Source organism: Pseudomonas sp. PDM30, assembly GCF_019218985.1.
Lineage (GTDB): Bacteria > Pseudomonadota > Gammaproteobacteria > Pseudomonadales > Pseudomonadaceae > Aquipseudomonas > Aquipseudomonas jessenii.
In genome coordinates this window covers 343621-401291 of sequence record NZ_JAHUWM010000003.1, presented here as the reverse complement: position 1 = coordinate 401291, position 57671 = coordinate 343621, and the positions used below count along the sequence as shown (strand labels likewise).

Annotated in this window: 43 protein-coding genes and 1 pseudogene (2 of these 44 only partly in view); 20 read left to right on the top strand and 24 right to left on the bottom strand. The window is 60.4% G+C overall.

Annotation, left to right across the window (positions count from 1 at the left end; genetic code table 11):
* Positions 1-3999: pseudogene (locus tag KW840_RS09190) on the top strand (dermonecrotic toxin domain-containing protein); it begins 676 nt to the left of the window's first position.
* A gap of 145 nt (positions 4000-4144) precedes the next feature.
* On the opposite strand, the gene KW840_RS09185 reads toward KW840_RS09190, so the two are convergent.
* From KW840_RS09185 to KW840_RS09160, 6 genes are all read right to left on the bottom strand, one after another.
* Complete coding sequence (locus KW840_RS09185) at positions 4145-5344, bottom strand: DUF2771 domain-containing protein (RefSeq protein WP_224795449.1); 1200 nt, start codon at positions 5342-5344, stop codon at positions 4145-4147.
* Between the two features lie 169 nt (positions 5345-5513).
* Positions 5514-6002 (bottom strand): CS1 type fimbrial major subunit, encoded by a 489-nt coding sequence (locus KW840_RS09180; protein WP_057716247.1) that lies wholly within the window; start codon positions 6000-6002, stop codon positions 5514-5516.
* Between the two features lie 63 nt (positions 6003-6065).
* Positions 6066-6809, bottom strand: coding sequence for a molecular chaperone (locus tag KW840_RS09175; RefSeq protein ID WP_218495007.1), 744 nt, complete (start codon positions 6807-6809; stop codon positions 6066-6068).
* A gap of 59 nt (positions 6810-6868) precedes the next feature.
* Positions 6869-8113: a hypothetical protein gene (locus KW840_RS09170; RefSeq protein ID WP_218495006.1), complete on the bottom strand. Its 1245-nt coding sequence runs from the start codon at positions 8111-8113 to the stop codon at positions 6869-6871.
* A gap of 38 nt (positions 8114-8151) precedes the next feature.
* Entirely contained in the window at positions 8152-10674 is a 2523-nt protein-coding gene (locus KW840_RS09165) for a TcfC E-set like domain-containing protein (protein WP_218495005.1), read from the bottom strand.
* 108 nt (positions 10675-10782) lie between these two features.
* The gene (locus KW840_RS09160; RefSeq protein ID WP_057716250.1) at positions 10783-11271 is read right to left on the bottom strand and encodes a CS1 type fimbrial major subunit; all 489 of its coding nucleotides are present in this window, start codon (positions 11269-11271) and stop codon (positions 10783-10785) included.
* 501 nt (positions 11272-11772) lie between these two features.
* Between KW840_RS09160 and KW840_RS09155 the strand changes: the two genes are divergently transcribed.
* Positions 11773-12348 (top strand): PadR family transcriptional regulator, encoded by a 576-nt coding sequence (locus KW840_RS09155; protein WP_057716251.1) that lies wholly within the window; start codon positions 11773-11775, stop codon positions 12346-12348.
* Positions 12345-13130, top strand: a complete 786-nt coding sequence (locus KW840_RS09150; protein ID WP_090453282.1) for a siderophore-interacting protein — start codon at positions 12345-12347, stop codon at positions 13128-13130. The genes KW840_RS09155 and KW840_RS09150 overlap by 4 nt, the downstream gene beginning before the upstream one ends.
* Before the next feature lie 171 nt (positions 13131-13301).
* On the opposite strand, the gene KW840_RS09145 is transcribed toward KW840_RS09150, so the two are convergent.
* Both KW840_RS09145 and KW840_RS09140 read right to left on the bottom strand, forming a co-directional pair.
* Positions 13302-13946 (bottom strand): Pr6Pr family membrane protein, encoded by a 645-nt coding sequence (locus KW840_RS09145; RefSeq protein ID WP_218495004.1) that lies wholly within the window; start codon positions 13944-13946, stop codon positions 13302-13304.
* A gap of 2 nt (positions 13947-13948) precedes the next feature.
* Positions 13949-14179, bottom strand: coding sequence for a VF530 family DNA-binding protein (locus KW840_RS09140; RefSeq protein WP_090453280.1), 231 nt, complete (start codon positions 14177-14179; stop codon positions 13949-13951).
* Positions 14180-14545: 366 nt separating this feature from the next.
* On the opposite strand from KW840_RS09140, the gene KW840_RS09135 reads away from it, so the two are divergent.
* The 8 genes from KW840_RS09135 to cmoB all read left to right on the top strand — a co-directional run bounded on the left by KW840_RS09135 (position 14546) and on the right by cmoB (position 24963).
* Positions 14546-15928: a carbohydrate porin gene (locus tag KW840_RS09135; RefSeq protein ID WP_218495003.1), complete on the top strand. Its 1383-nt coding sequence runs from the start codon at positions 14546-14548 to the stop codon at positions 15926-15928.
* A gap of 224 nt (positions 15929-16152) precedes the next feature.
* Entirely contained in the window at positions 16153-18564 is a 2412-nt protein-coding gene (locus KW840_RS09130; RefSeq protein ID WP_218495002.1) for a glucose/quinate/shikimate family membrane-bound PQQ-dependent dehydrogenase, read from the top strand.
* A 229-nt stretch (positions 18565-18793) separates the two neighbouring features.
* The gene (gene lon, locus KW840_RS09125; RefSeq protein ID WP_256353229.1) at positions 18794-21211 is read left to right on the top strand and encodes an endopeptidase La; all 2418 of its coding nucleotides are present in this window, start codon (positions 18794-18796) and stop codon (positions 21209-21211) included.
* A 186-nt stretch (positions 21212-21397) separates the two neighbouring features.
* Positions 21398-21856, top strand: coding sequence for a hypothetical protein (locus KW840_RS09120; protein WP_218495001.1), 459 nt, complete (start codon positions 21398-21400; stop codon positions 21854-21856).
* Between the two features lie 190 nt (positions 21857-22046).
* Positions 22047-22439: a protease inhibitor I42 family protein gene (locus tag KW840_RS09115; RefSeq protein WP_218495000.1), complete on the top strand. Its 393-nt coding sequence runs from the start codon at positions 22047-22049 to the stop codon at positions 22437-22439.
* Positions 22440-22441: 2 nt separating this feature from the next.
* Positions 22442-23077: a lysoplasmalogenase gene (locus KW840_RS09110; protein WP_218494999.1), complete on the top strand. Its 636-nt coding sequence runs from the start codon at positions 22442-22444 to the stop codon at positions 23075-23077.
* Positions 23078-23266: 189 nt separating this feature from the next.
* Complete coding sequence (gene cmoA, locus KW840_RS09105; protein WP_008053199.1) at positions 23267-24010, top strand: carboxy-S-adenosyl-L-methionine synthase CmoA; 744 nt, start codon at positions 23267-23269, stop codon at positions 24008-24010.
* The gene (cmoB, locus tag KW840_RS09100; RefSeq protein ID WP_057716261.1) at positions 24007-24963 is read left to right on the top strand and encodes a tRNA 5-methoxyuridine(34)/uridine 5-oxyacetic acid(34) synthase CmoB; all 957 of its coding nucleotides are present in this window, start codon (positions 24007-24009) and stop codon (positions 24961-24963) included. The genes cmoA and cmoB overlap by 4 nt, the downstream gene beginning before the upstream one ends.
* A 128-nt stretch (positions 24964-25091) precedes the next feature.
* Here the strand turns inward: cmoB and tadA are convergent, their stop codons facing one another.
* Together tadA and KW840_RS09090 are read right to left on the bottom strand one after the other, a co-directional pair.
* Entirely contained in the window at positions 25092-25589 is a 498-nt protein-coding gene (gene tadA, locus KW840_RS09095; RefSeq protein ID WP_218494998.1) for a tRNA adenosine(34) deaminase TadA, read from the bottom strand.
* Entirely contained in the window at positions 25589-26965 is a 1377-nt protein-coding gene (locus tag KW840_RS09090) for a multicopper oxidase family protein (protein WP_218494997.1), read from the bottom strand. The genes tadA and KW840_RS09090 overlap by 1 nt, the downstream gene beginning before the upstream one ends.
* A 190-nt stretch (positions 26966-27155) precedes the next feature.
* Here KW840_RS09090 and KW840_RS09085 point away from each other — a divergent pair, with 190 nt between their 5' ends.
* The gene (locus tag KW840_RS09085) at positions 27156-31865 is read left to right on the top strand and encodes a membrane-targeted effector domain-containing toxin (protein ID WP_218494996.1); all 4710 of its coding nucleotides are present in this window, start codon (positions 27156-27158) and stop codon (positions 31863-31865) included.
* A gap of 190 nt (positions 31866-32055) precedes the next feature.
* Here the strand turns inward: KW840_RS09085 and guaA are convergent, their stop codons facing one another.
* The 8 genes from guaA to KW840_RS09045 form a co-directional block, all read right to left on the bottom strand.
* Complete coding sequence (gene guaA, locus KW840_RS09080) at positions 32056-33633, bottom strand: glutamine-hydrolyzing GMP synthase (protein WP_008053207.1); 1578 nt, start codon at positions 33631-33633, stop codon at positions 32056-32058.
* 99 nt (positions 33634-33732) lie between these two features.
* Positions 33733-35202 carry an IMP dehydrogenase gene (gene guaB, locus KW840_RS09075; protein WP_008053208.1) on the bottom strand — a complete coding sequence of 490 codons (1470 nt, stop codon included), beginning with the start codon at positions 35200-35202 and terminating at the stop codon, positions 33733-33735.
* 239 nt (positions 35203-35441) lie between these two features.
* Positions 35442-35990, bottom strand: a complete 549-nt coding sequence (locus KW840_RS09070; protein ID WP_154861742.1) for a sugar ABC transporter ATPase — start codon at positions 35988-35990, stop codon at positions 35442-35444.
* Between the two features lie 195 nt (positions 35991-36185).
* Positions 36186-37367, bottom strand: coding sequence for a formate-dependent phosphoribosylglycinamide formyltransferase (purT, locus tag KW840_RS09065; protein WP_046040988.1), 1182 nt, complete (start codon positions 37365-37367; stop codon positions 36186-36188).
* Positions 37368-37444: 77 nt separating this feature from the next.
* Positions 37445-37912: a VUT family protein gene (locus tag KW840_RS09060; RefSeq protein ID WP_057716267.1), complete on the bottom strand. Its 468-nt coding sequence runs from the start codon at positions 37910-37912 to the stop codon at positions 37445-37447.
* 438 nt (positions 37913-38350) lie between these two features.
* Positions 38351-38566: a DUF1289 domain-containing protein gene (locus KW840_RS09055; protein ID WP_090453267.1), complete on the bottom strand. Its 216-nt coding sequence runs from the start codon at positions 38564-38566 to the stop codon at positions 38351-38353.
* Positions 38563-39087 carry a gamma carbonic anhydrase family protein gene (locus KW840_RS09050; protein ID WP_218494995.1) on the bottom strand — a complete coding sequence of 175 codons (525 nt, stop codon included), beginning with the start codon at positions 39085-39087 and terminating at the stop codon, positions 38563-38565. Before KW840_RS09050 ends, KW840_RS09055 begins: the two co-directional genes overlap by 4 nt.
* A 71-nt stretch (positions 39088-39158) precedes the next feature.
* Positions 39159-39758 (bottom strand): CoA pyrophosphatase, encoded by a 600-nt coding sequence (locus KW840_RS09045; protein WP_150813638.1) that lies wholly within the window; start codon positions 39756-39758, stop codon positions 39159-39161.
* 147 nt (positions 39759-39905) lie between these two features.
* On the opposite strand from KW840_RS09045, the gene KW840_RS09040 reads away from it, so the two are divergent.
* From KW840_RS09040 to nagE, 7 genes are all read left to right on the top strand, one after another.
* Positions 39906-40457 carry an NUDIX hydrolase gene (locus KW840_RS09040; protein ID WP_057716272.1) on the top strand — a complete coding sequence of 184 codons (552 nt, stop codon included), beginning with the start codon at positions 39906-39908 and terminating at the stop codon, positions 40455-40457.
* Between the two features lie 121 nt (positions 40458-40578).
* Positions 40579-41082 (top strand): murein L,D-transpeptidase family protein, encoded by a 504-nt coding sequence (locus tag KW840_RS09035; protein WP_007982819.1) that lies wholly within the window; start codon positions 40579-40581, stop codon positions 41080-41082.
* A 296-nt stretch (positions 41083-41378) separates the two neighbouring features.
* Positions 41379-42110, top strand: coding sequence for a GntR family transcriptional regulator (locus KW840_RS09030; protein ID WP_057716273.1), 732 nt, complete (start codon positions 41379-41381; stop codon positions 42108-42110).
* 39 nt (positions 42111-42149) lie between these two features.
* Positions 42150-43256, top strand: a complete 1107-nt coding sequence (nagA, locus tag KW840_RS09025; protein WP_218494994.1) for an N-acetylglucosamine-6-phosphate deacetylase — start codon at positions 42150-42152, stop codon at positions 43254-43256.
* On the top strand, positions 43237-44259 hold the full coding sequence (locus KW840_RS09020) for an SIS domain-containing protein (protein ID WP_150813636.1): 1023 nt from the start codon (positions 43237-43239) through the stop codon (positions 44257-44259). Before nagA ends, KW840_RS09020 begins: the two co-directional genes overlap by 20 nt.
* Before the next feature lie 156 nt (positions 44260-44415).
* Positions 44416-46932, top strand: coding sequence for a phosphoenolpyruvate--protein phosphotransferase (ptsP, locus tag KW840_RS09015; protein WP_218494993.1), 2517 nt, complete (start codon positions 44416-44418; stop codon positions 46930-46932).
* 29 nt (positions 46933-46961) lie between these two features.
* Positions 46962-48677, top strand: coding sequence for an N-acetylglucosamine-specific PTS transporter subunit IIBC (nagE, locus tag KW840_RS09010; protein ID WP_057716277.1), 1716 nt, complete (start codon positions 46962-46964; stop codon positions 48675-48677).
* Positions 48678-48861: 184 nt separating this feature from the next.
* Here nagE and KW840_RS09005 read toward each other — a convergent pair whose 3' ends face one another.
* Together KW840_RS09005 and purL are read right to left on the bottom strand one after the other, a co-directional pair.
* Positions 48862-49173 (bottom strand): YqfO family protein, encoded by a 312-nt coding sequence (locus KW840_RS09005; protein WP_057716278.1) that lies wholly within the window; start codon positions 49171-49173, stop codon positions 48862-48864.
* Between the two features lie 5 nt (positions 49174-49178).
* The gene (purL, locus tag KW840_RS09000; RefSeq protein ID WP_218494992.1) at positions 49179-53075 is read right to left on the bottom strand and encodes a phosphoribosylformylglycinamidine synthase; all 3897 of its coding nucleotides are present in this window, start codon (positions 53073-53075) and stop codon (positions 49179-49181) included.
* Between the two features lie 285 nt (positions 53076-53360).
* On the opposite strand from purL, the gene mltF reads away from it, so the two are divergent.
* Positions 53361-54821, top strand: a complete 1461-nt coding sequence (gene mltF / locus KW840_RS08995; protein ID WP_218494991.1) for a membrane-bound lytic murein transglycosylase MltF — start codon at positions 53361-53363, stop codon at positions 54819-54821.
* A gap of 123 nt (positions 54822-54944) precedes the next feature.
* Here the strand turns inward: mltF and pdxJ are convergent, their stop codons facing one another.
* The 4 genes from pdxJ to rnc all read right to left on the bottom strand — a co-directional run.
* Positions 54945-55691 (bottom strand): pyridoxine 5'-phosphate synthase, encoded by a 747-nt coding sequence (gene pdxJ / locus KW840_RS08990; RefSeq protein ID WP_218494990.1) that lies wholly within the window; start codon positions 55689-55691, stop codon positions 54945-54947.
* A 49-nt stretch (positions 55692-55740) separates the two neighbouring features.
* Positions 55741-56424: a DNA repair protein RecO gene (gene recO / locus KW840_RS08985; RefSeq protein ID WP_057716281.1), complete on the bottom strand. Its 684-nt coding sequence runs from the start codon at positions 56422-56424 to the stop codon at positions 55741-55743.
* Between the two features lie 172 nt (positions 56425-56596).
* Complete coding sequence (era, locus tag KW840_RS08980) at positions 56597-57499, bottom strand: GTPase Era (RefSeq protein WP_007973959.1); 903 nt, start codon at positions 57497-57499, stop codon at positions 56597-56599.
* Positions 57492-57671, bottom strand: partial view of a ribonuclease III gene (rnc, locus tag KW840_RS08975; RefSeq protein ID WP_008053221.1) — the 3' end only. The gene runs 510 nt beyond the window's last position; only the last 180 of its 690 coding nucleotides appear in the window; its start codon lies beyond the right edge, outside the window — the gene reads right to left on this strand; it ends in the stop codon at positions 57492-57494. Before rnc ends, era begins: the two co-directional genes overlap by 8 nt.

The following is a 57671-nucleotide window of genomic DNA, read 5'->3' as shown; positions in this document are numbered from 1 at the left end:
TCGTTCTCAGCCAGAAAAGCGCACTGAATGTCGCCGCGCAAATGGCCCTGATGAAGCACGACATCGACCAGGATGCCTATGACGTGGTGCAAGGCATGCTCGAGGATCGTTCACGGCTGAAGTGGAACGGCAAACCCGTCGACTATTACAACCTGGCGATGATGGACACGCGCCTGAGCGGCATCATCCTGATCGCGGCGGATACAGCCAGTGCCAGCGGCCCGGTCCCGGTGATTGCCTATGTGCCCCATGACCCGCAGCACCCGCTCAAGCAATACCCTTCGTCTCTGGAATTCATGGCGGAACTGACACGCCAGTTGCGCGATGGCGCATCGGTTAAAAGCTATCAACAGTTCTTCAGCCAGTTCGTGCCCCATGAGCAACGCGGGCATTTTTTTGCCGGATTGAACGCGCGTCTCAGCACGGTGAAATGGCAGCCGGTTGCCGCCGGTTCCAGCTTGCCGAGCTGGCGCGAAACGCCTGTGGATAAACCCGATCTGCATTTCAGTGTGTCGAGCATCAAGACCGACCGCGCGACGACCTTCAACAATGACCTGTGGGGCTACCGCTACCGGCAGACCCTCAACAAGATTTTCAACGATGCCCGGGAGATCGCCATCTCCACCGAATACGCCGACCGCATGGCCCGCTGGGCCTGGTGGGACAACCTGGAAAAAATGCTCTCGGACATCCTCACGATCGCCTTGCTGGTGGCGACCCCATTTGTGCCTGTCCTGGGCCCACTGATGCTGGCATACACGGCCTATCAATTGACCGATGGCGTGGTCGAGGGCCTTGTCGACCTGGCCGAGGGACGCTTGGCCGAGGCCGGCGAGCAGACCTTCGGCGTCCTGGAAAGCGTGGTCCAGTTGGGCGTGTTCGCGGCGGCAGGCGCCGTCGGCAATGTTGCGCAGGCGAAACTTTCACCGTTTTTCGAAGGCCTGAAACCGGTGCAGTTGGCAAACGGTGAAACGCGCTTGTGGAACCCTGACCTCAGCCCCTATCAACGCACCGACGTGGATTTGCCCGAGGACGCCCGGCCTGATGGCCTGGGTATTCACCAGCATCAGGGCCGACGCATAGTGCGCCTGAACGATCAACACTTCGAAGTGCTGGAAGACCCGGTAACCGGGCAACAACGCATCCGCCATCCGCAGCGTTTCGACGCTTACGCACCGACCCTGCGCCACAATGGCCGTGGGGCCTGGGTTTGCGAAACGGAAAACCCGCGGGAATGGGAAGGTTCGACCTTGATGCGCCGCCTCGGCCACAGCACCGATGGTTTCAACGATGAACAACTGGAGCAGATTCGCCAGATCAGCGGCACCGATGAAGCCGAGCTGCGCCGGGTGCACGTTGAAAGCGCCCCGCCGCCACCGCTGCTGACCGATACCCTGCAACGCCTGGCTTCACCGCCAATCGCGCCCGCCGCGGTACCCGCTGAAATCGCGCCGCTGTTCAGCGATTTCCCGGAGCTGCCGGCGACCGTTGCGGAACAAATCCATACGCGTGCCAGCGCCGCGGAACGTCAACGGATTACCCAGGAAAACCGCCTGCCTTTGCGCATGAGGACCCAGGCCCGAGAGCTGCAATTCGAAACACAAACAGTACGAGCGGCCCAGGGTCTGTACCCGAGCGCATCAATCACGCCCGACACCGAGCGCCTGGTACTCGGCACCTTGCGCTTTAACACCGATACCTTCGGCGACCTGCGCCTGGAGGTTCGCCAGGGCACATTCGATGGCGAGTTGCGTTGCAGCGTCGGCCCCGATGACGCCACGCGGGTGCGGGTGCTGATTCGCGACGAGGTCGGACAGTATCAGGTGCGTGATGGCGAGGATCAGCCGATCCATGAAGCCGATGACTTTTTCGAAGCCGTCCTGCAAGCCCACGCAGGAGAATGGACAAAACAGCCTGGGCTACAAACCGGGGGATGCTGAACTGTTCAGGGAATGGGTCATGGTCAAATCGGCCCCGCCCAGCGAACGCCGCACCGTACTCGCCGACCCGCCCGTTCGCCCGGTGGCCGAGCATGAAACGATGTTGTTGGTGCGTGGAGGCTGGCTCAGCAGGGAAGGCCTGACACTGCACGAACGCATCCAGGATCTTTATCCGCATTTCAGCGAGGCCGAGGTCGACAATTTCGCCACTGCCCTGACCAACCAGGGTGAGCCGCTGAGGCTTCTGGAGGAACAGGAAAACGATCTCAACCAGCTGCGCAATCTCATCGATTTGTGGAGGGCGGAGTCCGCCGGGCTGGATGCCGATAATCCGATGCCTTTGCGCGGTGTTCGACAACACATTGCCGAGCGTTTACTCGCCTGTTTCGAACGAAAGAATACCGAGCTCGGCAGCCGTACCGAACTCCATGGCTATGCGTTGGATCTGTCTCGGGAGCTGCTTCCGATAGATCTGGAGTCCGAATGGCCGAAACGACCGCAACTGAAAAGGTTTCTGGACAAGGTCACCATCCTGAAACTCGATAACACACTGTTTTCCACCAAGGCGAATGGCTTGCTGAAAGATTTCCCCAACCTGCGCGAACTCAGCGCCAACCGATGCTACCTGACGCAACTGCCGGAAAACATCGGCGCCATGCATCGGCTCGAACGCCTGCGTTTGAGTGACAATCACATCGCGCTGGACGCCGCCGCCGTCGAGAAACTCAAACACCTGACCTACCTGGAAATTCTGCGTCTGGACAAAAATCCTCTGGGCAGGCCTGTCGATATCTCGCGCATGCCCCGGCTGAAGGTCGTCGGGCTGCGCAACACGGGCATTGCCACCTGGCCCGAAGGTACGCTGAGCAAAACCAGGCCCCGCGGTTTTCTGCTGGATCTTCGGGATAACCCGATCAGCGTGATCCCCGAGGTGGTACCCGGCTCACCGCAGGCCTGGGTCGTGGCACGTACCCGGCTGGACCTCGGCAACCTGTCGGAAGCAAACCAGGTTCACTATCAGGCGGTTCGCCGCTCGGTGGCGCTGCCTCCGGAGCCCATCGTGCCCTACAACAGCCAGGCCGAGTGGGTGGTCAGCTCGGATTACAGCGCGAATCACTGGAGCGATGTTCCCAGCTGGGGCATGGACCGGACCAATCTCTGGTCGGAGCTGGCCGATGAGCCCCAGGCACAGGGCTTCCTGAACGTATTGCTCGATACCCGCCTGAGCCGCGACTTCCAGAACCCCGGCCCGGCCCGGGATCAACTGGTGCAGCGTGTCTGGCGCATGCTCGATGCCGCCTACGTCGACACGCCTCTGCGGGAGAAGCTGTTCACCATGGCCGTCGCGCCGGTGGATGGCGCCGACGCCGGTGCGCAGTTGTTCAATCACATGGGCATCCATGTGCTCGCCTATGAGGCCCACGCGTATTCCACCGACCCGGCGCAGCTGGAGCAGAAGCTGGTGACCCTGGCCAAAGGCGCGGCGCGGCTGGAACAGGTCAACGACATTGCCCGTGCCGATGTCGCCAGTCGTGGCGGCAACCCGGACGAAGTCGAGGTCTACCTGGCCTATCAGACCGGATTGGCAGAGCGCCTCGACCTGCCCTGGCAATCGAAGGGCATGTTGTTCCGGCCGGTGTCCGGCGTCACTGACGCGATGATCGATCAAGCCTATGACACGGTGCTGGCCCTGGGCGAAGGCGATGGTCTGGTCGATCGAATGCTCGAGCAGAACTTTTGGCAAAACCATTTGAACGAGCGCTATGCGACCGACATGGAAGCCAATAAACGTCGCTATCAGGGCCTGTCGGATCAACTGGACACTTTGCGCACGACCCAGCGCGAATGGGCTGAATCGACGTCGGATACTCAGCGAGCTGCCCTGCGCAGCCGGCTCAGGGAACTGATGAACGATCTGCCGGCGCCGGACACGGTGGTCTTTGCCGATGAGCCATTGAGCGATGGAATTTTCGATCGCCTGCTGGTCGACCTCGGTGACGCCGAGAAAGAACTGTCGAGGCGCTTGACCCGTCAAGCCATGAAGCGCGCCGGCCAGTAAAAAGCATAAACATTGATGCTGGATGTGCCTGCCTCATCGCGAGCAAGCTCGCTCCCACAGGGGATCGGTGGTCGCCACAAGATCTGTGTACGACACCCATCCACTGTGGGAGCTGGCCTGCCAGCGATGGCGGCAGCCCCGAGCCTCAGACCTCGGAATCCCAGATCACGGTGACCTTGCCCCTGTAGAAAGGACCGGCACCCGGTTCGAGCATGAATGCCATTTGACTCTGGGGCACTTCAAAGTGCAGAACACCCGGCGCCCTGTCGACGTAGAAACCCGGCTGGAAATACAACGCATTGGCGGCGCCCGATCGCATTCGCATGTGCCTGACGGGTTGCCCGCTCATGTCGGTCAGGCCATTGGGCAGGGTGACAAAGACCTGCAGCTCCACCCCACGCTTGGAGACACGGTCATCGAGCATGCAGTCGTAGGCAGTGCTCCACTCACACTCCATGTACATCTTGAAACGCGATGAGGCCGAGATGTTGAAGGTCTGGTCACGGAACAACCGCACCGGTTTGCGCCCCGCCTGCAACCAGCTCTGCCAGCCACCGGCCGGTACCAATTGGACTTTCTCACCACCGGGCGGAATGTCGACCTTGAGGGTGTGCTGAACGTCGAGGTTGAAGTTCATGGTTAACACCGGACTGCTCGGCAGCATGACATCGCCGAAATCGAAGTCGCCGCTGGGGCCGATCGTGTAGGTGAGCGAGCCTGTGTAATGGCCTGCCAACATGCCCAATGGATTGGGCGTGACCAGTTCATAGGAAAAATCCAGATGGTCGTAGCGCAACCACGGAATATTGAATTTCGCCTGTTTATCACACGCGGCCTCAACCGGTGTTTTCCAGAAAAAACCGTAGTAGTTGGTACCGTAGTAACCCACGCCACTGTAAAGACATGGCGGCGGGGAGTTCACCCAGCTCGATCCCCATAAGAGGTTGTGCGCAATCCGATAATCATCGGCGCCGCCCACCAACTGCATCACATCTTGTGTCACATGCCTGGAGCCCACACCCGTAATCCTCACCTTTACAGTCTCCACTTCCCCGGATTCGTGACGAACCGTCAGATCACGCCATTGCGCCGGCACCTTGAACGTTGCGCCCTGGCGCGGCGATGCATGGTTGGCCGGGATCGCTTGGCTGGAATCGAATCGAATCGGGACTTGCAGGCTGAACGTCTTGTTTTCCTCACATTGCCCCGGATACAGCTGACAGTAGCCACTGGGCGGAGTAGTGTTCTTGAATTGGTTGAGATGCGGATGAGCCGAATCAGGCTTGAACAACGCCGTGATTGATACGTCTTGTGCCAACGCCTGGGGCATCAGCCACCACACCATTAAAAGGCTCCATAACCAAAAAAGCCGTCTTGAAAACAAAACACCTGTGACATTCATCTGTATCCATCTCCGAAAAGCCGCCCTGCTCCCTGGGTGGCGATATCCACTCGACATTCAAACGCTGCAACACCCGTGTGCTCTCACACTTTTGGGCCCTGTCAAAAACAGATCAGGGTGCCGCGGCACTGAAAATCAATTGCACCGTTCCGTAGTAAGTGCCGGGTTTGTAACCACCCACCGGCTCTTTCGGCTGGACTTCCAAAGCAAAGCGCCCGCCTGCCATGGCCTGCGCCGCCGATACCACTTCGCGCGGCGTCGCCTCGTGGCTCAACTCCTGGCCATTGAAGGTGACCCGCAAGTAGATGTTCTGGTCCTCCCGCCCGTTGAACAGATAGGGCTCGGCGTCCAGCCGCGCTTCGATCGCACTGGTGTCGTGCTTGACGTCGAAATTCTTGCGCAACCCTTCGAGCTTCGACGTGTTGCGATTCCACGGCAGGGTCTGTTCCAGATGAATCCAGTTCGTCTCGGCCGGTAGCACGTAAAAGCCCAGGGTCGGAATATCCGCCCACACTTCGAACGTGCGCTCTTCCCGTGCCGCGAAAACCTGGGCACACGTCATCACGCCCACACAGAGGGCGATGGCCGATTGCTTGATCATGTCAGTTACCTGTTGCGAGAAAAAAAGCGGCGAGTCTTCCAGGGCGACCCGCCTTTGGCGGTGTTACTGGCTGGCAACGCGCAACGCTTTTTTGTCGGCGCCTTCAATCAGGTTGAAGCGGTATTCGCGACCGGGTTTCTTCTCGAACTCGAACGACTTGCCCGCCAGAACGTGATGCTTGGTGGTCGGCTCGCACTCGGTTTCATTCTTCAGCGAGCAATTGCGAAACTCATCGATCACCACCACGGTGTTGCCGTTGTTGCGCAGTCGATAAACACCGGCGCTGTCATCGATCACGCTGTCGAAACGGCTGTTCTTGGGACGGACAAAAAACACCGTGCCAAACCCGGTCATCACGTTGACCCCCGCCGACAGGTTCTCCTTGTAGGTTTCGCGCTCTTCACTGGACACCGCGAAGTCATCTTCCTTTTCCGGAACCACCGGCACGAAGCGCACGCGGAAATAACGCTCGGTGTCACGGGCGCCCATGTGCAGCAAACGCGTACCCTGCATGCCATTGGCCGGCACGATCAGCCGTGCGGGGCTGGCCATCAAGCCATCCCGACCGCTGCCATCCGCTTGCGTTGCGACGGGTACCTCGCGGTGGCTGCCATCGGCGTCATAGATGATCTCCAGGATATTGACCTTGACGAACGCGGTGCTGTCGCCGCTGTTGAATACGCGTTTGAGGTAAGTGCTCTTGTCGCCGTCCAGATAGTCGTACACCGTTCCCACGTTGATCTGCGGCCCGGCCTGAACCACCAGAGAAAACCCGCTCAAACCCAACAGCCACCACAGACGTTTCATACCTTTGAACCTCATGACATTGAACACAACACAGGCGCGGTCCATCGATAGACGGCCCATCAGATTTCCGAATCCCAGATCACGGTGACGCCGCCGAAATACTGTTTTGGCGCCCCTGGCAAAAAAAAGTGATCGGGCTTCTCAAGTTCGAAGTGCAACGTGCCCGGCTTACGATCCACATAGTGGCTGGGTTGAAAAGTCACGGCCCCGCCTTCAGTCACCAGTTCCTGACGCTGGACCGGTCTTCCGGCGCTATCGGTCAAGCCACCAGGCAAGCTCACGCTGACTTTCAATGGAGCGCTAAGCATCGAATCCCGATCAGCCATTAAGCAGACCCGTCCATCGCTGATTGAGCACTGCAAAAACATTTTGAAGCGAGAACTGGCCGAGATATTGAAGGTCTGGTCGCGGAACAACCGCACGGGTTTTCGCCCCGCATGCAACCACCTCTGCCAGCCGCCAGCCGGGACCAGCTGAATTTTTTCACCGCCGGGGGGGATGTCGATTTTCAACACATGTTCAACGTCGAGAAGAAAATCAAGAACGATGACGTTGTCCTGAGGAATCATCACATCGCCCAAATCAAAATCCTGGCTTGGCCCAACTCGAAAAATATGCTGTCCGGTGTATTGCCCCGAAACCATGTCTTGGGGATTGGGAGTATCAAGCTCATAAGTAATGTCGAATGTTTCATATTTGAAGGGTTGTGGAATATCGAAAACAGCCTTCTTGGCGCAAATCTCGGCGCTAACCGGGTGCCGCCAGAAACTATTGAAACCAATGTCATTACCCGCACCCATTAAACCGGTGCACGGTGGACCGGCATAACTCCAGGTACCGCCCTCAAACAGATAGTTATGGCCTAACCCGCCGGTCAGTTCGGGTGCCGGCAGAGGTAATTTGTAGGCCACGCCCATGCCGGCCACCCGGAACCTGACGGTTTGAGGGGGCGCCGTTGGGTGGCTGACGGTCACGTCTTGCCATTGCGAAGGAATGTTAAACATCGCCCCCAAACGCTTGTTGGTATGACCGCCCACAATGGTTGCATTCGAGTAAGAGAGAATAGGCAGGCGTAAGCTGAACAGGTTTTCAGCGTGGCATTGAGGTGGGTTATCCAAGCAAAAACCACTTAACGGCGTTCTATTTTCGAACTTATTGAATTGAGGGTTAGATGCATCAGGGTAAAACACTGCCCTGATTTGTTGGGTGACCGCTGCGGCTGAAGCAGGGAACAGCGCCACGACTACTCCAACAACAGCGGCTGCATATATGGCTGACCTTTTAACTTGTGAAATATCTAACATTTGACATGACCTCAAAAATCCCTTGAACCGGATATCCGTCATCCCGCCGTCTCAGCCGTGCGATTGGCGTCCGCCAAGGTGTCCGGCGAACAGCGCAAATCACCGATCATCAGCACGTTGTTTTCACTGCGGTGTTTGTCGGTATCGAGGCGGAACTGGCACAGCAACTGATCGGCATAACGCACTTCCAGGGTCGGTGAACCAGCGTTCATTTCCATCGAGAAGAAGCCATCGACCTCGCTGACCCCACGGCTGGCGTGGTTGATCACGTGGTGGCCCTTGAGCGGCCGACCCTGCGGATCGAGCAGACGCCCGAGCACGGTCAGGGTTTTCATCACCCGCACCTTGCGGTACTCCACACCGCCCTTGTTCAGGTGATAGCGAGTGCGCGCCGGCTCGATGCTGGCCGCTGGCACGTGATTGCCTTCGAAGTCGAAGCTCACCGAACTGTTTTTGTAGGCCGTGAGCGGAATGAAATTGCGCCCCGGCCGCAGCGCCGCGCTGCCGCCGCTGAGGTCGTCGGCGCGCAAGGCGATACCGTCGATGTCGGACTCGACGTCGACAATCATCCCGGCGCCGCGCCCTTGATGCTGGCTGGTCAACGCCATGCGTTGCGCGCCGACCACCACCGTGCTGTCGAGGTTCACGCCACCGGTGAATTTGTTGTTGAAGGACGAACGCTGGATAAAACCGTCGCCATTGATGGCGTCGGTGCGAAAGTTCGCCAGGCTCGACAAACCGACGCCATAAGTGTCGGTCAGCGCCGTCACCGAGACGCTCTGCAACACGTGGTCTTGCAGGTCTTTGCGGTAACCGAGCGAGGCGTTGTTGTCGCGACCACCCTCACGGGCGGTGCGGCTGCCGATGCTGCCGGAAATCTGCTGGCCCGGACCGCCGAGCGCCATGTTGATGCTCAGGTCGACCCCCCGATTGCGCGCATCGCCGCTGCTGAAGCTGCCCGGACGGTCGAACAGCGACAGGCGCCAATTGGCATCGCTGCCAAACAGCTGGGTCCGTTGGGTCCAGCCGAGGTCGACGCCGACGCCCTCGACATTGCCCTCACTGTGGGACACCCGCGCGTTGAGCGAACTCTTGCGACTGATGCGGTGGTTCAGCGCCAGCGACGAGTTGCTGGTCTGGCCGGTGAACACATTGCGTTGGCGTACGCGGGTGCCGTCGGGCAGGGTGTCATAAGTGTTGGTGGTGTCGAGCCAGCTACGGTTGTGGCTGATCACCAGACTGCCAGAGCCGTAGTTGTACAGGCCTTGCAGATCGGCGCCGGTGCCGTGGTCTTCGGTCTGGTAAAGATTGGCGTAGACGCTGGTGCTGTTGCCCAGGGTCCAGTCAATGGAGCTGCCGTACTGGAGTTTTTCGCGCACCTGGCGTGCCGACAGTCCGAGAATCACCCGTGGGTGCAGCAGGTAATTGATCGAGGCGCCCGCCGTGGCATCGCCACTGCTCTGTTGATCCCAGTTGCTCAGCAGTTTGCTTTCCTGCCCGGCGAACAGGTTGTAGCGCCAGCGCTCATCGTGGTTGCGCCAGTTGTTCGGCTTGTAGATCAGCTCCTGGGTGGTCGAGGTGATTTGACCATCTTCGATCAACCGCACTTCCACCTCGTAAATACCGCCCGGCAATGGCCGTGTGTCGAGGGTCTGCAACCCTGCTGGCACTGACTGTGTATTGATCAGCAGGCCATCGCGATAGATTTCCACGGAACCCTGACGGTTGGCCGTGACGTAAACCGGGTACACGCTGGGTTTCGGGCTGTCGATCGCCAGACTGTCGGAGCTGCCATACATCACGCCCACGGCGGTATCCGGGCTGCTGCCGAATGAGCGTGGCTGACGTGTCAGGCCTTCGGAGTTCGGGGTGAAGTACCCCAGCCGGAAAAAACTGCCCTCCAGTTCGCGCTGGGTGAAGAGCTCATGCACGGCGTGATAGGTCTTGTCGTCCGGTCCACCCAGACGCGCCAGTTGCATGTTGAAGGTCTGGCTCCAGTTGCCCAGGCTGCCGCTGGCTTCCAGACCGAAACGACCGCCCAGGTCTTGATCCTGGCCGCCGTTGAGATTGAGTTGATTGCGCACCATCAGGCCGCTGCTGCCGCCTTCAGGCTGATCGTAGAAACGCTTGGCTTCGCTGTCGCGCTCGGCATTTTCGGTGACGATCGACAGCAATGAATTTTCCAGGTTGTAGTGCACCGCCAGCATCTGCTCCGGGCATTGACCGCTGCAGGCGCCCAGCGCCACGCCGGGTTTGAGGATATCCGCCCAAGTCTCGCGTTCGCTGGCGCCGAAGCGGCTTTCACTGGTGTCGGTGAAATCGAGCAACGTCACCCGGTCATCGCGGGACAATACAATCATCGCCTCGCCCAACGGTTGCTGATCGAGTTCGACCCGAACCGCCAACGGAACGTCGAAAAAATGTTCCTCGAACTCTGCCGGCAAGCCTTTGGCCTGGGCCAGCAAACTTCGCGGCGTATTATCAACGGAAGCGGGCGCCGCAAATGCGCTGCTACATAACAGCAACGCAAGCGCTGCCGCGATGGGCGTCATCGGGAACATGAACGAATACTCTAATATCAAAGAAGTTGAAACCCGACCGGCAACTTTTAATATTGCCGATCGGTCACGTTACTTATACAAGTAAGCGCTTATGACTCTTGATCAAGTTCAAAGAGCAACCGGAGGAACAGCGTCGAACATCATGGTGACGGCACCGGTGTAATCACCTGGTGCAAAGGTGGTGCCTTGTGCCTTGATGTTGAGTGGGGCACGGTAATTGACATTCGATTCGGTCTCGCCAACCACCATTTGCGGAGTCGTGGTGAGCACTACATTGTTGAGTGCCACTTGCAGGCCAATTTTGGATGCACCACTGATCAGCTCCGGCACGCTTTCAAGGCTGGCATGCACCGAGCCGTTGTTGTTGCGTACGTCGAAGAAACCGTTGACCTCATCCATGGTGCCCTTGCTTGGAATGTAATCCATTCTCTGATCCTTGTTGACCAGATCCGGATCGACCGGTACCACGTAGAAACCGTTGGTCGGTACATGCGCGACAAGGTTGATGGAGTGACGGGCTTCACCCGCGGCAAATACGGCGGAAGAACTCAGAGCCAGAACAGCCAGAGGAGCAGCAAACGCGATTTTCTTGAACATCTTTCAGTACCTGTCTTTTAAAAGGATAAGCGCAGAAAGTTCAAGTTGAGCAAAACCGTCACGAGCAGCTATTTGCTCAGCTGAACTTTCAACGCCGAAAGATGATCGATCAATTTATCTGGAAAGTAAGCAGGAACGTTCCTGCAAGTGCGTAGCCAAAGTGCTATCACCCGAGAAAGAAAAAACCTGAAATAACTTAAAAACCAATGTCTGACTGTAAGAGAAATACTACAAACCGCACACTAACGGCAATGACAAGCAGAAACTAACGAAGTTACTTCTGTAAGACCAATACCACAAACCCCGCATTTAACAGGCCAAAACCCAACATTAGAGAGTTAACACTAATTTCAGGTTTTTCACCCGCACTGATTACCACTATTTTTGCGGTTTTGGCGGGGTCATCGGCTCGACGCTCGGAACGGCCACCGGTCAGGGGGGCTTGCTTTCTCGTTAAGATATATCTTAAGTTGTATCTAAACACGACGAGAGAAAGCAGAAATGAGAGACCATCATTCCCCCCACCGTGAACACGGCGACGGCCGCGACGGCTTCGAGAAACGTCCCGGACGTGAGCGCGGTGGTCGCGGCCCCCGGGTCTTCGCCCCCGGTGACCTGAAACTGCTGTTGCTGGCGCTGATCGCCGAACAGCCTTGCCACGGCTACGACCTGATCCGCCAGATCGAAGGCATGTTCGACGGCGCCTACAGCCCCAGCCCCGGCGTGATCTACCCGACCCTGACCTTTCTGGAAGAGAGCGAAATGATCCAGGGCGACGCCGAAGGCGGAAAAAAACGCTACAGCGTGACCGACGCCGGACGTCTGTCCTTGAAAGAGCAAGCCATCGCCCTTGAAGGTGTGCGGGTGCGCATCGATGTCAGCAAACGCTCGCTGCGCGGCCATGATCGCCCGCCCGAAATTCATGAAGCCGTGCATAACCTGCGCCACGCGCTGCAACTGCACCACGGCCGCTGGAGCAAGGAAGAAATCCGGCGCGTCGCTGTCCTGCTCAACGACACCGCCAAAGCCATCGTCGACGGCCCCGCCGTTCAACCCGTTCAGGAGAACGCCGAATGACTGAAGTCATCGCCTCAACCATTCACCGTGTCATGCACGAAATCAAACGCCGTCGCCTGGAAGTGTTGCGGGTGGTCGACCTGACTCCGCGCATGCGCCGGATTACCTTGGGTGGCCCTGAATTGGCAGGTTTTGTCAGCCTCGGCACGGACGATCACGTCAAACTGTTGTTCCCGCAAAATGCCGAACAGGCCGCGGCGCTGGAAACCCTGGTGCTGGGCGCCGGCAAGGACAATGGTCCGCTGCCTGAGATGCGCGACTACACCCCGCGTCGCTACGATCTGGACGCCCTGGAACTGGACATCGACTTCGTACTGCACGGCGACGGCCCTGCCTCGACCTGGGCCGAACAGGCCAAACCGGGGCAGTTCCTGCACATCGGCGGGCCACGGGGTTCGATGATCGTGCCGGACATGTTCGACAGCTATCTGCTGATCGGCGACGAAACCGCCCTGCCCGCCATTGCCCGACGCCTCGAAGGCTTGGCAGCCAATCGACGCGCATTGGTGATTGTCGAAGTGGAAAACGGAAAGGAGCAGCAAGTGCTGGAGAGCGCTGCCGAAGTCAATGTGATCTGGGTGCTGCGCGAAGGGGGCAAAGATCATTTGTTGAGCACGGTGCGCCAGATCCAGGTGCCAGCCGGCAGCCTGTACGCATGGGTGGCGACCGAGAGCAAAGTGTCGCGGCAGATTCGTCGGGTGCTGCTGGATGAGCACGGGCTGGACGAGCAGTTCGTCAAGGCGGTGGGTTACTGGAAATTGGGGGACAGTGACGAGGAGTGATCTGCTCGCTCAATCGCTGGTTGAAGACTTTGTGGCGAGGGGGCTTGCCCCCGTTCGGCTGCGAAGCAGTCGTAAAATCTGCTGATGCGGTGTTTCAGATAAATACTCATTGCAGCTTTTAGCACTGCTTCGCAGCGCAACGGGGGCAAGCCCCCTCGCCACAATCAGCGTTCACTTCCGGGCGGCACGCCACCGATCCAACCCAATCACCAGCAAGGCAATCACCACAAACCCCGTCAACAACCCGCCGGCATTGATGAACACCTGTGGATAACCCAGTTTCTCGACATCAATGAACGGGTAGGGATAAACCGCCAGCAAATGCCCGCGCAGCAGCGAATAGGCGAAGTAGACCAGCGGATAGATCACCCACAACCCGATGTGTCCCACCCGCAGCCTGCCCTTGGGCACGCAACTCCACCAATACACCAGAAACAGCAGCGGCATGACGTCGTGCAACAGTTCGTCGGCCAGCCATTGCCAGCCCTCGGGATGCCACAAGTGGCGCAGCAGCAGGTTGTAAGCGAGGCTCACCACGGCGATGCTCACGGCAATGCCACTACTGACCCACGGCTGCAAGAACCAGCGACGCGCCGCCGACTCGCGGGATGTCACTGCACAGGTCAGCACGGTCGCCACCAGGGTGTTGCTCAGCACGGTGAAATAGCTGAAAAAACTCACCAGCCCACCGATCAGGCTGGCGCCCAGCGTCCAGCGCGAATGGAAAATCAGGTACATCTGGATGCTCAACCCCGCCCAGCCGAGCATGGCAGCCACGACCACAAAACGACGGTGTAACGCAGAAGGGTTGACCATGTTCAAAGCGGTCGTTTGGTGCGCATCAACTTCACATACAAGCGCTCGACCTTCTCCCGCGCCCACGGGGTTTTGCGCAGGAATGTCAGGCTCGACTTGATGCTCGGGTCGCTCTTGAAGCAGCGGATATCGATGCGCTCGGCCAGCCCCGACCACTCGTAGTGGTCAACCAGCGCGTTGAGGATCTGTTCCAGCGTCACGCCATGCAGCGGATCAGTGTTGTGTTCGGTCATGCCGGGCCTTCAGCGATGTTGGAATGGGAAAGCCGCGCACCTTAGCCGAGGGCTTCTTCGGGTGGAAGCGATCTATCAAATGTAGGTGATTTTGGGATCCTGGAATCCTGTAGGAGCGAGCTTGCTCGCGAAAAACGCAACGACGCCGCTGGGTATCTGGTTTGACGCGTTATCGTTCACGACCATCGCGAGCAAGCTCGCTCCTACAAAGAGCTGACTGTTACAAAATCCGAAACGATGCATGTCATCAAAAGCCCTTTCTCTATTTGTAACGGAACATTATCCTTGCGCACGCTTTAGCTGAAACGCTTCTGCCAGTCACTTCTTCCGCTCATCCCCCAGAAAAAGATCAAGAATTTCTTCCCTATGCCTGATTTGCGATTTTCGAAAGACAGCGCTGTCTTTAAGACTGTCTCTTGCCACAACGCCCTCAAACTGATCGGCGGTTTCACCGCGTTCGGCCTCGCCACCTGTGTCCAGGCCGCTCCGGCATTCGATAGCGACTCACCGTGGATGCTCGGCGACTGGAACGGCACACGTACGGAGCTGGCGGAAAAAGGCTATGACTTCAAACTGGATTACACCGGCGAAATGGGCAGCAACCTTCACGGCGGCTACGACCACGACCGCACCGCGCGCTACAGCGACCAGTTCGGCCTGGGCACCCACCTGGACTTGCAGAAGATCCTCGGCTGGGACGATGCCGAATTTCAGCTGACCATCACCGAACGCAGCGGCAACAACATCAGCAACGACCGCATCAACGACCCGCGTGTCGGTGGCTTCACCTCGGCCCAGGAAGTCTGGGGCCGCGGCCAGACCTGGCGCCTGACGCAGATGTGGTATCAGCAGAAGTTCTTCGATGAAAAGCTCGACATCAAGGTCGGCCGTTTCGGCGAAGGCGAAGACTTCAACAGCTTCCCCTGCGACTTCCAAAACCTGGCGTTCTGCGGCTCCCAGGTCGGCAACTGGGCGGGCGACATCTGGTACAACTGGCCGGTCAGTCAGTGGGCGCTGCGGGTCAAATATCACCTGACGCCTGAGTTGTACGCGCAGATCGGCGCGTATGAGCAGAACCCGTCGAACCTTGACCGCGACAACGGTTTCAAGCTCAGCGGCAGCGGCACCCAGGGCGCAGTCCTGCCGGTAGAGCTGGTGTGGACGCCGAAACTCAACGGCCTGCCGGGTGAATACCGCGCCGGTTACTACTACAGCAGCGCTAACGCCACCGACGTCTACAAGGACAGCAATGGCCAGCCTGCCGCCCTGAGTGGCGAAGCCTATCGCAGCGCGTCGAGCAAACACGGCGCGTGGCTGGGCCTTCAGCAGCAAGTCACCAGCCTCGCCAGCGACCACTCTCGCGGCTTGAGCCTGTTCGCCAACGGCACGATGCACGACAAAAAAACCAACGCCATCGACAACTACGTCCAGGCCGGCCTCGTCTACAAAGGCCTGCTCGATGCGCGCGCCAGGGACGACATCGGCTTTGCCATGGCCCGCGTCCACGTCAACCCGGCCTATCGCAAGAATGCCGAGGCGACCAACCAGGCCAATGTTGTTTTCGACTACGACAATCCGTCCTACCTGCCGCCTCAGGACACCGAATACAGCGCCGAACTCTATTACGGCGTGCACGTGACCAACTGGCTGACCGTGCGCCCGAACCTGCAATACATCCGCCATCCCGGTGGCGTGGACGAGGTCGATGACGCGCTGATCGGCGGGATCAAGGTCCAGTCGTCGTTCTAAAAAACACCACACCCCCCCTGTAGGAGCGAGCTTGCTCGCGATGGACGTGAACGATAACGCTTGGAGCCTGACACCCCGCGGTGTTCTCAGGCTTCTCGCGAGCAAGCTCGCTCCTACAGGGGCTGCGTCAGCCAAACCCGTTTTATATGAACCCTGCCCGCACAAGATCGTCATCTACAGTGAACTTGCGCGGGACTACTTGAAACGTCACGGAGAATCACACTATGAGCACTGATGGTGCCTTGAGCCGAAGCCGTCTATTGCCGACCCTGCTCGGCATATTGCTTCTGCTGATGGGCCTGGCCATGCTGGCCGGGGGGATCAAGCTGAGCATGCTTGGCGGCTCGCTTTATTACCTGCTGGCCGGTATCGGCATCGCGCTGAGCGGCGTCCTGCTGATCGCTGCCCGCCGCGCGGCGCTGGGCCTGTACGCACTGGTACTGTTCGCCAGCACTGTTTGGGCGCTGTGGGAAGTTGGCCTCGACTGGTGGCAACTGGTGCCGCGCCTGGCGCTGTGGTTCGCCCTCGGTGTGGTGATGCTGCTGCCGTGGTTCCGTCGTCCATTGCTGATCAACGGCCCTGCCCCTATGGGTACTGGCGCCTTGAGCGTGGCCGTGGTCCTGGCCGGCGCCACCGCCGTGGCCAGCCAGTTCACCCATCCGGGCGAAACCTTCGGCGAACTGGGCCGCGACACCGCGGACATGACCAGCACCGCGCCGCAGATGCCCGAAGGCGACTGGCAGGCCTATGGCCGCAGCGAATTCGGTGACCGCTACTCGCCGCTCAAGCAGATCACCCCGGCCAACGTCGGCAAGCTGCAAGAAGCCTGGCGTATCCAGACCGGCGATCTGCCAACCGCTGATGACCCGGTGGAACTGACCAACGAAAACACCCCGCTCAAGGCCAACGGCATGCTCTATGCCTGCACCGCCCATAGCAAGGTGCTGGCGCTGGACCCGGACACCGGCAAGGAACTGTGGCGTTTCGACCCGCAGATCAAGAGCCCGGTGGGCTTCAAGGGCTTCGCCCACATGACCTGCCGTGGCGTGTCGTACTACGACGAAGCAGCCTACGCCAAGTCTGAAAGCGCTGCCTCCGCAGTGATTTCCGAGGCTGGCAAAGCCGTTGCCCAGGCTTGCCCGCGTCGTCTGTACCTGCCAACCGCCGATGCACGCCTGATCGCACTCAACGCCGACACCGGCAAGATCTGCGAAGGCTTCGGTAAAAACGGTGTGGTTGACCTGACTCAAGGCATCGGCCCGTTCACCGCCGGCGGCTACTACTCCACCTCGCCAGCAGCGATCACTCGTGATCTGGTGATCATGGGCGGCCACGTCACCGACAACGAGTCGACCAACGAGCCATCCGGCGTGATCCGTGCCTTTGACGTACACGACGGTCATCTGGTGTGGAACTGGGACAGCAACAATCCCGACGCGACCGAACCGCTGCCAGAGGGCGAACACTACAGCCGCAACTCGGCCAACATGTGGTCGCTGGCCAGCGTCGACGAAAAACTCGGCATGGTCTACCTGCCATTGGGCAACCAGACCCCTGACCAGTGGGGCGCAGACCGCACCCCGGGCGCCGAGAAGTTCAGTGCTGGCCTGGTCGCGCTGGATCTGGCCACCGGCAAGGTGCGCTGGAACTACCAGTTCACTCACCACGACCTGTGGGACATGGACGTCGGCAGCCAGCCAACCCTGCTGGACATGAAAACCGCCGACGGCGTGAAACCTGCGCTGATCGCCCCGACCAAACAGGGCAGCCTGTACGTCCTCGACCGTCGTGACGGCACGCCGATCATCCCGATCAAGGAGATTCCGGCTCCGCAAGGTGCCGTAAAAGGTGACCGCACCGCGCCGACCCAGGCTCGTTCGGACCTGAACCTGCTGGCCCCGGAACTGACCGAAAAAGCCATGTGGGGCGCCAGCCCGTTCGATCAGATGCTGTGCCGCATCCAGTTCAAGGAACTGCGCTACGAAGGCCAGTACACCCCGCCGTCGGAACAGGGCAGCCTGATCTATCCGGGTAACGTCGGCGTCTTCAACTGGGGCGGCGTTTCGGTCGACCCGGTTCGCCAGATGCTCTTCACCAGCCCGAACTACATGGCCTTCGTCTCGAAAATGGTACCTCGCGCCGAAGTCGCGGCCGACAGCAAGCGCGAGAGCGAAACCGCGGGTGTGCAACCGAACACGGGCGCACCTTACGCGGTGATCATGCACCCGTTCATGTCGCCGTTAGGCGTACCGTGCCAGGCTCCGGCCTGGGGCTACGTGGCCGGCATCGACCTGACCACAAACAAAGTCGTGTGGAAACGCAAGAACGGCACCAGCCGCGACAGCTCGCCATTGCCTATCGGCCTGCCACTCGGCGTGCCAAGCATGGGCGGCTCGATGGTCACCGCCGGCGGCGTCGGCTTCCTCAGCGGTACGCTGGACCAGTACTTGCGCGCCTATGACGTCAACACCGGCAACGAGCTGTGGAAATCGCGCCTGCCGGCTGGCGGTCAGGCTACGCCGATGACCTACACCGGCAAGGACGGCAAGCAGTACGTGCTGTTGGTCGTCGGTGGTCACGGCTCACTGGGCACCAAAATGGGTGACTATGTGATTGCTTACAAACTGTCCGAGTAAGTTTTAGCGGCAGTCAGAACAAAGGCGACGTCCGTGAGGACGTCGCCTTTTTTGTTATCGCAGATTTCAAATCACCCCCGCTCCCACAGGGGATAGTGTCGCCGCGAAATCCAGCTAACCTGTCTCTGCGCTGAACACACCTGCGAAACACCGCGTCGCAGAAAATGACCGTTGAAACCACCGCCAACCTGCCCCATCTAAGACCCATACCCATTGCGCAGGTGCCCCCATGAGCGACCAGCAGGAATTCCCCGAAGACCCGAGTGAATACGCCGATCCGGAAAACGCCCAGCAGCACAAACCTGGCAAAGGCCTGGCCCTGCCTGGCCAGAACCTGCCGGACAAGGTCTACGTCATCCCGATCCATAACCGACCGTTCTTCCCGGCCCAGGTGCTACCGGTCATCGTCAACGAAGAACCGTGGGCCGAAACCCTCGATCTGGTCAGCAAATCCGATCACCACTCCCTGGCCCTGTTCTACATGGACACGCCCCAGGAAGACCCGCGCCATTTCGACACCTCGGCCCTGCCGCTCTACGGCACGCTGGTCAAGGTGCACCACGCCAGCCGCGAAAACGGCAAGCTGCAGTTCGTCGCCCAAGGCCTGACCCGCGTACGCCTCAAGACCTGGCTCAAGCATCACCGCCCGCCGTACCTGGTGGAAGTCGAATACCCGCACCAGCCCACCGAGCCGACCGACGAGGTCAAGGCCTACGGCATGGCACTGATCAATGCGATCAAGGAACTGCTGCCGCTCAACCCGCTGTACAGCGAAGAGCTGAAGAACTACCTCAACCGCTTCAGCCCCAACGATCCGTCGCCGCTGACCGACTTCGCCGCCGCGCTCACCTCGGCCACCGGCAGCGAGTTGCAGGAAGTGCTCGACTGCGTGCCGATGCTCAAGCGCATGGAAAAAGTCCTGCCGATGCTGCGCAAGGAAGTCGAAGTCGCGCGCCTGCAAAAAGAGATTTCCGCCGAAGTTAACCGAAAGATCGGCGAACATCAGCGCGAGTTTTTCCTCAAGGAACAACTCAAGGTTATCCAGCAGGAGCTGGGGTTGACCAAGGACGACCGCAGCGCCGACCTCGAACAGTTCGAGCAGCGGCTGGTGGGCAAAGTCCTGCCGACGCAGGTGCAGAAACGCCTCGAAGAAGAAATGAACAAGCTGTCGATCCTCGAGACCGGCTCGCCGGAATATGCGGTGACCCGCAATTACATCGACTGGGCGACCTCGGTGCCGTGGGGCGTGTACGGCGAGGACAAACTCGACCTCAAGCACGCGCGCAAGGTGCTGGACAAACACCACGCAGGTCTCGATGACATCAAGGACCGTATCCTCGAATTTCTCGCGGTCGGCGCCTACAAAGGCGAGATCAGCGGTTCCATCGTATTGCTGGTGGGCCCGCCGGGCGTGGGCAAGACCAGCGTCGGCAAATCCATCGCCGAATCCCTGGGCCGGCCGTTCTATCGCTTCAGCCTTGGCGGCATGCGCGACGAAGCCGAGATCAAGGGCCATCGCCGCACCTACATCGGCGCGCAGCCGGGCAAACTGGTGCAGGCGTTGAAAGACGTCGAAGTGATGAACCCGGTGATCATGCTCGACGAAATCGACAAGATGGGCCAGAGCTACCAGGGCGACCCGGCCTCGGCGCTGCTGGAAACCCTCGATCCGGAACAGAACGTCGAATTCCTCGACCACTATCTGGATCTGCGGATGGACCTGTCGAAAGTGCTGTTCGTCTGTACCGCCAATACCCTGGATTCGATCCCCGGCCCGCTGCTGGACCGGATGGAAGTGATTCGCCTGTCGGGCTACATCACCGAAGAAAAAGTCGCCATCGCCAAGCGTCACCTGTGGCCCAAGCAGCTTGAGAAAGCCGGTGTGTCCAAGGGCAGCCTGAGCATCAGCGACAGCGCGCTCAAGGCGCTGGTCGACGGTTATGCCCGTGAAGCCGGCGTGCGCCAGTTGGAAAAAAACCTCGGCAAACTGGTGCGCAAAGCGGTGATGAAACTGCTCGACGATCCAAAAGCCGTAATCAAGCTCGGGCCGAAAGACCTGGAGGCGTCTCTGGGCAAGCCGGTGTTCCGCAACGAGCAGGTACTGGCGGGGGTCGGCGTGATCACCGGGCTGGCCTGGACCAGCATGGGCGGTGCAACCCTGCCGATCGAAGCCACGCGCATCCACACCCTCAACCGTGGGTTCAAGCTCACCGGGCAATTGGGTGATGTGATGAAAGAGTCGGCGGAAATCGCCTACAGCTACGTCAGTTCGCACCTGAAGTCCTATGGCGGCGATCCGAAATTCTTCGACGAAGCCTTCGTCCATCTGCACGTGCCGGAAGGCGCGACGCCAAAAGACGGCCCGAGCGCCGGCGTGACCATGGCCAGCGCCCTGCTGTCGCTGGCACGTAATCAGCCACCGAAAAAAGGCGTGGCCATGACCGGCGAACTGACGTTGACCGGGCATGTATTGCCGATTGGCGGGGTACGGGAAAAAGTGATTGCGGCGCGGCGGCAGAAGATTTTCGAACTGATTCTGCCGGAGGCCAACCGCGGGAATTTCGAGGAGCTGCCGGAATACCTGAAGGAAGGCATTACCGTGCACTTCGCCAAGCGCTTTGCGGATGTGGCGAAGGTGTTGTTCTGATTAAACAGTGTGATTTCGAAATGGTCAGGCTCGTAACCTGACCATTTTTTCGAGGCCAGCAATAACTAAAAATACATAATTAATAGGTTTGTAATCCTATCAGAACAGAGAGTACATCCAGGCACTTCGGCTCTATATCCTCAAGGTTCAAATCATTCGTGCGAGAAGCACAAAGGAGAGAACCCCATGGATATCAAACAACGAAGAAATCTTGTCGACGAGCGCATTGATGACAATGTCAAATTTCGCCGTTGCTGCCCAAACAACCACTTGAATGCAACCCTTCAGAATCGTGAAGACTTTCAGTCCGAAGAATTTTTCGCCAGCGTCGGAAACAGGGAAATCCTCGCTATTTTCAAGGCCGGAGAAAAAAACACCCCACTCGACCGGGCCTTTGACATTTACATGCCCAAGCATATCGAGACGGGAATCTACACACTGAACTCTCCGGACCATTTGATAGAAATTGCCTATACCGAAAACTTCCCTGCCTACACCAGCCATTGGGCATTGGAAGGTGTCATGAACTTGACCGTGAGTAACGAAACACAACAGTACTCTGGCAACGTCGTTATGAAGTTCAAAGATCTGCATGGCATCGAATTTACATCAGAAAGCGATTTCTGTTTTTCTCTTGTGAGTTAACCGTTAAGCACTACCAGTAAATATTTTCTTTATCCCGAGCAGGTCGCTCTCACGAGGTTACCTCTACCCCCTGTGTGTGGCCCGCTCGCGATAGCGTCAACTCTTACACCCCCATTGCGGGCGACTGTCACACTTTGTCTCATCTCGGTTATGCTCGCCGTTCGTCGTGAACGCCGGAGCCACTGACCACATGTCCCCCATTCGCCTGCTTGTCCCCCTCGCCCTCGCCTTGCTGGCCGCGTGTGCCACGCAACCGAAACAAAACGTGACCGTGGAAAAACAAAGCGAATGTCCGGTGAAACTCAGCAACGGGCAAAACCTGATCCTGACCCTGCCGAGCAATCCGACCACGGGCTATCGCTGGGCGATCCAGGATTCGGCTGGTGGCGTCTTGCACACCCTGGGGCCAGAGGTTTATCGAAACCCGGAAGATGCCGGCATCGTCGGCGCGGCCGGGGTCTCGACCTGGCGCTTTCAGGCGTTTGCGACCGGCACCGGGCGTTTGCGCCTGACCTCGCAACAGCCGTGGGCGCCGGAAGTACTGCCGGTGGATTCGTTCGACTGCGCGATCTCGGTTAACTGACCGTGGGCTGGCTGATTCTGGCGCTGATGGGCGCAGTGACCTTCCTTTATGGCCTGAGCGTGCATGCGTCCCTGCTGTGCCTGCTGGTCAAGCCGCTGCCGGTGCTGGCCCTGCTTGGCTGGTTGCATGACGCACCACCAGGCGAATATCGGCGCTGGATCAGCCTGAGTTTGATTTTCTCCCTGGTCGGCGACGTGTTGCTGGCATGGCCGGGGGATTTGTTCGTGTTCGGCCTTGGGGCGTTTCTGGTTGCGCATCTGGCCTATCTGAAAGCGTATTTGAGCGATTGCCGGCGCCTGGCATTGCTGCCACTGGTGCTGGCCCTCGGCGTCGGCGCCGTCCTGCTGGGGATTCTGATTTCCAACGGCCTCGGGCCATTGTTGGTGCCTGTGATTGTCTATGGCACGGCGATCAGCGCCATGCTCTGGCGCGCCCTGGCCCGACTCGGGACCGATGTGCCCAAACGCTCGGCGCTACTGGCGGCGGCGGGCGCAGTGGCATTCGTGTTCTCCGACAGCGTGATTGGCATCAGCCGGTTTGTGGTGCCGTTCGACGCGGCGTCGTACGTGATCATCCTCAGCTATTGGCTGGGGCAATGGGGGATCACGGCATCGGCGTTCACTCAGAAACCGCGCTGACCCCATCGCGAGCAAGCTCGCTCCCACAGGTATTGCACAGCCCTTGTGGGAGCGAGCTTGCTCGCGATAGCAATATCACTGAACACACAGACTTTGCAGGCTGCTTGGCGGTTTATCAGACAACCCGCGCATCCCCGCGCCAACTTGGCTAAAATGCCGGCCTTTTCCACCTACACCGCTGGAACCGCCGTGAGCAAAGAACCCGATCGCCTTTTCGCCCAGCCTCTGGCCCAGGTGCCTGACTTCGCCTTCAACGAGGACGTGGTGCGGGTGTTCCCGGACATGATCAAGCGCTCGGTGCCGGGTTATCCGACCATCGTCGAAAACCTCGGCGTGCTCGCCGCGCAGTTCGCCCAGCCGGGCAGCGTGCTGTATGACCTGGGCTCGTCGCTCGGTGCCGTGACCCAGGCCTTGCGCCGGCACGTGCGCACCGATGGCTGCCGGGTGATCGCTGTGGATAACTCCGCAGCGATGGTCGAACGCTGCCGCGAGTACCTCAACGGGCAGGATTCGATGTTCCAGGAGTTGCTGCCGGTGGAGGTGATCGAAGGCGACATCCTCGCCCTGGAGTTCCAGCCGGCCTCGGTGGTGGCGCTGAACTTCACCCTGCAGTTCATCGCCCCGGACCAACGCACGGCATTGCTGTCGCGCATCCGTCAGTCGCTGTTGCCCGGCGGCGCCCTGATCCTCTCGGAAAAACTGCGTTTCGAAGACGAGCAGGAACACGCGTTGCTCACCGACCTGCATATCGCTTTCAAACGCGCCAACGGCTACAGCGAACTGGAAATCGCCCAGAAGCGCAGCGCCATCGAAAACGTCATGAAGCCCGACAGCCTCGAAGAACACCGCGAACGCCTGCTGGCCGCCGGGTTCTCGAAAGTCGTGCCGTGGTTCCAGTGTCTTAACTTTGCCTCGTTGATTGCCTTGCCATGATTGATCTGTCTCCCCTCGCCCGCCGTCTGGCCGGCACGCCGCTGGCCGAATGGGCCAACACTCTGCAAGCGCAACTCGACAAGAAAATGGAAAAGGGCCATGGCGACCTGGAACGCTGGCAAAGCGCGCTGGACGCCCTGCCGAAGATCCAGCCGAGCGAAGTCGATTTGCTCAATGGCTTGAAGCTCGATACCGATTGCAGCGACGAGACCCGCGCGCAAATGCGTACCGCGCTGATGGGCCTGTCGCCATGGCGCAAAGGGCCGTTCGACCTGTTCGGCGTGCACGTCGACACCGAATGGCGCTCGGACTGGAAGTGGTCACGGGTCGCCCCGCACCTGAACCTGAAAGGCAAGCGCATCCTCGATGTCGGCTGTGGCAACGGTTATTACATGTGGCGCATGCTTGGCGCCGGCGCGGACAGCGTGATCGGTGTCGACCCGAACTGGCTGTTCTTCTGCCAGTTCCAGGCGGTGCAACGCTACCTGTCCGAGCCGAACGCCTGGCACCTGCCCTTCCCGTTCGAAGACCTGCCGCCGAACCTCGAAGGGTTCGACACAGTGTTTTCCATGGGTGTGTTCTACCACCGCCGTTCGCCCATCGAACATTTGCTGGCGCTGAAGGATTGCCTGGTCAAGGGCGGTGAGCTGGTGCTGGAAACCCTGGTGGTCGAAGGCGACAAACATCAGGTGCTGGTGCCGGAGGACCGCTACGCGCAGATGCGCAACGTGTGGTTCCTGCCGTCGGTGCCGGCGCTGGAGTTGTGGTTGCGACGTGCCGGGTTCACAGACGTGAAGTGCGTGGACGTGAGCACCACCACGATCGAGGAACAGCGCGGGACGGAGTGGATGAAGTATCAGTCGCTCAGTGACTTCCTCGATCCGGAAGATCACAGCAAGACCATTGAAGGGTTGCCGGCGCCGATGCGGGCGGTGATTGTGGCGCGGAAGTAAACCACAACCACCCAAATACAGAAGAACCCTGTGGGAGCGAGCTTGCTCGCGATGAGGCACTGTCAGCCAACAGAGATGTTGAATGTTAGTCCGCTATCGCGAGCAAGCTCGCTCCCACAGGTCCGGGTTCAGTCTGCTGGTTTCGCTCTTCGGGCCTTGAAGAATTCGCTCAACACCGCTCCACACTCATCCGCCAACACCCCGCCTTCATACAACACCCGATGATTCAAAAAGCCCTGGGTAAAGAACTGCCCCTGGCTCTGCACGATCCCCGCCTTGGGCTCCAGCGCGCCGTACACCACCCGGGCAATCCGCGAATGCACGATCAGACCCGCGCACATGCTGCACGGCTCCAGCGTCACGTAAAGCGTACTGCCGGTTAGTCGGTAATTGCTGACGGCCTGGGCGGCGGCGCGGATTGCGACCATCTCGGCGTGGGCGCTGGGGTCGTTGCCACTGATCGGGCAGTTGAAGCCGCGACCGATGATTTCCCCATCCTGGACCAGTACCGCGCCCACCGGCACTTCGCCGAGGGCCGCGCCTTGGGCCGCCAGTGCCAGGGCCTCACGCATGAATTCGCGATCACGACTGCGGTCGATGATGGCGGCGGGACGAATCTGACGCATCACGCCACCTCGATAGCGGCCATCAGGCCGGTTTCCATGTGATCGATCACATGGCAGTGGAACATCCATACACCCGGATTATCCGCCACCAGCGCTACCTGCGCGCGCTCGTTCTTGCCCAGCAGGTAGGTGTCGGTGAAATACGGAATGACCTTGTGCCGGTTCGAGGCGATGACCTTGAAACTCATGCCGTGCAGGTGAATCGGGTGCTGATACTGGGTCATGTTTTTCAATTCGAAAATGTAGCTCTTGCCCTTTTCCAGTTTGGCGATCGGGCGGTCGGCACAGGTTTTGTCGGTGATGTCCCAGGCCTTGCCATTGATCTGCCACAGGCTTGGCGGCTTACCATTATCGACGTTCACCGACACCGAACCGACCCATTCGAAATTGAAGTTGAGTTTCTCGGCATTGGCCAGGTCCGGCTCGGCCACCGGGTTGGCGGGCAGCGCGGGCGGCCACTCGGTCGGGGCGTCGGTGTTGGCCACCGAACGCAGCGTACCCAAGCGCACCGGGCCGTTGCGCAGGGACAATTCTTCACCGGCCGGCGGCGCCTTGATCGCCAGGCAGATACGCATGCCGGGGCCGAGCCAGTATTCCTTGCCTAGCGGGCGCGGTTCGATGGGGTTGCCATCGAGCGCATAGATCTGCGCTTCGACGCCGGGAATATTCAGGCGATAGGTCAAGGTGTTATCGAGGTTGAGCAAACGTACACGGGTGATCTGCCCGGCCGGCAAATCAATCACCGCTTGCGCGATGCCGTTGATGGTCGACAGACGCCCCGCCGTGCCGCCACGGGCCGCTTCCCGGGGAATACTGAAGTCGACGAAAGCGCCCTGCTCATCGATGTGCCAGTTCTTCAGGCTCAAGGTTTTTTCGTACTTGAAGCCGGTGGGCTCACGCTCCTCGACAATCAGCGGGCCGACCAGGCCGCGACCGAGTTCCTCGCTGCTGCTCACATGGGGGTGATACCAGTAGCTGCCGGCATCAGGCACGCGGAATTTGTAATCGAAGTATTCGCCCGGCAGCACCGGCAGCTGCGAGACGTAAGGCACACCGTCCATTTCCAGCGGCAGACGGATGCCGTGCCAGTGGATGGTGGTGGCGACCGGCAGGTGGTTGATGAAACGCACCCGCAGCCATTCACCCTGGCGCACCCGCAACTCGGTGCCCGGCGCCGAAGGGCCGAAGGCCCAAGCCTGGGTCTTGTGCCCGGCTACCAGTTCCAAGTCCAACGGCGCTGCGATCAGCTCATAGTCGTGGCCCGCCTCGGCGTCAGCCATCTTGCCCAGCCAGTAGCGCGACGCGCCCCCTGCACCGACACCAACGACAACAAGACCGGCCAGGCCACCGAGGATTTGGCGACGGGTAAACGACATGAACTCAACTACCTCACGTATCAGCGACAGGCCCGGGAGCCTGCAAAAGGCGAATACGATACACCTGCAACTGCGAAACGGTAAGGGTGACCTGTGGCCGCACATCAGCTGTGGGCATAACTATGTAGTGCACTTGCCTTGAAAAAACCGGCCATCCTCGACATCCCGTTTTCTCAAGGAAAGAGAGTGCATGAACCCGAACGAAACACGCCCGCTGCCCAATGCCGCCGACAAGGCCGCGCTCAAGGCGATCGCCACCACCGTCATCCAGACTTGCCCGAGCCTGCAAGACACGGCGCACGAAGTCGCCAGCGACTTACTGAAAAAATCCGGCATTACCGACCTCGATCCGGATCAGGTGTACTTCCACCGTTTCGACACAGCCGAAAGCAGTTCGAAAACGTTCACGGGGTGGGAGCATGTCAAAGCAACGCCGACGTCAACCACGACCCTGACGCAGCTGGTGATCCAGCGCTTTCGCACCAGCGATCAGGACAACGCCGACCTGCTTGACGTCTATGCAGGCTTTTATACCGCCGGCCCGAATGCCGGGAGGTTCAACGAAACCAACGAAGTACGCCTGCACGGCAACGAGGTGCTGAAGGCGTTCTGGAACATCGATTTCAGCACGCTCTATACCGACAAATTGACCGCGTTCTGGAAGCAGTCCGGCACCGACTTCCGAACCCTGGCCAAATGCAATTTTCTGATACAAGCCGTAAAGGCCAGGGACAAACGGCAGTTGAGCGACGATGACTTTCAGTTCGTCACTAACGCCGTAATGGGTCCGATCAACTGGCCTGTCGACCTGCAGATGCTGCGGGCTCAGCACCCTTGCGCCGACATTGTTCGGACTCTGGACGTCGACGGGTACCTTGCCACCAACATCCTGCGTTTCGTCGCACCCAAGGGGCGCCAGATCGTGTATCTGCCCGGTGAAAACGTCGCTTTCAAAGTGCTGGAAACCGCGACGGACATGCACTACTGGATGTTGCAGCAGATGAACGAAGAAGAGGCTCGCCGAGGCTTCATGACGCATTTTTCCTTGGCCGATCGTCAAACCATCGACAAGAACATCACCGATATCATGAACCGGCTGGTCAGCACTTGGGGCAAGTACGACCATCACCTGATCAATCAAAAAAACCAGATCATCACCGGCGACGCATTCAGCTGGTTGAGCAACTCGACCAAAAGCGCAATGTTTGCCGAAGCCGAACTCTCGCTGACGTCCAATGGCGATCTGCGCAAGAAACTGTGGATCGGTTACCTCAGCGCCGGTTTAAAAGTATTTGGCCCCATGGCGGTGGTCGGTTGGCCGATTGCCCTGCCGGTGGTCGGCGCCAGTATCGCCAGCCTGGGTTTGAACATCGATCAGGCGGTCAATGGCAAAACCGCCAAGGAACGCAAGGCCGGCGTTCTTGGCGCCGTGCTCAGCGGTATCGATTTGCTGTTCAACCTCCTGGTGCTCAAAGGTCCAGGATCGCTGGAGGAAATCGGCCCGGACATCGACGCCGCCGAAGCCAAAGAAATGGCCGACCTGATTGAATCAACCACACCTGCCGAAACCGCGGGGTCGAAGGTCGAAACCATCGAAGGAGAATCAGAGGCTGTCACGGGCTCGACTGAGGACAGGCCAGCGTCATCAGTGCCGGACTCCTTCAGGATTAATGATGTGCTCAGCGATGACGCCCTGGTTCGTGAGTCAGGCAAGTTCCAGGGTACATATCGGCTCGCCTCGAATCCTTCGTCCGCCATCAAACTCAACGGCAACGCCTATTACGTGCGTTATGAAAACAGCCTCAACGGGAGTGGGTACTGGGCAATCATCGACCCGGCCAATCCCGACTCCTTCACGGATTCGATTCCAGTACGGTTTATGAATGATTCGGGAGAATGGGAAGTCGTTCCCAAACTGGGCCTCAGAGGCGGGATGCAAGCAGCGGACGCCGCCTCCCCCGCCGTCGAGGAGTGGTCACAACGGCCAGGCGTTCACGTGCCGGGCCTTGACGACCCTGAAATGCGGGCATGGGCGCTGGGTGGACCCGACGTACGCAGCCCGTTCAGACGGATCTGGTCAGTGGCAGACATCGACGTCCACAGCGTACTCATGTCCGATGCCGACCAAGAGGTCATCACCCTCAGCGAATTCGAGATGGCCCAGGAAGAATCTCGTCGCAATCTGGTCAGCGACGCCAGGGCCTGGTACGAGCTTCACCCTCCGACGCTGAGCCAACCGGCGCCCTCTGCACAAGCGTTTGCCACGCCTGGCGAACTGTTTGAAGCGGCCTACGCAGAAAAACCGGGGCTGGTCGTCGGCGAGAGCCGGGGCAGCATCGGCAGCAAACAGTTCCTGATCGAAAACATGCCAACGCTCGCGCAACATGGCGTCAAGACCCTGTACTTGCAGGAGCTGCTGGCCAACGTCAATCAACTCGAATTGGACTCCTTCGCGCGCACCGGTGAAATGCCCGTCGAGCTGGAAAACTACCTGAAAAAACTCGACATCAAGGCCGGCAACGACCCAACAGGCCAATTCAATCTGCTGGCGCTGGTCAAAGCCGCCAATGCCCAACAGATCCGGGTTCAGGCCCTCGACATGTCGACGACCTACAACATCAACAAAGAAGCGATTAACTGGGAATCCGATTACCAGATGGCCAGGAGTTTTTTTGCCAGCGAGGTCATCCGGTTCAACGAAGCATTGAAAGAACCGGCCAAATGGGTTGCCTTGGTCAATCAGGAAAACATGGCGACATTCAGAGGCTATCGCGGCATTAGCGAACAGACCGATGCCCTGAGCATTCGTATCGATGACGTAGCGCCGGGGCAAGCGCAACCCATCAACTCCGATCCGGGATTGGCTGTGGAGCATGCGGACTATCCGGATTCCCCTGTTTTTTACGTATCTGATGGCATGGACTTCGACAGCGTCCATGCCCTGATCAAAGGCGACTGGCGCGTGCAGATGCAAACCCCGTGGGCATACAGGACTCCGCAACAACTGCGAGCGCTGCTGCCTGAACCGGGGATGTTCACCTTCCAGCGCTACCGCAGCAGCGTCCTTGTGGTTTATCGCAATGCCAACAACGGGATGACAGACAGCGTCATCAGATCCACGCCGGGTGGACGGCTGAATCTGGATACCCCGCTTCGGCCAGCCTACGAGTCCATGACAGTGGACAACCTCGAAGAACTCAAGCAAGCGTTGGTTGCAAAGGGCATGAAACCCATGGGCTGGCCCGTCGAGCTGGCAAGTGAACTCGATTCCCCCTTGTCAGGAACCTCTCAACCCATCGAAATACCGGACCACTGGCAAGCCAATGAACTGCTCGAGGGGCGGACACCCGTGAGTGAAGCCGGAAAATTCCAGGGCATCTATCAACTCGACTCCAACCTTTCCTCCGCGATCTTGCTCGATGACAGGGCCTATTACGTGCGCTACGAAGCCGATCCCAACGGAGGCGGCACCTGGGCCATCATCGACCCTGAAAATCCCAACGCGTTTTCAGGTTCACTCCCTGTGCGTCTCAATGCCGAGGGCGAATGGGAGCTGGCACCCCGAGCCGGGCTCAGGGGCGGTGGAAACCGGCATCCGGGCGGGTCCCGCGTTCCGCCGTCTACATCTGCTCCGGCCTCTACGCCTGCTCCCGCCTCTGCGTCTGCCTCTGTTCAAGAGCCAACACAGGCCATCCTGCGCCGCCCTGCCACGCAATACGACGCAACTAACCGATTCAGTATCAGACTACTGGCGATGGGCGAGAGAGAAACCCATATCAAACTGGTCCGTCAGCCAGACGGAAGCTTTCGCGCAGAGTCCACTTACGCACGATACGTCGCGGCCCCGCGCGCCACGCTGTCACAAGACGCCCGTCAATTCTTTTCCCGCAGTGGATTTTTCGCTTCATTACCCCCTCGTCCGCAGCTTCCAGTCGTGACGCCATCAACCACTGCCGCAGAACTGCTCCCGAAGATATTTGAAGCGGCACCGGGCCTGGTCATCGGTGAAAGCCAGGACCGCATTGCCAGCATGCGGTTTCTCATCGAGAACATGCCGATCCTTGCCCAACAGGAAGTCAAGACGATCTATTTCCATCGCCTGCTCAACGATTTCAACCAGGTGGAACTCGATCAATTCTTCAAGACCGGGTCAATGCCCGATGATCTCAAGGCGTATTTGCAAAAGCTGAAAAGCGATCCCACCGGCAGATTCACCCCGCTTGAAGTGGTCAAGGCGGCTCAACAAAATGGCATTCGGATTCAGGCAACCGACTGCCTGGCCAGTTACCGTTTCCCCGGCCCATCACTTCCCGACATGCATGAGCAAGCCATCAAGACCTACCTCACCCACACCATCATGGAGGCCGACAAAACGCTCAACGGAGCGGGCAGATGGGTGGTGCTGACGGATCAGGAAAACATCAACACCTTTCGCGGAATGTCCGGCATCAGCGAAATGCAGGGCGGTATTGGTTTGCGCATCGAAGAAGTGCTGCCGGAAGAAAGCCTGCTGATTGAAACGGATCGAGGCATTGAGGTAGGCCGCGGCTTTGCCACCCAACCCGAATTAACCGACGGAAACTTCGACACCTTGCACGCTGACTTGAGCTTGCAGATGCCACTGCCGTTGCTTGAAAAGACACCGGAAGCACTTGATCGACTGCTATATCGGCAAGGCATGTTCACTTTCGAGAAATCGAACGGAAACTGGACACTGATCCATCGCAGCAGAGTCGGTCAACTGGCAAGAACACCGGTCGAGCGCACAGCTGACGGCAGCTACCTGATCAATCGCCCCGCATGGACCGACGTGAATCAGGTGCCTTATGCCAGCATCGACGAGCTGTCCTGGGGTCTTAGCCGTATGGGCATGAACCTCGAAGGGCGTTTGCCGGTGTAAATCAAGATGCTCGCGATGGCGGCGTGTCAGGCGCGGGAGATGTTGGATGTGCTGGCCTCATCGCGAGCAAGCTCGCTCCCACAGGGGATTTGGGGCGAACACAACTGAAAAGCAAGAAGCCCCGGGTCTCACAACCCGGGGCTTCTTTTTGTCGCTATCGTTTTGAGCCTGCGTTCACAGGCTCATACGATCATTCCCACTCAATGGTCGCTGGCGGCTTGCTCGACACGTCGTAGGTGACGCGGGAGATACCTTCGATTTCATTGATGATGCGGCCGGAAACGGTTTCCAGCAGTTCGTAAGGCAGGTGTGCCCAACGCGCGGTCATGAAGTCGATGGTTTCCACGGCACGCAGGGCCACGACCCAGGCGTAACGACGGCCATCACCCACCACGCCAACCGATTTCACCGGCTGGAACACTACGAACGCCTGGCTGACCTTGTGGTACCAGTCGGCCTTGCGCAGTTCTTCGATGAAGATGTGGTCGGCGCGACGCAGCAGGTCGGCGTATTCCTTCTTCACTTCACCGAGGATGCGCACGCCCAGGCCCGGGCCCGGGAACGGATGACGGTAGACCATGTCGTACGGCAGGCCCAGTTCCAGGCCCAGACGACGGACCTCGTCCTTGAACAGCTCGCGCAGGGGTTCAACCAGCTTGAGGTTCATTTCTTCCGGCAGGCCGCCCACGTTGTGGTGCGACTTGATCACGTGGGCCTTGCCGCTTTTCGCGCCAGCCGACTCGATCACGTCCGGATAGATGGTGCCCTGGGCCAGGTACTTGATGTTGTCCAGCTTGCAGGATTCGGCATCGAACACGTCGATGAAGGTACGGCCGATGATCTTGCGCTTCTTCTCCGGGTCGGCTTCACCGGCCAGGTTACCGAGGAACTGCTCTTCGGCGTTGGCGCGGATCACCTTGACGCCCATGTTCTCGGCGAACATGGCCATCACTTGCTCGCCTTCGTGCAGGCGCAGCAGGCCGTTGTCGACGAACACGCAGGTCAGTTGGTCGCCGATGGCTTTGTGCAGCAGCGCGGCAACCACGGACGAGTCCACACCGCCGGACAGGCCGAGCAGGACGTTGTCGGTGCCGACTTGGGCGCGAACCTGGGCGATGGCGTCTTCAGCGATTTTCGACGGAGTCCACAGGGCTTCACACTCGCAGATGTCGAGGATGAAGCGCGACAGGATGCGACCGCCCTGCTTGGTGTGGGTCACTTCCGGGTGGAACTGCACGCCATAGTAACGACGCTCGTCGCTGAACATGCCGGCGATCGGGCAGCTCGGAGTGCTGGCCAGGATGTGGAAGTCTTCCGGCATGCGGGTGACCTTGTCACCGTGGCTCATCCACACGTCGAGGCCGAACAGGCCGTCAGCGTCGATGTGGTCTTCGATGCCGTCGAGCAGGCGGCTCTTGCCGACTACATCAACGCGGGCATAGCCGAACTCACGCAGCTCGGAACCTTCAACCTTGCCGCCCAGTTGCTCGGCCATGGTCTGCATGCCGTAGCAGATACCGAAGACCGGCACGCCCAGGTCGAAAACGGCTTGCGGGCAGCGAGGGCTGTTGGCTTCGTGAACCGACTCTGGGCCGCCGGCGAGAATGACGCCTTTAGGAGCGAATTCGCGGATCGCATCTTCGTCCATATCGAACGGGTGCAGCTCGCAGTACACGCCGATTTCACGCACGCGGCGGGCGATCAGCTGGGTGTACTGGGAACCGAAGTCGAGGATCAGGATGCGGTGAGCGTGAATGTCGAGGGCCATGATTCAGTCTCGTCTAAAAAATTCGGAAACAGTGGTGATTCAGAAACAACTCGGGGCTGAATAAAACAGCCCCGGTTGCTTAGCTTGTTGCTTGAAGGCTCAACCTACGCGGTAGTTTGGCGCTTCCTTGGTGATCTGCACGTCGTGAACGTGGGATTCGGCCATGCCGGCGCCGGTGATCCGCACGAACTCAGGCTTGGTGCGCATCTCTTCGATGTCGGCACTGCCGGTGTAGCCCATCGAGGAGCGCAGGCCGCCCATCAACTGGTGGATGATCGCGCTCAGGGTGCCCTTGTACGGAACACGCCCTTCGATGCCTTCCGGAACCAGCTTCTCGGCGCCTGCCGAGGAGTCCTGGAAGTAACGGTCGGAGGAGCCTTGGGCCTGGGACATGGCGCCCAGCGAACCCATGCCGCGATAAGCCTTGTACGAACGGCCCTGGAACAGTTCGATCTCGCCCGGCGCTTCTTCGGTACCGGCGAACATCGAGCCCATCATCACGCAGGAAGCACCGGCCACGATGGCCTTGGACAGGTCACCGGAGAAACGGATGCCGCCGTCGGCGATCAACGGTACGCCTGTGCCTTCAAGGGCAGCGGCGACGTTGGCGATGGCGCTGATTTGCGGCACGCCGACACCGGCGACGATACGGGTGGTGCAGATCGAGCCAGGGCCGATACCGACCTTGACTGCGTCGGCGCCAGCTTCGGCCAGGGCCTTGGCGGCGGCGCCGGTGGCGATGTTGCCGCCGATGACCTGCACTTCAGGGAAGTTCTGCTTGACCCAGCGAACGCGGTCGATCACGCCCTTGGAGTGACCGTGAGCGGTGTCGACCACCACCACGTCAACGCCGGCGGCGACCAGTGCGGCAACGCGATCACCGGTGTCTTTACCGGTACCGACTGCAGCACCCACGCGCAGACGACCTTGATCGTCCTTGCTGGCCAGCGGGTAAGCCTTGGCTTTTTCGATGTCGTTGACGGTCATCATGCCCTTGAGGGCGAATTTGTCGTCGACGATCAGCACGCGTTCGATGCGGTGCTTGTGCAGCAGTTCACGTACATCGTTCTTGTCGGCGCCTTCCTTGACCGTGACCAGACGCTCTTTAGGCGTCATCACTTCACGGACAGTGGCTTCCAGACGGTTCTCGAAACGCACGTCACGGGAGGTGACAATGCCGACCAGGTCGCCATTGTGCAGCACCGGAACGCCGGAGATGTTGTGCATGCGGGTCAATTCGAACAACTCGCGCACGGTGGCGTCGGCGACGATGGTGATCGGGTCTTTGACCACACCAGCTTCGTAACGCTTGACCTTGCGGACTTCGGCAGCTTGCTGCTCGATGGTCATGTTCTTGTGGATGATACCGATACCACCTTCCTGAGCCATGGCGATTGCCAGACGGGCTTCAGTGACGGTGTCCATGGCAGCGGAAACCAGTGGAATATTCAGCTCGATGCCACGGGTAAGGCGGGTCTTGAGACTGACTTCGTTAGGAAGCACCTCGGAATAACCGGGCACTAGGAGAATGTCGTCGAATGTCAGAGCTTCTTGGCTGATACGCAGCATCGCGGGGGCTCCCGAGCGGGAAAATGGAAGCGCGCCATTATAGTCAGACACCCCTTCGGGTTCAATGTAAAACTCTGTCTATTATTGGCATTACTGACATACGGGGATTAAAAGGCGGGATTGCTGCTTTTTTTGTAGGAGCGAGCCTGCTCGCGATGAGCTTGCAGGCAACGCTTGTTTTCAGACAGCACGCGTCATCGTTCACGACCATCGCGAGCAGGCTCGCTCCTACAAGGTCATCAGAGTTCGACTTTCACCCAACTGACCGGCTGATCCAGCCAATCGGCGAATTCATCGATAAAGCTCTGTTTGAACCCGGCTTCGGCCCAGTTGTTGAAGATGAAACCGAGATTGGAGAAGCCGCATTCCTGCAGGAACAGGAAGCCGTTGATGTCGTCTTCATGCCCGCATTCGGGACAGGTGAAGTTGTCGGTACGCCCCGGCATCCAGTCTTCCAGGCTTTCGAACAGGGCTTCACCCACTTCCTTGCGGCACTCGGCGCAGCCCGCTTCGCCAAGAAAACCCTTGGCCGGCGTATAGATGCAGCGCTTGGTGATGATCTCCAGACCGTTGACCGGCTCGCCGAACGGCAGCGCGTCCGGGTGCAGGACCACCTCACGGGCACCCTCGGCGATCGCATGGCCCATGCGATTGCCGGTGCGGCCGCACGTGGTCAGTTCTTCCTGGATGATGTTCTTGCGCACCAGCCAGCGCACAACGGCCCGGGCCCGGGGTTCGTGTACCGGCAGGGTGGAGATTTTCGGGACGATGATGCTTTGGGAATTCATGGGGTACAGGCCTGGAGCGCTGATAAAAGATCGGACGCGAATTACCTGTGGGAGCGAGCTTGCTCGCGATGGTCGTTAACGATAACGCGTACTTTCTGATTGAACGCGTCGCCCTCTAGTCCATCGCGAGCAAGCTCGCTCCTACAAGGATCAGTAGGCGAGCCTTTAGAAGGTATAGGCCCGCCGCAGCTGTTTTTACAGCTCGACAACAACCGCCTGCGAAGCACGGGTCGCCTTGGCGCGGGCGGCTTCGATCGATTCGTCGCGCGCCAGGGCCACGCCCATGCGGCGCTGGCCGTTGACTTCAGGCTTGCCGAACAGGCGCAGCGCGGTATCCGGCTCGCTCAACGCAGCGCCCAGGTTGGCGAAAGCGGTCTGGGTCGACTGCCCTTCCACCAGGATCACCGCCGAGGCCGAAGGCCCGAACTGACGGATCAACGGGATCGGCAGACCGAGAATGGCCCGCGCGTGCAAGGCGAACTGCGACAGGTCCTGGGAAATCAGCGTAACCAGGCCGGTGTCATGCGGGCGCGGCGAGACTTCGCTGAACCACACCTGATCACCCTTGATGAACAGCTCGACACCGAACAGGCCACGGCCGCCCAAGGCCTCGGTCACGGCTTTGGCGACACGCTCGGACTCAGCCAGGGCAACCGGGCTCATGGCTTGCGGCTGCCAGGATTCCTGGTAGTCGCCCTTCTCCTGACGGTGACCGACCGGCGCGCAGAAGGTGGTGCCGCCGACGTGGCGCACGGTCAGCAGGGTGATTTCGTAGTCGAAATCGATGAAGCCTTCGATGATCACCCGACCTTTACCGGCACGACCACCTTCCTGGGCGTAGTCCCAAGCCTTCTGCACGTCATCGACGCTACGCAGCAGGCTCTGGCCCTTGCCCGAAGAACTCATGACCGGCTTGACCACGCACGGGAACCCGAGGTCTTCAACGGCTTTGCTGTAATCCTCGAAGGTGTCGGCGAAGTGGTACGGCGAGGTTGGCAGGTCCAGCTCTTCAGCGGCCAGGCGACGGATGCCTTCACGGTTCATGGTCAGCTGCGCAGCGCGGGCAGTCGGGATAACGGTGAAGCCTTCGGCCTCCAGCTCCACCAGGGTCGCGGTGGCGATGGCTTCGATTTCCGGCACGATGAAGTGCGGCTTTTCGGCTTCGATCACGGCACGCAGGGCAGCACCATCGAGCATGTTGATCACGTGGCTGCGGTGCGCCACCTGCATGGCCGGCGCATTCGCGTAGCGGTCCACGGCAATCACTTCAACGCCCAGGCGTTGCAGCTCGATCACCACTTCCTTGCCCAACTCGCCACAGCCACACATCAATACGCGGGTCGCGGTCGGCGACAATGGAGTTCCGATACGGGTCATCTGAAGGTCCTCAAGGAGCGGATCATCGAGGGAAGCACGCTTCCCATGGGGAGAAAGCGCGGCATTTTACATGAACTTCAGCTGACGACAGCCTGTTTGCGCAGGCGCCAGGCCATGATCAGCCATACGGCGGTGACCCCGGCGAATTTCGAGCCCAGGGCGGTGAGGATCACGCCCGGCGTCAGGGCGTCGATCATGCCGAAAAAGATAAAGGTATCGAGGGGAATGCTCAGGGCCGAACTTATCCACAGGCGATCATGCAGCGGGCGCCGGGTGATGCTGAACACCAACCAGTCGATGCACTCGGAAACGGCGAACGCCGTGGCGCTGGCCAGGGCGATGGACGGATCGGAGGTGACATAGGACAACACCAACGCCACCAGCATCGCTGCGAGGGCGCCATGCCCGAATCGGGCTTGCACCATGTCGCGCAACACAAACACCAGCCCGCCCCAGGCCGACCAGATGATGTCCAGGTGCGGTGCGGTGGAAAAGGCGTAATTGATCAGCACGACGCTGCTGATGTAGGCGATCAGGAAGAGCATGGGCGTGGAAGTACCTGTAATTTTGCCGCACAGGATACTGTAGGAGCGAACCTGCTCGCGATGGTCGTTAACGAGAACGCGGGAAGTCTGGCTCCCCGCGGTGTTCTTGAGTCCATCGCGAGCAGGCTCGCTCCTACAGTCGAACGCATTCCCATGTGGGAGCGAGCCCGCTCGCGATGGTCGTTAACGATAACGCGGGACGTCTGGCTCCCCGTGGTGTTCTTGAGTCCATCGCGAGCAAGCTCGCTCCCACCGACGAACGCATTCCCATGTGGGAGCGAGCTTGCTCGCGATGGTCGTTAACGATAACGCGGGACGTCTGGTTCCCCGCGGTGCTCTTGAGTCCATCGCGAGCAAGCTCGCTCCCACAGACGAACGCATTCCCATGTGGGAGCGAGCTTGCTCGCGATAAAGTGCGAAGCACTTTCTGGGGGCAATTCAGTTATCGGATTTGGAAGGCAACATCCAGATCAACCCACTGGCCTTGGCCCGCTCATGACACAACCCCAACACCGTGCGGCGCTCGTCGTTGGTCATGCGGCTCCAGCGGGTAATCTCCTCCACCGTGCGTTGGCAACCGGTGCAGATGTCATCGTCGTCCAGCGCACAAATATTCACGCAGGGTGATGCAACCGGGCGTTCGCTGGCAGTCATTCTTCCTGCTCGGCCAGGTCGCGGGCATAGCGCTGCGAGTTATGCACGTAGTGAGCAGCGCTGGCTTCCAGCATCCTGATTTGCGGCTCGGTCAACTCACGCACCACTTTGCCGGGCGAGCCCATGACCAGCGATCCGTCCGGAATCTCCTTGCCTTCGCCGATCAGCGAATTGGCGCCGATGATGCAGTTCCTGCCGATCTTCGCACCATTGAGAATCACCGCGTTGATGCCGATCAGGCTGTAGTCGCCGACGGTGCAGCCGTGGAGCATGGCGTTGTGGCCGATGGTCACGCCGGCACCGATGGTCAGCGGGTAGCCCATGTCGGTGTGCATCACGGTGCCGTCCTGGACGTTGCTGTTCTTGCCGATCAGGATCAATTCGTTGTCGCCGCGCAATACGGCGTTGAACCAGACGTTGGCGCCCTCTTCCAGCTTGACCTTGCCCACCAGCACGGCATTGGGTGCGACCCAGCTCTGTGGATGGGTTTCGACGCGGGCGTCGCCCAGGCGGTATTTCATTGTTGTATTCCTCAAGGCTCAGGCAGGCTTTTTTCAGCAAAACCAGGATTCAGGCCATTCGAACGATGGCTTCAGATATTGATAAAGCTTTTGGGAGGCTGATGCAGGCTGATTTTGGCGTCATACAGCAGGTTGATCAACTCGACGATCATGATCGCCGTCAGCCCCCAGATCTTGTATTCGCCATAGCGATAGCTCGGCACGTACCAGCTGCGGCCCTGATAGTCGATGCGGTGGGTATGTTCGCGAGGGTCTTTACGGAAGAATTCCAGGGGCACGCTGAACACCGCGGCGATCTCGGCGTCGTTGGCCCGGTATTCGACAAAATCCGGGATCACCCCGACATAGGGCGTGACCTTGATGCCATGCAGGCTGATCAGCGGGCTGAGCGGTCCGATCACCTCGACCAGCCCCGGCGGCAGGCCGATCTCTTCTTCGGCTTCACGCAGGGCGGTGAAAATCAGGTCGGGGTCTTCGGGGTCACGGCGCCCGCCGGGGAAGGCAACTTCGCCGCCATGGGTCGACAGGCCGCTGGCACGCAGGGTCAACACCAGCTCGGGCTCGTCACTGCGGGTGATGGGCACCAGCACCGCTGCCTCGGGAAAACGACGATCGGTCTCCAGTGTGCGTGGAGTGTGGTTACTAACCCGATGCAGTAGCTCGTCCAGCATGAGTGTTCTCGATTTGTGCCTTACCCGGCATCATGCACCAATCGCTGCGGTCGCCCAACCCCCGCAACCGCCCCATGTCGCGAAACGACAACTTGCCGACCGGCACTGCCGCACGCCAAGATAGGCGCAGCATTCAGGAACCCCAGCATGAAATTTTGCAGCCAGTGCGGTAACCCGGTGACCCAGCGCATTCCCGAAGGCGATTCGCGCCTGCGCTTTGTCTGCGACAGTTGTCACGCCATTCACTACCAGAACCCCAACATCGTCGCCGGCTGCGTGGCGACCTGGGGCACCCAGGTATTGCTGTGCCGGCGGGCCATCGAGCCGCGACGCGGTTACTGGACCCTGCCCGCCGGTTTCATGGAGAACGGCGAGACCATCGAACAGGCTGCCATTCGCGAGACGGCCGAGGAAGCCTGCGCCCGGGTGCGCAACCTGAACATCTATACCCTGATCGACGTGCCGCACATCAGCCAGGTGCATGTGTTCTTCCGTGCCGAACTGGTGGACCTGGACTTTTGCGCCGGCCCCGAGAGCCTGGAAGTGCAACTATTCGACGAAGCGGACATTCCATGGGATGAGCTGGCTTTCCGCACGGTGGGCCGTACCTTAGAATGCTTCTTCGCTGACCGGCGGACCGAAATCTATCCCGTTCGGTCTGAATCGATCCCGCCGCTTGCTCAGCCTGCCATTATCTGATGTCATCTCGGCATCACCGGGAGGCGCCGAAAGATTGTCCGAATGCGGCCCGAGCCAGCGGCAGCTCCTGCAAAAACTTCTATACATAAATAGTCGCGACACCTCCTAGGGAATCGTTTCAATGCGCTGGTTGCTTGCCCTGTTCTGTTTGTCGTTTGTCACGGTGTCCCAGGCTTCTGCCGTGGAAACCCTGGACGGCAAGGTCATCGAGAAAATCCTGATTCTCAAGTCTTCCCATCAATTGCAATTGATCAATGACGGCAAGCCGCTCAAAACCTATCGCATTTCCCTGGGCAAGCGTCCCAAGGGGCCGAAGCTGATGGAAGGCGACAAGCGCACCCCGGAAGGCTTCTACTGGGTCGACTGGCGCAAGATCAGCGACCGTTTCAACCTGGCGATGCACATTTCCTACCCGAACATCAGCGACTCTGCCCGCGCCCGTCGTGAAGGCGTCGAGCCCGGCGGCATGATCATGATCCACGGCACCCCGGACAGCGAAGACACCCCGGAAGACCTGTTCCACACCCTGGACTGGACCGACGGCTGCATCGCCATGCGCAACATGGACATGCGCGAAGTCTGGAACCTGGTGCCGGATGGCACGATGATCGAGATTCGCCCGTAAATCCCACGACCTTTGGTCGCCCCCGCAAAAAAAATCAAAAAAATTCCAGCCTTCGGCAGCTCCTGCAGGGTGAATACCATTTCCCCCTGTAGAAGCTGCCGAAGGCTGCGATCTTTGCTTTAAATCCTCCCACCGCTAATACCACTTCAATCCAGCCTCTTTCCACTACGCCACATAAGGCCGGTTTACCGCACCTGCAGCCTGAGAGCTGCATTGACATGGTATTCAAGTGGTATTAGTTTTTTGTCCTACAGCGAACAAGTAACTTTCCTACAGACGCGTCGGACAATAATTAAATGAACGACCTTTCAGCCCTGCGCCCCGACGACACCCAACCCACGCCGTTGTACCTGCAACTGGCACGCAATCTGGAAGCGGCGATCCATGCCGGCCAGTGGAAAGCCGAACAGGCCATGCCGTCGGAGCGCAATCTGAGCGAGGCGCTGGGCATCTCCCGCGTCACTGCACGCAAGGCTCTGGAAGTGTTGTTCGAACAAGGCCTGATCCGCCGCAACCAGGGCTCCGGCACCTTCATCACGCCGCGTCTCGAACAACCGTTGTCGCGCCTTTCCGGTTTCAGTGAAATGCTCCGCCTCAAGGGTTTCGTGCCCGGATCGCAATGGCTGGAGCGGGAAATCACCCTGCCGACCCACGAAGAACTGATCCGCCTCGGCCTGTCGCCCAACGACAAAGTCGCGCGCCTCAAACGCCTGCGCAAGGCCGACGACACGGTGATGGCCATCGAGATGAGCACCCTGCCCGCCTCGATCATTCCCAAGCCGCAGGCGGTGGGCGATTCCCTCTACGAATACCTCGACGGCATCGGCAAACCGGTTGTCCGCGCCCTGCAGCACATCCAGGCGATCAACGCCTCGGACGAATTCGCAGCCCTAGTGGGCATCGCCCCCGGCACCGCCATGTTGCTGATGACCCGGGTCGGCTACCTGGAAGACAACACGCCCATCGAAGTCACCGACACCTATTGCCGTAACGACTACTACGACTTTGTCGCAGAGCTTCGCCGCTAGAACGCTGCATCGCGAAACCGCCCACCCAGAGAACCGATCATGTCCGAAGACAACATCCTCACCGCCCACGGCTGGGTTCGCGGCCGACTGGTCCATGAGCACGGCAAAGTCGTGTCGATCGAAGGCCAGCCCTGCGATCCGGCGGACAACGATCTGCCGTACCTGCTGCCGGGCTTCATCGACCTGCACGTTCACGGCGGCGGCGGCAAAGACATCATGGAAGGCGCGCCGGCCTTCGAAACCATCACCCGAACCCACGTGCGCTTCGGCACTACATCGTTGCTGGCCACCACCATGACGGCACCGAGCGAAGAGATATCCAGCGTGCTCCAGGCCGTCGGCGAATTCTGTGAGCAGCGGCCCCAAGGCTGCGCCCGGGTGCTTGGCGTACACCTCGAAGGCCCCTACATCAACCCGGGCAAACTCGGCGCGCAACCCAACTTCGCCCACACCGCGCTGATGGCCGAAGTCGAAGCGTACCTGGCGCTCGCACCGATCCGGGTGATCACCATTGCCCCGGAAATCGCCGGTCACGATGCCTTGATCCGCGACCTCAGCAGCCGCGGCATTCGCATGCAGATCGGCCACACCCTGGGCAGTTATGAGGAAGGCGTGGCCGCGCTGGAGGCCGGCGCCAGCAGTTTCACCCACCTTTACAACGCCATGAGCCCGCTGCATCACCGCGAGCCCGGGATCGTCGGCGCTGCCCTGGCCCACGCCAAATACGCCGAACTGATCCCGGATTTGCTGCACGTGCACCCCGGCGCCATCCGCGTGGCCCTGCGTTCGATTCCTTGCCTGTATTGCGTCACCGACTCGACCGCCGCCGCCGGCATGCCCGATGGCGAGTACAAACTTGGCAGCCACACCGTGACCAAATGCCTCGGTGGCGTGCGCCTGCCCGACGGCACGCTGGCCGGCAGCACCCTGACCATGGATCAGGCTCTGCGCAACCTGGTGAAAATCGGCCTGCCCATCGCCGAAGCCTCGCAGCGCCTGTCGCAATTCCCCGCCGACTACCTCGGCACCACCGAACGCGGGCGCCTGCAACCGGGGGCCTGGGCCGACTGCGTGCGGCTGGATCGCTCACTGAAACTGACCGCCGTCATGGTCGAAGGAGAAGACATTGACTTCAAAAATGCTTGAAGAGGCGCTGTCCTCGTTCGAGGCCGTGCAAGCCCAATTACAGCAACTCGACCCGCAGATGATCGAGATCGCCGGGCGCCTGCGTCGTCAGCCGCCGCAAGTGGCCATGACCGTGGCGCGTGGCAGCTCCGACCATGCCGCCAGTTACTTCGCCTACCTGACCATGCAACTGCTGGGCATCCCGGTGGCGTCGCTGCCGATGTCGGTGGTGACCATGCAACAGGCACCGTTGAAGGTCAGCGGCCAGGTGGCATTCGCCTTTTCGCAATCGGGGCAAAGCCCGGACCTGGTCAACAGCCTGCGCCTGTTGCGCAAGCGCGGCGCCTTGAGCATTTCGCTGGTCAATGCCGAAGACTCGCCCCTGGAAGCCGCCTGCGAATTCAGCCTGCCGCTGTGTGCCGGCACCGAAAGCAGCGTCGCCGCGACCAAGAGCTTTATCGCCACCCTCAGCGCCAGTGCCCGGCTGATTGGCCACTGGAAAGAAGACACCGAACTGCTCGACGCCTGCCGCGCCTTGCCCGATGGCCTGCGCGACGCCGCGCAACAGGACTGGAGCCGGGCCATCGACGCCTTGCGCGATTGTCAGCGACTGATGGTGATCGGCCGTGGCGCCGGTTTCGCCATCGCCCAGGAAGCGGCGCTCAAGTTCAAGGAGACCTCGGCGATCCAGGCCGAAGCCTTCAGCAGCGCCGAAGTCCGTCACGGTCCGATGGCCTTGATTGGCGACAACTACCCGCTGCTGGTGTTTGCCCCACGGGGCGCCGAACAGGCCGGTTTGCTGAGCCTGGCCGCCGACATGCGCCAACGCGGCGCCCTTGTCCTGCTGGCCGCGCCGGATGACGTGCTTGAACGGGACCTGACGCTGACCCGCGCCGAACACCCGGCCCTCGACCCGATTCTCGCGATCCAGAGTTTCTACGTGATGGCCGCCGGCCTGGCCGTGGCCCGAGGCATGGACCCGGACCAGCCACGGCACCTGAGCAAAGTGACGCGTACACACTAACCACCCTTGTAGGAGCGAGCTTGCTCGCGATGGACGTTGACGATAACGCGCGTTTGCTGGATAAACGCGGCGTTCTTTAGTCCATCGCGAGCGAGCTCGCTCCTACAGAGGGGGGCGCGTTGATCCGAACCGAAGTTTTCCTGATGAGACCGAGCCATGCATAACAACAATAAAGAGCTGACCCTCAGCGCCCCGCTCAGCGGCCCGGTGCTCACGCTCGCCAAAGTCCCGGATGCGGTGTTTGCCAGCGGCGCCATGGGCGACGGGATCGCCATCGACCCGTTGAACGATACCCTTCATGCGCCGTGCGCGGGCGTGGTGGTGCATGTCGCCCGCACCGGCCATGCGGTGACCCTGCGTGCCGACAACGGTGCGGAGCTGCTGCTGCACCTGGGCCTTGATACCGTCGAACTGCAAGGCCAGGGCTTTTCGATGCTGGTCAAGGAAGGCGCGCGCGTCTCCAATGGCCAGCCGCTGCTGCGCTACGACCTGGACAAGGTCGCGCAACAGTGCAAAAGCCTGGTCAGCCTGCTGATCCTCACCAACAGCCAGGACTTTCAGGCACGGCCCATCACCCTCAAGTCGGTAAAGGTCGGCGAGCCGCTGCTACACATCATTCGCCGCCAGGGCGTGGGCGCGCAGGCGGACGTGGAGCTTGCTGGCGAAGAAGTGGTCGGCCACATCCGCATCGCCCATCGTGGCGGTCTGCACGCACGGCCGGCCGCGTTGATCCGTCAGACCGCGCAAGGATTCAAAAGCAAATCGCAGCTGCATTTCGCCGGCAAGTCGGCCACCTGCGACAGCCTGATCGGCCTGATGGGGCTGGCCATCGGCGAACAGGCAGAAGTCCAGGTCAGTTGCCAGGGCCCGGACGCCGAAGCCGCGCTGCAAGCCTTGCTGACCGCGTTATCCACAGCCCTGGCCGAAGACAGCCATGCCGCCGCGCCGACCACGATTGCCCAACGCAATCGCCCCGCCGAAGCCGGTGTATTGCACGGCGTCTGTGCGGCGCCCGGCCTGGTCGGCGGGCCGCTGTTCCACCTGAATGCGATCAGCCTGCCGGTGGATGCCGGTCATCATGATCCCCAGCAACAGCAGCAAGTGCTGGACGCGGCACTGAGCCAGGTGCGCAGCGAAATCGAACGCACGCTGGTCCTGGCAAAAAAACACAAGGACAGCGCTGAAGAGGCGATCTTCGCCGCACACCTGGCGCTACTGGAAGACCCGGCCCTGCTGGACGCCGCCATACAAACCGTCGCCCAGGGCACGGCCGCGACCCACGCCTGGAGCCAGGCCATCGACGTGCAGTGCGAAGTCCTCCAGCAAACCGGCAGCACGCTGCTGGCCGAACGCGCCAACGACCTGCGCGACCTCAAGCAACGGGTGCTGCGCGCATTGCTCGGCGACACCTGGCATTACGACGTGCCGGCCGGCGCCATCGTCGCAGCGCATGAACTGACGCCCTCCGATTTACTGCAACTGAGCCAGCAAGGCGTCGCCGGACTGTGCATGGCCGAAGGTGGCGCGACCTCCCACGTGGCGATTCTGGCCCGGGGCAAAGGCCTGCCGTGCATCGTGGCGCTGGGTTCGACGCTGCTCGATCAGCAACAGGGGCAACCGGTGGTGCTGGACGCCGACGGCGGCCGCCTCGAACTGACACCCAGCACACAGCGCCTGGCCGACGTGCACCAGCTGCAACAGCAACAGCAACAACGCCGGACCGAACAACAGGCCCAGGCGCACACCCCCGCACTGACCACCGATGGCCTGCGCATCGAAGTCGCCGCCAATGTGGCATCCAGCACGGAAGCGGCAGACGCGTTGGCCAATGGCGCCGACGGCGTCGGCTTGCTGCGCACCGAGTTTCTCTTCGTCGACCGCCACACCGCGCCGGACGAACAGGAACAACACCACGCCTATCAAGCGGTGCTCGATGCCATGGACGACAAGTCGGTGATCATCCGCACCATCGACGTCGGCGGCGACAAGCAACTGGACTACCTGCCACTGCCCGCCGAGGCCAATCCGGTGCTCGGCCTGCGCGGCATTCGCCTGGCCCAGGCTCGCCCTGAACTGCTCGACCAGCAATTGCGCGCGCTGCTGCACCTGCGCCCGTTGTCACGCTGCCGGATCCTGCTGCCGATGGTCACGGAAGTCGATGAACTGCTGCACATCCGCCAGCGCCTCGATGCCTTGTGCGGTGAACTCGGCCTGGCGCAACGCCCGGAACTGGGTGTGATGATCGAAGTTCCGGCCGCCGCGCTGCTGGCCGAGCAACTGGCCGAACACGCGGACTTCCTGTCCATCGGCACCAACGACCTGTCGCAATACACCCTGGCCATGGACCGCGACCACGCCGGACTCGCCGCGCGCGTCGATGCGCTGCACCCGGCACTGCTGCGGCTGATCGCCCAGACCTGCGCCGGTGCGGCGCAGCACAACCGTTGGGTGGGCGTGTGCGGCGCACTGGCGTCCGATCCGTTGGCCACGCCGGTGTTGATCGGCCTGGGGGTCAGTGAATTGTCGGTGAGCCCGGTACAGGTCGGCGAAATCAAGGACCGCGTGCGTCATCTCGACGCCAGCGAATGCCGGCGCATCAGCCAGGATCTGCTCAAGTTGAGCAGCGCCAGCGCCGTGCGTCACGCCTGTCACCAGCATTGGCCTCTGAGCTGAAGAACAACAAGAATCCACGGAGAACCGCCATGTACCAACTTTTCATCGAAGGCCTGCAACGCCTCGGCCGTGCGCTGATGCTGCCGATCGCGATCCTGCCGATTGCCGGCCTGCTGCTGCGCCTGGGCGATACCGATCTGCTGAACATCGCGATCATCCACGACGCCGGCCAGGTGATCTTCGCCAACCTGGCGATGATCTTCGCCATCGGCATCGCGGTCGGTTTCGCCAGGGACAACAACGGTACGGCGGGTCTGGCCGGGGTGATCGGTTACCTGGTGATGATCTCCACCCTCAAGGCGCTCGACCCGAGCATCAACATGGGCATGCTCGCCGGGATCGTCAGCGGCCTGATGGCCGGCGCGCTGTACAACCGCTTCAAGGACATCAAGCTTCCGGAATACCTGGCGTTCTTCGGTGGCCGACGGTTCGTGCCGATTGTCACCGGGTTCGCCGCCGTGGGGCTGGGTGTGGTGTTCGGCTACATCTGGCCGCCGATCCAGCACGGCATCAACAGCTTCGGCACACTGATGATGGAAAGCGGCAGCTTCGGTGCGTTCGTCTTCGGCCTGTTCAACCGCCTGCTGATCGTCACCGGCCTGCACCACATCCTCAACAACATGGCGTGGTTCGTGTTCGGCAACTTCACCGACCCCACCACCGGGGCGCTGGTGACTGGCGACCTGTCGCGCTACTTCGCCGGCGATCCGAAGGGTGGCCAGTTCATGACCGGCATGTTCCCGATGATGATCTTCGGCTTGCCCGCCGCCTGCCTGGCGATGTACCGCAACGCCCTGCCGGCACGGCGCAAGGTGATGGGCGGGATCTTCCTGTCGATGGCGTTGACCGCGTTCCTGACCGGCGTCACCGAGCCGATTGAATTCGCCTTCATGTTCCTCGCGCCGTTGCTGTTTGTGCTGCATGCGTTGCTGACCGGCCTGTCGATGGCCATCACCAATGCGCTGAACATCCACCTGGGGTTCACCTTCTCCGGCGGCTTCATCGACATGATTCTTGGCTGGGGCAAGTCCACCAACGGCTGGCTGGTGTTCCCGGTGGGCCTGGCGTATGCCGTGATCTATTACGTGGTGTTTGACTTCTGTATCCGCCGCTTCGACCTGAAGACACCGGGCCGCGAAACCAGCGCTGACGTCGAGCAGGTTGCCGTCGCCGACAATGAACGCGCCGGGGCATACATCAAGGCCTTGGGTGGTGCCGAAAACCTGATCACCGTCGGTGCCTGCACCACGCGCTTGCGCCTGGACATGGTGGATCGCAACAAAGCCTCGGATACCGACTTGAAAGCACTCGGTGCCATGGCCGTGGTGCGTCCGGGCAAGGGCGGGAGTTTGCAAGTGGTGGTGGGGCCAATGGCCGACGCGATTGCCGATGAGATTCGCTTGGCGATGCCTGCGCTAGGTCGCGCCATGGTGTCGTCACCGGCTGCAGAAATCGACGCGCCGCCACCTGCCGCCATGGCGACACCCGAGGCCCAGCAATGGCTCAATGCCTTGGGCGGCGGCGACAATGTGCTGCAACTCGATTGCGTGGCCATGACCCGCATCCGCCTGCAACTGGCCGATGGCAAGGCGTTGTCGGAGTTCGATTTGAAAGCGTTGGGTTGCCAGGGTGTAAGTCAGCTGGATGGCGGTATCTGGCATCTGCTGATTGGCGACAAGGCGCCGACCTTGAGTGATGCACTGGAGGTGTTGGTCAATCGCAGCGAGGTCAGTGCCAAGGTTTAGATCCTCGGTGCCTGATAGGCCGCCATCGCGAGCAAGCTCGCTCCCACAGTGGTCCGGTGTATGCAGATCCAATGTAGGAGCGAGCTTGCTCGCGATGAGGCCCTCACTGACACCACAATAGTTTGGGCAACAAAAAACCCGCTGAAATCTCTTTCAGCGGGTTTTTCATTTCAGCACCGGAGAATCAGAAATCCTCCAGCCGCCACACTTCATAAGCCGGTGTCTCATAGGGATGGCTCTGTTTCAGAGCCGCCACTACCGAGCGAATCAACTCATCGGCCACCACCAGTTCAACCTTCCATTCCTCGACCTGTTCGACCTGCCCTGCCTCGCCAATGAACGGCTGGCTGCCGTCCAGTGGACGAAACTGGCCAGTGCCCAACACTTGCCATGCACAGTGGTCATAAGCACCGATTCGCCCACCACCGGCGGCGAATACGGCGCTTTTGACCACCTCGACATGACTGTCGGGAACAAAAAAGCTGAGCTTGTACACGGCGCTTAGTTCACCCACACACGAGCGTTACGGAACATACGCATCAACGGAGCATCTTCGTTCCAGTCATCCGAACGCCACGAGTTCTGCACGGCGCGGAACACACGCTCCGGGTGCGGCATCATGATGGTCACGCGACCGTCGCGGCTGGTCAAACCGGTGATCCCGCGCGGCGAGCCGTTCGGGTTGGCCGGGTAGCTTTCGGTGACCTTGCCGTGGTTGTCGACGAAACGCATCGCCACGCAACCCGACAGATCGGCTTCCAGCAGTGCTTCTTCGCTGGCGAACTCGGCATGGCCTTCACCGTGAGCAATGGCGATCGGCATGCGCGAACCGGCCATGCCTTGCAGGAAGATCGAGTTCGACTCCTGGATCTGCACCATGGCAACACGGGCCTCGAACTGCTCGGAGCGGTTGCGCACGAAGTGCGGCCAGAACTCGCTGCCCGGGATCAGCTCGTGCAGGTTGGACATCATCTGGCAACCGTTGCACACGCCGAGGGTGAAGCTGTCGTTGCGTTCGAAGAAGCCCTGGAACGCATCGCGGGCACGGCTGTTGAACAGCGCGGATTTCGCCCAGCCTTCACCGGCACCCAATACGTCGCCGTAAGAGAAGCCGCCGCAAGCGACCATGCCCTTGAACTCGTTCAGGTCGACCCGGCCGGCCAGAATGTCGCTCATGTGCACGTCGATCGCGTTGAAACCGGCGCGGTCGAACGCGGCAGCCATTTCCACCTGACCGTTGACGCCCTGCTCACGCAGTACGGCAACCTGTGGGCGAATGCCTTTCTTGATGTAAGGCGCGGCGATGTCCTGGTTGATGTCGTAGCTCAGCTTGACGCTCAGGCCCGGGTTTTCTTCTTCCAGCAGCACGTCGAACTCTTGCTCGGCGCAGTCGGCGTTGTCACGCAGACGCTGGATCTGGTAGCTGGTCTCGGCCCACTGGCGTTGCAGCAGACGACGCTGGCCTTCGAACACAGTGTCACCGTTGAAGGTGATGCCGATCTCGCCATTGTTGATTGGCTGACCGATCACCGACACGCAGTCACCCAGGCCGGCAGCGCTGAACTGCGCGAGGATGTCCGGGGTCGCGTCCTGGCGAACCTGGATCACGGCACCCAACTCTTCGTTGAACAGGATGGCGGCGATGTCGGCAGAGGTTTCTGCCAGACCGTCGAGGTTCAGGCTCAGGCCACAGTGACCGGCGAACGCCATCTCGACAACGCTGGTCAGCAGACCACCGTCGGAGCGGTCGTGGTAAGCCAGCAGGTGGCCGTCGGCGTTGAGGCCCTGGATCACCGCGAAGAAGGCTTTGAGGTCTTCGGCGTCATCGACGTCCGGAGCCTGCTTGCCGAGCTTGCCGTGAACCTGCGCCAGGATCGAGGCGCCCATGCGGTTCTGGCCGCGGCCCAGGTCGATCAGGATCAGGTCGGTGGTGCCCTTGTCCATGCGCAGTTGCGGGGTCAGGGTCTGACGGATGTCAGTCACTGGCGCGAAACCGGTCACGATCAGGGACATCGGCGAAGTCACGGACTTGTCCACGCCTTCATCGTTCCAGCGGGTGGCCATGGACATCGAGTCCTTACCCACAGGAATGGTGATGCCCAGTTCAGGGCACAACTCCATGCCGACCGCTTTCACGGTGTCGTACAGGCGTGCATCTTCACCCGGGTGACCCGCAGCCGACATCCAGTTCGCCGACAGTTTGATGTCGGAGATCTTGCCGATGCGCGAGGCCGCGATGTTGGTCAGGGTTTCGCCAATGGCCATGCGGCCCGACGCCGGAGCGTCCAGCAGTGCCAGCGGAGTACGCTCGCCCATCGCCATCGCTTCACCGGTGTAGACGTCGAAGCTGGTGGCGGTGACGGCAACGTCGGCTACCGGAACCTGCCACGGGCCGACCATCTGGTCACGGGCCACGAGGCCGGTGATGGTGCGGTCGCCGATGGTGATCAGGAAGCTCTTGCTCGCCACGGCCGGGTGATGCAGGACGCGCTCAACGCAATTGGCGATGTCGAGGGTCGACGGATCGAAATCGTCGCCCAGTTCGTTCTCGCGAACCACCGAACGGTGCATGCGCGGGGCTTTGCCCAGCAGCACTTCCAGCGGCATGTCCACCGGGCTGTTGCCGAAGTGGCTGTCGGTGACAGTCAGTTGTGGCTCGGCAGTGGCTTCGCCGACTACGGCAAACGGGCAACGCTCACGCTCGCAGATCGCCTTGAAGCGTTCGAAATCTGCCGGGCCGACGGCCAGAACGTAACGTTCCTGGGATTCGTTGGACCAGATTTCGTGCGGGGCCATGCCCGGCTCGTCGTTTGGAATGTTGCGCAGTTCGAAACGGCCACCGCGGTCGCCGTCGTTGACCAGTTCCGGGAAGGCGTTGGACAGACCGCCCGCACCCACGTCGTGGATGAAGCTGATCGGGTTCTTGTCGCCCAGTTGCCAGCAACGGTCGATGACTTCCTGGCAGCGACGTTCCATTTCCGGGTTTTCGCGCTGTACGGAAGCGAAGTCCAGGTCTGCCGAGCTGGTGCCGGTGGCCATGGAGGAAGCGGCGCCGCCGCCCAGGCCGATCAGCATCGCCGGGCCGCCGAGCACGATCAGCTTGGAGCCGACGACGATCTCGCCTTTCTTGACGTGTTCTTCACGGATGTTGCCCATGCCGCCAGCCAGCATGATCGGCTTGTGGTAGCCGCGAACTTCGTCACCGTGCGGGGTGGTGATCGATTGTTCGAAGGTACGGAAGTAGCCGGTCAGTGCCGGACGACCGAATTCGTTGTTGAACGCAGCGCCGCCCAGCGGGCCTTCGATCATGATGTCCAGCGCGGTGACGATGCGCTCGGGCTTGCCGTACGGCACTTCCCACGGCTGTTCGAAGCCCGGGATCTGCAGGTTCGACACGGTGAAACCGGTCAGGCCAGCCTTCGGCTTGGCACCGCGACCGGTGGCGCCTTCGTCACGGATCTCGCCACCGGAACCGGTGGATGCGCCCGGGAAAGGGGCGATCGCGGTCGGGTGGTTGTGGGTCTCAACCTTCATCAGGATGTGCACCGGCTCCTGCACCGCACCGTACTGGCGGGTCTCAGGGTCCGGGAAGAAGCGACCGGCCACGGAGCCGACGATCACCGAAGCGTTGTCCTTATAAGCCGACAGAACGCCTTCGCTGTGCATCACGTAGGTGTTCTTGATCATGCCGAACAGGCTTTTTTCCTGGCTCTCGCCGTCGATGTCCCAACTGGCGTTGAAGATCTTGTGACGGCAGTGCTCGGAGTTCGCCTGGGCGAACATCATCAGTTCGATGTCATGCGGGTTGCGCTTCAAGCCGACGAAGGCGTTGACCAGATAGTCGATCTCGTCTTCGGCCAGGGCCAGGCCCAGCTCGGTGTTGGCTTTTTCCAGCGCGGCGCGGCCGCCACCCAACACGTCGATGGCGGTCAGGGGTTTCGGTTCGGCGTGGCTGAACAGGCCGGCGGCCTGCTCGAGGTTGCCCAGGACGATCTGGGTCATGCGGTCGTGCAGACCGTCGGCGATCAGCTGGGCTTCAGCATCGCTGAACTGGCCGGCCACGTAGAACGCGATGCCGCGTTCCAGACGCTGGATTTTCGCCAGGCCACAGTTACGGGCGATGTCGCTGGCCTTGCTCGACCACGGCGAGATGGTGCCGAAACGCGGCAGCACCAGAAACAGACGACCGGTCGGTTCCTGTACCGGAACGCTTGGACCGTACTTCAGAAGGCGCGCGAGCACCTGCTGTTCGTCGCCGGTCAGGACGCCGGTAACTTCGGCGAAGTGAGCGAATTCAGCATACAGGCCGCTGACAGCCGGAACCTTCTGGCTCAGTTGCTCAAGGAGCTTGCTGTGGCGAAAGGCAGAAAGGGCAGGAGCGCCGCGCAGGATCAACATCTTCGGGACAGCCTCGGGAAGGGGTGTGCTTTGAGGCCGTGCATTCTAGCCTAAACAGCCCGCGACATCACCCGAAACGCTACGCACGGTTGCACTCGGGCGTCGATCTGTGTTTCTGCCTCGAAAGTCAGGTTAACCGGGCGTGCAGCAACAGCTTATTTTTACTGTAACAAAATGCAGGCAAGGCCCATTCCTGCGGGGTTTCGGCCGGTTTTGTGATCGCTAGCAGACAAGCCCCTCACTGTCGAGATATGGCGCTCGTGGTCCTTTGCGTATACTGCGCAGATGTTTTTCCCAACGGCTTTGCGTCCGCGGTACGCCAAATGGCTGATCGCAACCGGACTCTTCCTGATGCTCGGTGGCTGTGTTGATAAACCCAACACGCTCGAGCGCGTAAAGGAGGATGGTGTGCTGCGGGTGGTTACCCGAAACAGCCCCGCCACCTACTTTCAGGATCGCAACGGTGAGACCGGCTTCGAATACGAGCTGGTGAAGCGCTTCGCCGACGATCTGGGGGTCGAGCTCAAGATCGAGACCGCCGACAACCTCGATGACCTGTTCAACCAGGTCGGCAAGCCCAATGGCCCGGTGCTGGCGGCTGCCGGCCTGGTCAGCAGCGAAGAGCGCAAGAAGCAGGTGCGCTTCTCCCACTCCTATCTGGAAGTCACCCCGCAGATCATCTATCGCAACGGCCAGTCCCGGCCAACCGATGCGAAGGATCTGGTGGGCAAGAAGATCATGGTGCTCAAGGGCAGCACCCACGCCGAACAACTGGCGCAGCTGAAACAGAAGTTTCCTGGCATCGAATACGAAGAGTCTGACGCGGTCGAGGTCGTCGATCTCCTGCGCATGGTGGATGAAGGTCAGATCGACCTGACCCTGGTCGACTCCAACGAAGTGGCGATGAACCAGGTGTACTTCACCAACATCCGGGTCGCCTTCGACCTCGGCGACGCCAGCAACCAGAGCTGGGCCGTCGCCCCGGGCGACGACAACAGCCTGCTCAACGAAATCAACGATTACCTCGACAAGGTCAAGAAGAACGGCACCCTGCAACGCCTCAAGGACCGCTACTACGGGCATGTCGACGTCCTCGGCTACATGGGCGCCACCACGTTTGCCCAACACTTGCAGCAACGCCTGCCCAAGTACGAACAGCACTTCAAGGCCTACGCCAAGAAGGAGAAAGTCGACTGGCGCCTGCTGGCGGCCATCGGGTACCAGGAGTCGTTGTGGCAACCGACGGTCACGTCCAAGACCGGCGTGCGCGGCCTGATGATGCTGACCCAGAACACCGCGCAGGCCATGGGCGTGTCCAACCGCCTGGACCCCAGGCAGAGCATCATGGGCGGCGCCAAGTACCTGGCCTACACGAAAGACCAGCTGGACGACTCGATTCAGGAGCCGGACCGGACCTGGTTTGCCCTGGCGGCCTACAACGTCGGCAGCGGCCACCTGGATGACGCACGCAAACTGGCGGCCAAGGAAGGGTTGAACCCGGACAAATGGCTGGACGTGAAGAAGATCCTGCCGCGCCTGTCGGAAAAGAAGTGGTACAGCAAAACCCGTTACGGCTACGCCCGTGGCGGCGAACCGGTGCATTTCGTGGCGAACATCCGTCGCTACTACGACATCCTGACCTGGGTCACGCAGCCGCAGCTTGAAGGCGACCAGGTCGCCGAGGGCAAACTGCTTGTTCCGGGGATCGACAAGAGCAAGCCGTCGCAGGAACCTGCCCCGCTCTGACAGCCACCCAAAATCAAATGTGGGAGCGAGCTTGCTCGCGATGAGGCCCTGTCAGTCACATCAATTGTGTCTGTCAGACCGCTATCGCGAGCAAGCTCGCTCCCACAGGGTTTTGTGTTGGTTTTAAGCCTTGGCAGCCGCCGTCAGAATCAGCGCCTTCATCTCCGAAACAGCCGACTTGAAGCCAACGAACAGCGCATGGGCCACCAGCGCATGGCCGATGTTCAGTTCGTTGATGCCCTTGATCGCCGCCACGGCTTCGACGTTGTGATAGTGCAGGCCATGACCGGCATTGACGATCAGGCCCTGGGCCAGACCGAAGGCCACGCCATCGGCTACACGCTTGAGTTCTTCGGCGACTTCGGTCGGCGTCTCGGCATCGGCATAACGCCCGGTGTGCAACTCGATGGCTGGCGCGCCGACACGACGGGAAGCTTCGATCTGGCGCTCATCGGCATCAATGAACAGCGACACTTCGGAGCCGATCTTCGACAGACGCTCGACCGCCGCCTTGATCCGCGCCTCCTGCCCCGCCACATCCAGGCCACCTTCGGTGGTCAGTTCCTGACGGGTTTCCGGCACCAGGCAAATGTGCGCCGGGCGGATGCGCTCGGCGAACTGCATCATTTCCTCGGTGACACCCATTTCGAAGTTCATGCGGGTTTGCAGCACGTCCTTGAGCAGCAGAACGTCGCGCTCCTGAATGTGCCGACGGTCTTCGCGCAGGTGCACGGTGATGCCGTCGGCGCCCGCCTCTTCCGCGTCCAGTGCAGCCTTGACCGGGTCCGGGTAACGGGTGCCCCGGGCCTGACGCAGGGTGGCAACGTGGTCGATGTTCACGCCAAGAAGAATACGGGTGCTGGTGGTCACGGAAGCGCTCCAGAAGAAGAGAAAGTTCGGTGCACAGCATACGGTGTGATCAGGGCTTGCGAAACAGCTCGCGACTGACAAGTGGACGGCCGCCCAGGTGAACGGCCAACGCCTGGCGCATCAAGCGCTTGGCGGCAGACAAAGCGCCGGGGGCAGACCAGTCGGCTTCAGCCATGGCCAGCAATTCGGTGCCGTTGAACAGGCCCGGTTGCAGCAGGTAGACACGTTCAAGCCCGGCATCCACTTGCAAACGGTAGAGGCCGTCCGGCGCGATGGGTTGATCATGAATATCAGTCGTCAGGGAAAAACCGTAGCCGAGGTCATCGAGCAAGCGCCACTCGAAGGAGCGCAGCAAGGGCTCCAGAGCACGACCTTCAGCCAGCGCCAGCAAAGTCGCAGCGTAGTGATCGAATACGCCGGGATGAGGATCTTCGGCGGGCAACAGGCGAATCAGCAATTCATTGAGGTAAAGACCGCTGAACAGCGCCTCGCCATTGAGCCAGGTGGAGATGCCAGCACTCTCCATGCGCCCGACATTCTTCAGCTCGCCCTTGCCCCGGAACTCGACTTCCAATGGCACGAACGGCCGCGCCAGTGTCCCGGCCTTGCCCCGTGCACTGCGCAACACCGCCCGCAGCCGACCTTGCGGCGTGAGGAAGTCCACCAGCGCGCTGTTTTCACGGTAGGCGCGGGAGTGCAGGACATAGGCGGGTTGGGCGGGCGCTTGGGACATGGAAATCGCAGTTCTCGATGAAGGAGCGCAGTTTTACATACAACCTGAAACCAATATGGGAGCGAGCTTGCTCGCGATGAGGGCCTGATATTCAACATCAATGTTGACTGACAGACCGTTATCGCGAGCAAGCTCGCTCCCACAGGGGATCATTGTTGATCCGGAAAACGTATTACAGGTCGCCGTAACCCAACGAACGCAATGCACGCTCGTCATCGGACCAGCCACCCTTAACCTTGACCCACAGGTTGAGCATGATCTTGGAGTCGAACAGCAGCTCCATGTCCTTGCGCGCTTCGGTGCCGATGCGCTTGATGCGCTCGCCCTTGTCGCCAATGATGATTTTTTTCTGGCCATCGCGCTCGACGAGGATCAAGGCATGAATGTGCAGGGTCTTGCCCTGCTGCTTGAACTCTTCGATTTCAACGGTGATCTGGTACGGCAGCTCGGCGCCCATCTGGCGCATGATTTTCTCGCGCACCAGTTCGGCGGCGAGGAAACGGCTGCTCCGGTCGGTGATCTGGTCTTCCGGGAAGAAGTGATCGTTTTCCGGCAGGTGCTCGGCAATCACGCGTTCCAGTGCATCGAGGTTATGCCCGTGCTGCGCGGAAATCGGGATGATCTGCGCATTCGGCAACTGCTCCTGCAACCAGCTCAGGTGCGGCATCAGCTCGGCCTTGTCTTCGATGCGGTCGGTCTTGTTCAACGCCACGATCAGCGGGCCGGTCACGTACTGAACGCGCTCGAGCACCATCTGGTCTTCTTCGGTCCACTTGGTGCGATCGACCACGAAGATCACCACGTCGACGTCTTTCAGCGCCGCCGAAGCGGTCTTGTTCATGTAGCGGTTCAGGGCCTTTTCGCCGCCCTTGTGCATACCAGGGGTGTCGACGTAGATCGCCTGCACATCGCCCTCGGTCTTGATACCGAGCATGTTGTGACGGGTGGTTTGCGGTTTGCGCGAGGTGATCGCCAGCTTCTGACCCAGGATGTGGTTCAGCAACGTGGACTTGCCCACGTTCGGACGGCCGACGATGGCAACATAGCCACAGCGAGTTGCGTTTGTATCAGTCATTGCCATTCTCCACACCCAGGGCAATCAGTGCTGCGGCGGCCGCTACCTGTTCGGCAATACGACGACTCACACCCTGACCTCGGCTTTTTTCATTCAGTAAGATGATTTCGCATTCGACGAAGAACGTCCGGCAATGCGGCTCACCCTGGATATCCACCACTTCGTAACGCGG

Excerpts from the sequence above, each read along its gene's own strand:
- KW840_RS09185 (WP_224795449.1), bottom strand. The coding sequence starts at position 5,344 with ATGGTGTGGTGGCTGATGCCCCAGGCGTTGGCACAAGACGTATCAATC.
- KW840_RS09180 (WP_057716247.1), bottom strand. The coding sequence starts at position 6,002 with ATGATCAAGCAATCGGCCATCGCCCTCTGTGTGGGCGTGATGACGTGT.
- KW840_RS09175 (WP_218495007.1), bottom strand. The coding sequence starts at position 6,809 with ATGAAACGTCTGTGGTGGCTGTTGGGTTTGAGCGGGTTTTCTCTGGTG.
- KW840_RS09170 (WP_218495006.1), bottom strand. The coding sequence starts at position 8,113 with ATGTTAGATATTTCACAAGTTAAAAGGTCAGCCATATATGCAGCCGCT.
- KW840_RS09165 (WP_218495005.1), bottom strand. The coding sequence starts at position 10,674 with ATGTTCCCGATGACGCCCATCGCGGCAGCGCTTGCGTTGCTGTTATGT.
- KW840_RS09160 (WP_057716250.1), bottom strand. The coding sequence starts at position 11,271 with ATGTTCAAGAAAATCGCGTTTGCTGCTCCTCTGGCTGTTCTGGCTCTG.
- KW840_RS09155 (WP_057716251.1), top strand. The coding sequence starts at position 11,773 with ATGAGAGACCATCATTCCCCCCACCGTGAACACGGCGACGGCCGCGAC.
- KW840_RS09150 (WP_090453282.1), top strand. The coding sequence starts at position 12,345 with ATGACTGAAGTCATCGCCTCAACCATTCACCGTGTCATGCACGAAATC.
- KW840_RS09145 (WP_218495004.1), bottom strand. The coding sequence starts at position 13,946 with ATGGTCAACCCTTCTGCGTTACACCGTCGTTTTGTGGTCGTGGCTGCC.
- KW840_RS09140 (WP_090453280.1), bottom strand. The coding sequence starts at position 14,179 with ATGACCGAACACAACACTGATCCGCTGCATGGCGTGACGCTGGAACAG.
- KW840_RS09135 (WP_218495003.1), top strand. The coding sequence starts at position 14,546 with ATGCCTGATTTGCGATTTTCGAAAGACAGCGCTGTCTTTAAGACTGTC.
- KW840_RS09130 (WP_218495002.1), top strand. The coding sequence starts at position 16,153 with ATGAGCACTGATGGTGCCTTGAGCCGAAGCCGTCTATTGCCGACCCTG.
- lon (WP_256353229.1), top strand. The coding sequence starts at position 18,794 with ATGAGCGACCAGCAGGAATTCCCCGAAGACCCGAGTGAATACGCCGAT.
- KW840_RS09120 (WP_218495001.1), top strand. The coding sequence starts at position 21,398 with ATGGATATCAAACAACGAAGAAATCTTGTCGACGAGCGCATTGATGAC.
- KW840_RS09115 (WP_218495000.1), top strand. The coding sequence starts at position 22,047 with ATGTCCCCCATTCGCCTGCTTGTCCCCCTCGCCCTCGCCTTGCTGGCC.
- cmoB (WP_057716261.1), top strand. The coding sequence starts at position 24,007 with ATGATTGATCTGTCTCCCCTCGCCCGCCGTCTGGCCGGCACGCCGCTG.
- tadA (WP_218494998.1), bottom strand. The coding sequence starts at position 25,589 with ATGCGTCAGATTCGTCCCGCCGCCATCATCGACCGCAGTCGTGATCGC.
- KW840_RS09090 (WP_218494997.1), bottom strand. The coding sequence starts at position 26,965 with ATGTCGTTTACCCGTCGCCAAATCCTCGGTGGCCTGGCCGGTCTTGTT.
- KW840_RS09085 (WP_218494996.1), top strand. The coding sequence starts at position 27,156 with ATGAACCCGAACGAAACACGCCCGCTGCCCAATGCCGCCGACAAGGCC.
- guaA (WP_008053207.1), bottom strand. The coding sequence starts at position 33,633 with ATGGCCCTCGACATTCACGCTCACCGCATCCTGATCCTCGACTTCGGT.
- guaB (WP_008053208.1), bottom strand. The coding sequence starts at position 35,202 with ATGCTGCGTATCAGCCAAGAAGCTCTGACATTCGACGACATTCTCCTA.
- KW840_RS09070 (WP_154861742.1), bottom strand. The coding sequence starts at position 35,990 with ATGAATTCCCAAAGCATCATCGTCCCGAAAATCTCCACCCTGCCGGTA.
- purT (WP_046040988.1), bottom strand. The coding sequence starts at position 37,367 with ATGACCCGTATCGGAACTCCATTGTCGCCGACCGCGACCCGCGTATTG.
- KW840_RS09060 (WP_057716267.1), bottom strand. The coding sequence starts at position 37,912 with ATGCTCTTCCTGATCGCCTACATCAGCAGCGTCGTGCTGATCAATTAC.
- KW840_RS09055 (WP_090453267.1), bottom strand. The coding sequence starts at position 38,566 with ATGACTGCCAGCGAACGCCCGGTTGCATCACCCTGCGTGAATATTTGT.
- KW840_RS09050 (WP_218494995.1), bottom strand. The coding sequence starts at position 39,087 with ATGAAATACCGCCTGGGCGACGCCCGCGTCGAAACCCATCCACAGAGC.
- KW840_RS09045 (WP_150813638.1), bottom strand. The coding sequence starts at position 39,758 with ATGCTGGACGAGCTACTGCATCGGGTTAGTAACCACACTCCACGCACA.
- KW840_RS09040 (WP_057716272.1), top strand. The coding sequence starts at position 39,906 with ATGAAATTTTGCAGCCAGTGCGGTAACCCGGTGACCCAGCGCATTCCC.
- KW840_RS09035 (WP_007982819.1), top strand. The coding sequence starts at position 40,579 with ATGCGCTGGTTGCTTGCCCTGTTCTGTTTGTCGTTTGTCACGGTGTCC.
- KW840_RS09030 (WP_057716273.1), top strand. The coding sequence starts at position 41,379 with ATGAACGACCTTTCAGCCCTGCGCCCCGACGACACCCAACCCACGCCG.
- nagA (WP_218494994.1), top strand. The coding sequence starts at position 42,150 with ATGTCCGAAGACAACATCCTCACCGCCCACGGCTGGGTTCGCGGCCGA.
- ptsP (WP_218494993.1), top strand. The coding sequence starts at position 44,416 with ATGCATAACAACAATAAAGAGCTGACCCTCAGCGCCCCGCTCAGCGGC.
- nagE (WP_057716277.1), top strand. The coding sequence starts at position 46,962 with ATGTACCAACTTTTCATCGAAGGCCTGCAACGCCTCGGCCGTGCGCTG.
- purL (WP_218494992.1), bottom strand. The coding sequence starts at position 53,075 with ATGTTGATCCTGCGCGGCGCTCCTGCCCTTTCTGCCTTTCGCCACAGC.
- mltF (WP_218494991.1), top strand. The coding sequence starts at position 53,361 with ATGTTTTTCCCAACGGCTTTGCGTCCGCGGTACGCCAAATGGCTGATC.
- recO (WP_057716281.1), bottom strand. The coding sequence starts at position 56,424 with ATGTCCCAAGCGCCCGCCCAACCCGCCTATGTCCTGCACTCCCGCGCC.
- era (WP_007973959.1), bottom strand. The coding sequence starts at position 57,499 with ATGACTGATACAAACGCAACTCGCTGTGGCTATGTTGCCATCGTCGGC.